The organism is Xylanibacter muris (assembly GCF_013166605.1).
GTDB lineage: Bacteria > Bacteroidota > Bacteroidia > Bacteroidales > Bacteroidaceae > Prevotella > Prevotella muris.
This window is the reverse complement of sequence record NZ_JABKKF010000014.1, coordinates 1-57,671: the sequence shown is the minus strand read 5'-3', so window position 1 is coordinate 57,671 and position 57,671 is coordinate 1. Positions and strand designations below refer to the sequence as shown.

Annotated in this window: 43 protein-coding genes, 5 tRNA genes and 2 pseudogenes (1 of these 50 running past the window's edge); 21 read left to right on the top strand and 29 right to left on the bottom strand. The window is 43.0% G+C overall.

The window, feature by feature from the left end; translation table 11 throughout:
- The 9 genes and pseudogenes from HPS56_RS11855 to HPS56_RS11820 all read right to left on the bottom strand — a co-directional run.
- A protein-coding gene (locus HPS56_RS11855) for an MFS transporter (protein WP_172276894.1) crosses the window boundary here: on the bottom strand, positions 1-839 show its 5' portion. It extends 361 nt beyond the left edge of the window; only the first 839 of its 1,200 coding nucleotides appear in the window; its start codon is at positions 837-839; its stop codon lies beyond the left edge, outside the window.
- Positions 840-883: 44 nt separating this feature from the next.
- On the bottom strand, positions 884-1,975 hold the full coding sequence (locus tag HPS56_RS11850) for an aldose epimerase family protein (protein ID WP_172276891.1): 1,092 nt from the start codon (positions 1,973-1,975) through the stop codon (positions 884-886).
- Between the two features lie 115 nt (positions 1,976-2,090).
- Positions 2,091-3,404, bottom strand: a complete 1,314-nt coding sequence (locus HPS56_RS11845; RefSeq protein ID WP_172276888.1) for a bifunctional folylpolyglutamate synthase/dihydrofolate synthase — start codon at positions 3,402-3,404, stop codon at positions 2,091-2,093.
- A 137-nt stretch (positions 3,405-3,541) separates the two neighbouring features.
- Positions 3,542-4,702 (bottom strand): molecular chaperone DnaJ, encoded by a 1,161-nt coding sequence (dnaJ, locus tag HPS56_RS11840; RefSeq protein ID WP_172276885.1) that lies wholly within the window; start codon positions 4,700-4,702, stop codon positions 3,542-3,544.
- Positions 4,703-4,708: 6 nt separating this feature from the next.
- Positions 4,709-5,347: a nucleotide exchange factor GrpE gene (locus tag HPS56_RS11835; protein ID WP_172276882.1), complete on the bottom strand. Its 639-nt coding sequence runs from the start codon at positions 5,345-5,347 to the stop codon at positions 4,709-4,711.
- A gap of 102 nt (positions 5,348-5,449) precedes the next feature.
- Entirely contained in the window at positions 5,450-6,496 is a 1,047-nt protein-coding gene (locus HPS56_RS13575; RefSeq protein ID WP_369800312.1) for an ABC-F family ATP-binding cassette domain-containing protein, read from the bottom strand.
- A 33-nt stretch (positions 6,497-6,529) separates the two neighbouring features.
- Positions 6,530-7,069 (bottom strand): annotated as a pseudogene (locus tag HPS56_RS13570) (ATP-binding cassette domain-containing protein); the annotation flags it as partial.
- A 637-nt stretch (positions 7,070-7,706) separates the two neighbouring features.
- Complete coding sequence (queC, locus tag HPS56_RS11825) at positions 7,707-8,360, bottom strand: 7-cyano-7-deazaguanine synthase QueC (RefSeq protein ID WP_172276876.1); 654 nt, start codon at positions 8,358-8,360, stop codon at positions 7,707-7,709.
- 28 nt (positions 8,361-8,388) lie between these two features.
- Complete coding sequence (locus HPS56_RS11820; protein WP_172276873.1) at positions 8,389-8,763, bottom strand: RidA family protein; 375 nt, start codon at positions 8,761-8,763, stop codon at positions 8,389-8,391.
- Between the two features lie 283 nt (positions 8,764-9,046).
- Between HPS56_RS11820 and HPS56_RS11815 the strand changes: the two genes are divergently transcribed.
- The 6 genes from HPS56_RS11815 to HPS56_RS11790 all read left to right on the top strand — a co-directional run bounded on the left by HPS56_RS11815 (position 9,047) and on the right by HPS56_RS11790 (position 15,289).
- Positions 9,047-10,297, top strand: a complete 1,251-nt coding sequence (locus tag HPS56_RS11815; protein WP_172276870.1) for a phosphoglycerate kinase — start codon at positions 9,047-9,049, stop codon at positions 10,295-10,297.
- 99 nt (positions 10,298-10,396) lie between these two features.
- A complete protein-coding gene (locus tag HPS56_RS11810) occupies positions 10,397-11,227 on the top strand; it encodes a DUF3298 and DUF4163 domain-containing protein (protein WP_172276867.1) in 831 nt (276 codons plus the stop codon).
- Positions 11,228-11,261: 34 nt separating this feature from the next.
- Complete coding sequence (locus tag HPS56_RS11805) at positions 11,262-13,094, top strand: SLC13 family permease (RefSeq protein WP_172276864.1); 1,833 nt, start codon at positions 11,262-11,264, stop codon at positions 13,092-13,094.
- A 26-nt stretch (positions 13,095-13,120) separates the two neighbouring features.
- Complete coding sequence (locus HPS56_RS11800) at positions 13,121-13,966, top strand: RsiV family protein (protein ID WP_172276861.1); 846 nt, start codon at positions 13,121-13,123, stop codon at positions 13,964-13,966.
- A gap of 33 nt (positions 13,967-13,999) precedes the next feature.
- Complete coding sequence (rsmG, locus tag HPS56_RS11795; protein WP_172276858.1) at positions 14,000-14,620, top strand: 16S rRNA (guanine(527)-N(7))-methyltransferase RsmG; 621 nt, start codon at positions 14,000-14,002, stop codon at positions 14,618-14,620.
- 21 nt (positions 14,621-14,641) lie between these two features.
- On the top strand, positions 14,642-15,289 hold the full coding sequence (locus HPS56_RS11790) for an MBL fold metallo-hydrolase (RefSeq protein WP_172276941.1): 648 nt from the start codon (positions 14,642-14,644) through the stop codon (positions 15,287-15,289).
- A 107-nt stretch (positions 15,290-15,396) separates the two neighbouring features.
- Here HPS56_RS11790 and HPS56_RS11785 read toward each other — a convergent pair whose 3' ends face one another.
- Positions 15,397-17,808 carry an ATP-dependent helicase gene (locus tag HPS56_RS11785; protein ID WP_172276855.1) on the bottom strand — a complete coding sequence of 804 codons (2,412 nt, stop codon included), beginning with the start codon at positions 17,806-17,808 and terminating at the stop codon, positions 15,397-15,399.
- Positions 17,809-18,020: 212 nt separating this feature from the next.
- Here HPS56_RS11785 and HPS56_RS11780 point away from each other — a divergent pair, with 212 nt between their 5' ends.
- The 8 genes from HPS56_RS11780 (at position 18,021) to HPS56_RS11745 (ending at position 27,029) form a co-directional block, all read left to right on the top strand.
- Positions 18,021-18,722, top strand: coding sequence for an iron-sulfur cluster assembly scaffold protein (locus HPS56_RS11780; protein WP_172276852.1), 702 nt, complete (start codon positions 18,021-18,023; stop codon positions 18,720-18,722).
- 14 nt (positions 18,723-18,736) lie between these two features.
- Positions 18,737-19,750, top strand: a complete 1,014-nt coding sequence (locus HPS56_RS11775; RefSeq protein WP_172276849.1) for a GGGtGRT protein — start codon at positions 18,737-18,739, stop codon at positions 19,748-19,750.
- Between the two features lie 129 nt (positions 19,751-19,879).
- Positions 19,880-21,118, top strand: a complete 1,239-nt coding sequence (locus HPS56_RS11770; protein WP_172276846.1) for a type IX secretion system plug protein — start codon at positions 19,880-19,882, stop codon at positions 21,116-21,118.
- A 298-nt stretch (positions 21,119-21,416) separates the two neighbouring features.
- The gene (locus tag HPS56_RS11765) at positions 21,417-22,856 is read left to right on the top strand and encodes a tagaturonate reductase (RefSeq protein ID WP_172276843.1); all 1,440 of its coding nucleotides are present in this window, start codon (positions 21,417-21,419) and stop codon (positions 22,854-22,856) included.
- 106 nt (positions 22,857-22,962) lie between these two features.
- Positions 22,963-23,757 (top strand): TIGR02757 family protein, encoded by a 795-nt coding sequence (locus HPS56_RS11760; protein ID WP_172276840.1) that lies wholly within the window; start codon positions 22,963-22,965, stop codon positions 23,755-23,757.
- A 222-nt stretch (positions 23,758-23,979) separates the two neighbouring features.
- The gene (uvrA, locus tag HPS56_RS11755; RefSeq protein ID WP_172276837.1) at positions 23,980-26,793 is read left to right on the top strand and encodes an excinuclease ABC subunit UvrA; all 2,814 of its coding nucleotides are present in this window, start codon (positions 23,980-23,982) and stop codon (positions 26,791-26,793) included.
- Positions 26,794-26,859: 66 nt separating this feature from the next.
- Positions 26,860-26,932 (top strand) — tRNA-Thr (locus HPS56_RS11750).
- Positions 26,933-26,956: 24 nt separating this feature from the next.
- Positions 26,957-27,029, top strand: a tRNA-Gly gene (locus HPS56_RS11745).
- A gap of 290 nt (positions 27,030-27,319) precedes the next feature.
- Here HPS56_RS11745 and HPS56_RS11740 read toward each other — a convergent pair.
- The 6 genes from HPS56_RS11740 to HPS56_RS11715 form a co-directional block, all read right to left on the bottom strand.
- On the bottom strand, positions 27,320-28,213 hold the full coding sequence (locus tag HPS56_RS11740; protein ID WP_172276834.1) for a DUF5715 family protein: 894 nt from the start codon (positions 28,211-28,213) through the stop codon (positions 27,320-27,322).
- A gap of 6 nt (positions 28,214-28,219) precedes the next feature.
- The gene (locus HPS56_RS11735; RefSeq protein ID WP_253952467.1) at positions 28,220-29,698 is read right to left on the bottom strand and encodes a glycoside hydrolase family 10-like protein; all 1,479 of its coding nucleotides are present in this window, start codon (positions 29,696-29,698) and stop codon (positions 28,220-28,222) included.
- Positions 29,699-29,843: 145 nt separating this feature from the next.
- On the bottom strand, positions 29,844-30,461 hold the full coding sequence (locus HPS56_RS11730) for an HAD family hydrolase (protein WP_172276831.1): 618 nt from the start codon (positions 30,459-30,461) through the stop codon (positions 29,844-29,846).
- A gap of 92 nt (positions 30,462-30,553) precedes the next feature.
- Positions 30,554-33,256, bottom strand: a complete 2,703-nt coding sequence (gene metH / locus HPS56_RS11725) for a methionine synthase (RefSeq protein ID WP_253952466.1) — start codon at positions 33,254-33,256, stop codon at positions 30,554-30,556.
- Between the two features lie 149 nt (positions 33,257-33,405).
- The gene (smpB, locus tag HPS56_RS11720; protein WP_172276825.1) at positions 33,406-33,885 is read right to left on the bottom strand and encodes an SsrA-binding protein SmpB; all 480 of its coding nucleotides are present in this window, start codon (positions 33,883-33,885) and stop codon (positions 33,406-33,408) included.
- Positions 33,886-33,922: 37 nt separating this feature from the next.
- Positions 33,923-34,429: a DMP19 family protein gene (locus HPS56_RS11715; protein ID WP_172276822.1), complete on the bottom strand. Its 507-nt coding sequence runs from the start codon at positions 34,427-34,429 to the stop codon at positions 33,923-33,925.
- A 471-nt stretch (positions 34,430-34,900) separates the two neighbouring features.
- On the opposite strand from HPS56_RS11715, the gene HPS56_RS11710 reads away from it, so the two are divergent.
- Positions 34,901-35,728, top strand: a complete 828-nt coding sequence (locus HPS56_RS11710) for a carboxylesterase family protein (protein ID WP_172276819.1) — start codon at positions 34,901-34,903, stop codon at positions 35,726-35,728.
- Positions 35,729-35,782: 54 nt separating this feature from the next.
- Here the strand turns inward: HPS56_RS11710 and HPS56_RS11705 are convergent, their stop codons facing one another.
- The 11 genes and pseudogenes from HPS56_RS11705 to HPS56_RS11655 form a co-directional block, all read right to left on the bottom strand.
- Complete coding sequence (locus tag HPS56_RS11705; protein WP_172276816.1) at positions 35,783-36,022, bottom strand: hypothetical protein; 240 nt, start codon at positions 36,020-36,022, stop codon at positions 35,783-35,785.
- 1 nt (position 36,023) lies between these two features.
- Positions 36,024-37,331: a phosphopyruvate hydratase gene (gene eno, locus HPS56_RS11700; protein WP_172276813.1), complete on the bottom strand. Its 1,308-nt coding sequence runs from the start codon at positions 37,329-37,331 to the stop codon at positions 36,024-36,026.
- A gap of 279 nt (positions 37,332-37,610) precedes the next feature.
- On the bottom strand, positions 37,611-38,876 hold the full coding sequence (locus HPS56_RS11695; protein ID WP_172276810.1) for a phospholipase D-like domain-containing protein: 1,266 nt from the start codon (positions 38,874-38,876) through the stop codon (positions 37,611-37,613).
- An 11-nt stretch (positions 38,877-38,887) separates the two neighbouring features.
- The gene (locus HPS56_RS11690; RefSeq protein ID WP_172276807.1) at positions 38,888-39,838 is read right to left on the bottom strand and encodes a KpsF/GutQ family sugar-phosphate isomerase; all 951 of its coding nucleotides are present in this window, start codon (positions 39,836-39,838) and stop codon (positions 38,888-38,890) included.
- A 25-nt stretch (positions 39,839-39,863) separates the two neighbouring features.
- Complete coding sequence (kdsA, locus tag HPS56_RS11685; protein WP_172276804.1) at positions 39,864-40,643, bottom strand: 3-deoxy-8-phosphooctulonate synthase; 780 nt, start codon at positions 40,641-40,643, stop codon at positions 39,864-39,866.
- A 166-nt stretch (positions 40,644-40,809) separates the two neighbouring features.
- A complete protein-coding gene (locus tag HPS56_RS11680) occupies positions 40,810-43,161 on the bottom strand; it encodes a mechanosensitive ion channel family protein (RefSeq protein ID WP_172276801.1) in 2,352 nt (783 codons plus the stop codon).
- Between the two features lie 727 nt (positions 43,162-43,888).
- Positions 43,889-44,161, bottom strand: coding sequence for a CRISPR-associated endonuclease Cas2 (cas2, locus tag HPS56_RS11675; RefSeq protein WP_172276798.1), 273 nt, complete (start codon positions 44,159-44,161; stop codon positions 43,889-43,891).
- Position 44,162: 1 nt separating this feature from the next.
- Positions 44,163-45,143, bottom strand: a complete 981-nt coding sequence (gene cas1, locus HPS56_RS11670) for a type V CRISPR-associated endonuclease Cas1 (RefSeq protein WP_172276795.1) — start codon at positions 45,141-45,143, stop codon at positions 44,163-44,165.
- Positions 45,130-45,699 (bottom strand): type V CRISPR-associated protein Cas4, encoded by a 570-nt coding sequence (cas4, locus tag HPS56_RS11665; RefSeq protein ID WP_172276792.1) that lies wholly within the window; start codon positions 45,697-45,699, stop codon positions 45,130-45,132. The genes cas1 and cas4 overlap by 14 nt, the downstream gene beginning before the upstream one ends.
- Positions 45,692-49,449 (bottom strand): annotated as a pseudogene (gene cas12a / locus HPS56_RS13425) (type V CRISPR-associated protein Cas12a/Cpf1). The gene cas4 and the pseudogene cas12a overlap by 8 nt, the downstream one beginning before the upstream one ends.
- Before the next feature lie 2 nt (positions 49,450-49,451).
- On the bottom strand, positions 49,452-50,495 hold the full coding sequence (locus HPS56_RS11655; protein WP_172276789.1) for a helix-turn-helix domain-containing protein: 1,044 nt from the start codon (positions 50,493-50,495) through the stop codon (positions 49,452-49,454).
- Positions 50,496-50,905: 410 nt separating this feature from the next.
- Between HPS56_RS11655 and HPS56_RS11650 the strand changes: the two genes are divergently transcribed.
- Positions 50,906-51,859, top strand: a complete 954-nt coding sequence (locus HPS56_RS11650; protein WP_172276786.1) for a DUF362 domain-containing protein — start codon at positions 50,906-50,908, stop codon at positions 51,857-51,859.
- A gap of 548 nt (positions 51,860-52,407) precedes the next feature.
- Here the strand turns inward: HPS56_RS11650 and HPS56_RS11645 are convergent.
- Entirely contained in the window at positions 52,408-53,028 is a 621-nt protein-coding gene (locus tag HPS56_RS11645; protein ID WP_172276783.1) for an OmpH/Skp family outer membrane protein, read from the bottom strand.
- A 319-nt stretch (positions 53,029-53,347) separates the two neighbouring features.
- Here HPS56_RS11645 and HPS56_RS11640 point away from each other — a divergent pair, with 319 nt between their 5' ends.
- The 5 genes from HPS56_RS11640 to HPS56_RS11620 all read left to right on the top strand — a co-directional run bounded on the left by HPS56_RS11640 (position 53,348) and on the right by HPS56_RS11620 (position 55,622).
- Positions 53,348-54,805, top strand: coding sequence for an aminoacyl-histidine dipeptidase (locus HPS56_RS11640; protein ID WP_172276780.1), 1,458 nt, complete (start codon positions 53,348-53,350; stop codon positions 54,803-54,805).
- A 17-nt stretch (positions 54,806-54,822) separates the two neighbouring features.
- Positions 54,823-55,218: a hypothetical protein gene (locus HPS56_RS11635; RefSeq protein ID WP_172276777.1), complete on the top strand. Its 396-nt coding sequence runs from the start codon at positions 54,823-54,825 to the stop codon at positions 55,216-55,218.
- Positions 55,219-55,326: 108 nt separating this feature from the next.
- Positions 55,327-55,413: transfer RNA gene (locus HPS56_RS11630), tRNA-Ser, on the top strand.
- A gap of 16 nt (positions 55,414-55,429) precedes the next feature.
- A tRNA-Glu gene (locus tag HPS56_RS11625) sits at positions 55,430-55,501 on the top strand.
- 49 nt (positions 55,502-55,550) lie between these two features.
- Positions 55,551-55,622: transfer RNA gene (locus tag HPS56_RS11620), tRNA-Glu, on the top strand.
- A 153-nt stretch (positions 55,623-55,775) separates the two neighbouring features.
- On the opposite strand, the gene HPS56_RS11615 is transcribed toward HPS56_RS11620, so the two are convergent.
- Positions 55,776-56,801 (bottom strand): winged helix DNA-binding domain-containing protein, encoded by a 1,026-nt coding sequence (locus HPS56_RS11615; protein WP_172276774.1) that lies wholly within the window; start codon positions 56,799-56,801, stop codon positions 55,776-55,778.
- Positions 56,802-57,671: the final 870 nt, after the last annotated feature.

The window sequence follows — 57,671 nt, the reverse complement described above, 5'->3', positions numbered from 1 at the left end:
TTGTTGAGTATTGCAGCACCGGCAAATCGTCCTACCATCATGCCGCCCCAATACAGAGGCAGGTATTCTGTCGCATTGTCTATTTTATAAGGAAGCATCGAAGGTATACCTATTTCAAGTCCCATATACATAAATATACCAAGAGCCCCGAAATACACGTGAGGATACTTGAACACGCTGTCCTTATATTGTGTGTTGTGTCCTGCTTCCGCTGCCTGTTCTTCCTCGTTTATGTTCGGCAGCTTCAGGAAAAACAGTATTACACAAAGCAAAAGAGTAAACAAGCCCAGACCGAGAAACGGACCCGGAACCGCGTCAGGAGTAGGCGTCTGTCCTTTTATTATGGCAAATGATATAAACATGGGTGCAAGTGTTGTTGCAACAGAGTTAAGGGCCTGGCTCAAAGTCATGCGGAACGCACCTGTCTCCGGAGCTCCAAGAACCATTACGTATGGGTTGGCAACAAGCTGCAACATAACGATACCCAGCGCAACAATGCACATTGAGCATAGGAATACCAAATATACGGAATTAGAGCCTATTGTGGCTGATATGCCAAGATAGTTGGCGACGAATCCCATGGCGACAACGAATAAACCCAATATAAGAGTGCTCTTATAGCCGATTTTACTCATCATTAATGCAAATGGTATGGACAAAGCATACGCACCGTAAAAAGCAACGTTTACATATTGCCCCTGCCGGGCGTTGAGATCAAATGCTTTTGTACAGAACTCAATCATCGAATTGTTCATTGTCGTAACAAAACCGATGAGGAAACATACGATAATAACTACAGTAAGCGCAAACGTGTAGTTTGGTGTTTGTTTTTGATTCATTGTGATTTTGAGTGTGATAGATTTTATATAAAAAGTTAATTTTCCTATTTCTCTACACCGAACTTATAGATGGTCTTCTGCTTATAATGTTTGTCAGGTGTCAGTATTACAGAAGGGAAGTACGGGTGGTTCGGAGTGTCTGGGAAGTGCTGGCATTCAAAACATATTGCCGAACGGCGTGGGAATGTAGCCCCGTGCTGACCGGCATATCCGTCAGCCCAATTATCGGAATACACCTGTACTCCAGGCTCTGTTGTATATACTTCCATTGTACGTCCGCTTACGGGCTCCGTTATCTTTGCGGCATAGCTCAACTCGCCTTCTTCTTTTTTGTTGAGAACAAAGCAATGGTCGTATCCTGCTCCGTTTTTTATCTGCTCGTCATCCGCATCAATGTCTTTTCCTATTTCCTTTGGTGTACGGAAGTCGAACGGTGTGCCTTTTACAAAGCGTATTTCTCCTGTCGGTATTGAAGTGTCGTCAATAGGAAGATAATAATCGGCATTGATTTCGCAAACTAAATTATTAATAGCGGGAGTCGGGTTTGCGATACCGGCCAGGCTAAAGAATCCGTGATGTGTAAGATTTATTATTGTTTTCTTGTTGGTTGTTGCCAAATACTCTATTACGAGTTCGTTGTCATCAGTGAAAGTAAATTCAACTGTTATGCGGCATTCTCCCGTGAAACCCTCCTCACCATAGGCAGATACATAATTAAGTGCCAATGACCTCGGTCCCATCTGGCGGGCATCCCACACACGTGCATGATATCCCGTCGGGCCGCCATGCAAGGCATTAGGACCATTGTTTACAGCCAATTGATAATCTTTTTTATTTAAAGTGAACTGTCCGCGGCATATACGGTTGCCATATCGCCCGATAAGTGTCGACAGGAAAGGTTCCGGACTGTTAATCACATCTTGAATGTTGTCATGTCCTTGAATAACGTTTGCAATGTTGCCGTCTTTATCGGGCACCATGATGGCCACAATCGCACCACCGTAGTTTGTTATTGCAACTTCATAGCCTTTTCTGTTTTTTAATATATATAAATCAGTTTTTTTCCCATTCACAATGGTCTGAAAATCTTTCCGATTCAAACCGCATAGGTTTGCACTTCCTGTTGTGTTCGTCATACTCGCTGTTTTTTAGTTATTGATTGCTAATTTGATTGTATTTGCAAAGTAACCAAAAAAAAACGGAAATCACAAATTAAACAGTAAAAAACATGGAGTTTAATGTTAAAAACACCTAAATACAACTATTTAAAAAGTCTGCGACAATATAGCTGCTGCCGCCTATGAATATGAAGTCTTCTTTTTCTGCAGCGAGACAGGCGGCACGGAAAGCGTCTGCCACTGTCGGGTAAGCTTCTCCCCTATGCCCATATCGTGAGGCATATTCCGATATTTTCTCTTCGCTGACAGCTCTTTTATTGTTTGCTTTAGTGAAATAGTATAATGCATTATCCGGTAGCAATTTAACGACACTATCTATATCCTTGTCATTCACCATACCAAATATAACATGCATCTTTCGGCATTTTATTTCCTTCAGCTGCTTGCCAAGATAATGCCATCCGCCGGTATTATGTCCGGTGTCGCATACGACTTTGGGATTCTCGCCTACTGTTTGCCATCTGCCAAAGAGTCCGGTTTTCCTTACAACACCCTCCAAAGCTTCATTAAGTTTATTGGCTGGAATTTCACCATCGTATGGTATGTGTAGCTTTTCATTGCATTCACTTAGCAGCACATTGAAGGCGACGAGCGAAGTGTTGGAGTTTTTAGGTTGATACAACCCTCCGAGTATGCCGTGTAATATCCCATAATGCAGAGTGTTATACTCGAATCCTTCAATTTTATGTTTAGCATAATCCAGTACCTCGCGATTGTCTTCCGCAAATATTAAAGGTGAGTTTTTTTCCTTTGCTGTCATCTCAAATACAGGCCTTGTTTCAGATGTGGCCTCACCTATTACAACGGGGACACCAGGTTTTATTATTCCGGCTTTCTCACTTGCTATTTTTGTCAAAGTGTCGCCAAGGAATTGAGTATGGTCAAAACTGATATTTGTGATCACCGAAAGAACAGGAGTTATTATATTCGTACAGTCAAGTCTTCCTCCGAGTCCTACCTCTATTATCGCGACGTCAACTTTCATGTCGCTGAAATACTTGAATGCCAGTGCTGTTGTCACCTCAAAGAATGACGGATGAAGTGAGTCAATGAAATCTTTATCGTCTCTGACAAAGTCAACGACATAATCCTTGCCTACCGGCACCCCGTTTATCTTTATTCTTTCACTGAAATCAACAAGATGTGGAGAGGTGTACAGACCGACTTTATATCCGAATGTCTGAAGAATCGCAGCCAATGTATGTGAGCAAGAACCCTTCCCGTTTGTTCCTGCGATGTGGATTGTCGGATAGTTTCGGTGCGGATGTCCGAAATACTTGTCTAAGGCAAGTGTGTTGGACAGTCCCTCCTTATATCCGCTTTTCCCGTCACGTTCAAACATAGGCATCTGACAAAACAGATACTCTACAGTCTCATTATAACTCATCTTTTTGCACATGTCATTGTATGGTAAAATCTGTTTGTATATAAAATCTCCATTCCTCTGTATCCCATATAGGACCAGAGGATGGAGATGTTTTCCCTGCTGCCAATATTAGACACCTAATATATAATATAAGGTTGTCAGCTGAAATAATTCTTGAATTTCTGAAATATAGACTGCCTGGTTGCGCTGTCACCCTTGAAGTTGTCGCTTCCGACAAAAGATCTCACCGCTTCCTTTTCGTCTTTACTCAAGGTCTTGGGTATGTATACACTTATGTTTACTACGAGGTCTCCTGTTCCGCCATGCCCGTATCCTTGTATTGCAGGAAGTCCTTTTCCCCTCAACCTGAGAGTTTTTCCGGGTTGGGTACCCGGCTCTATCCTTACCTTTACCGTCGGGCCGTCTATTGTTGGAATTTCCACTTCGTCTCCCAATATTGCTGTCGGTATGTCGAGTAAAAGATTGTATATGACATCGTTGCCGTCTCTTACAAAAATGTCGTTTCCTTCCTCTTCTATATATACCTGAATGTCTCCGTTGATGCCGTTATGCATACCGGCATTTCCCTTGCCCGGTACGTTTACGACCATTCCTTCCGCGACGCCTGCCGGTATCTTTATCTCTACGACTTCTTCTCCTTTCACGACACCGCTGCCTCCGCATTCACGGCATTTGTTCTTGATGACCTTTCCTTCACCATTACAGGTGGGACAAACGCTTTGCGTCTGCATCATTCCGAAGATACTTTGTGTTGTATGTGTCACAACACCGGCCCCATGACATGTCGGACATGTGTCGCTCCCGCTTCCGGCCTCGGCACCGCTACCATGGCAATGGCCGCAGCAAACGTCTTTTCTTACTTTAAACTTCTTGGTCACTCCATGGGCAATCTCGCTTAATGAAAGCTTAACCTTAAGGCGCAAATCGTTTCCGCGGTATTGCTGGGCACGGCGTTGGCCACCGCCTCCGAAACCACCGAAACCACCGGCACGTCCTCCGAATATGTCGCCAAACATAGAGAATATGTCATCCATATTCATTCCGGCTCCGCCACCGAATCCACCGAAACCGCCTTGCGGGCCGTTGAATCCGAACTGGTCATATTGCTGACGCTTCTGAGGGTCATGAAGGATGTCGTATGCTTCTGCCGCCTCTTTAAATTTGTCTTCAGCCTCTTTGTTGCCTGGATTACGGTCGGGATGCCATTTGATGGCAATCTTCCTGTACGCTTTCTTTATTTCGTCTTCCGATGCGTTTTTACTGACACCCAAGACCTCGTAATAATCTCTTTTAGCCATTGTCTGTTATTGTCCAACCGCCACTTTGGCATGGCGTATTACTTTGTCGTTGAGTTTGTACCCTGTCTGCACACAGTCTATCACCTTGCCCTTCTTGTCATCACCCATACCGGGCACCATGGCAATGGCTTCATGCATGTCTGTGTCAAAGTCCGCATTGTCGGTATCTATCTTTTTCACTCCCTGGCTTTCAAGTATCTTTATGCATTTTGCATATATAAGTTCCATGCCTTCACGCAGAACTTTCGGATCTTCAGTCTTGTCTCCGTTGGCAATGGCCCTTTCCATGTCATCTACAACGGGTAACAATGCAGAGATTACCTTTTCACCGCCATTAAGAATCAGTTCCGTCTTTTCTTTCAGTGTACGTTTTCTGTAGTTTTCAAATTCGGCGACAGAGCGCAAATATTTGTCCTTCAATGCGGCAATCTCTTCATTGGCAGCATCTATAGGGTCCTTTTCAACAGCCGGTTCTTCGGTCTCGCAGTTGCCGTCTTCTGTTTTGTCAGACTCGCCTGTATTGCCGTTTTCCAAATTGTTTTCGGTATCATCGCTCACATTGCCTGTCGCTTCCTTCGTATTTTCCGATTTCAACTCATCACCGTCGATGGTGTCGCCTTTTGTAATATTAATATCTTTTTCCATGTCTATAAAATATTTTATCGGCATACTTGCAAATAGTATGCCGATTTTTATTTATAATAATATAAATATGTATATTGTGTCTATAGTGACGTATGCTTTCCATCAATCAGAGGCGTACATTTTCTCTTTCTGCTCCTTTATGGCTTCGTCATAGATATATTGGTCATATTCCATCAGTTTGTCTATTGTTCCATTTGGAGTCAGTTCGATAATACGGTCAGCGACAGTCTGTATGAACTCATGGTCATGACTTGCGAACAGAATGTTTCCCTTGAAGTTCACAAGGTTGTTGTTGAATGCCTGTATGCTTTCAAGATCAAGATGGTTGGTCGGTGTGTCAAGTATGAGGCAGTTTGCATTTTTAAGTTGCATCCTGGCTATCATACAGCGCATTTTCTCACCTCCGCTTAATACGTTCACCTTCTTTTGCACATCCTCATCCTTGAACAACATACGTCCGAGAAAACTCTTCATCTGCACCTCGTTGCCCTTGCCGAATTGGCTTAGCCAGTCCACGAGATTCAGCTCGCTTTTGAAAAACTCCGTATTGTCGAGGGGCAGGTAGGCTGTAGTAATGGTCACTCCCCATTTATATTCGCCCGCATCAGCCTGACGGTTACCGTTTATTATCTCAAATAATGCCGTCATTGCCTTAGGGTTATGGCTAAGGAATACCGTTTTCTGGCCTTTCTCTATTGTGAAGTTCACATGGTCAAACAATACAGTACCGTCCGCATCGACAGCTTTCAGGTCGCTTACCTCAAGAATCTGGGTTCCGGGCTCACGTTCCATCTGAAATATTATTCCCGGATATTTTCTCGAAGAAGGTCGGATTTCTTCCACATTGAGTTTGTCGAGCATTTTCTTCCGGCTTGTTGTCTGCTTGCTCTTTGCCACATTGGCAGAAAAACGACGTATGAACTCTTCAAGTTCTTTTCTCTTCTCCTCGGCTTTCTGACGCTGGTTCTGCGCCTGACGCAGTGCAAGCTGTGAACTCTGATACCAGAAAGAGTAGTTTCCCGAAAAGACAGTAACCTTTCCGAAATCTATATCTACAGTCTGGGTGCTTACCGCATCAAGGAAGTGACGGTCGTGGCTTACCACAAGCACAGTCTGCTCTATATTGCTCAAATACTCTTCCAGCCACATTACAGTGTCGAGGTCAAGGTCGTTGGTCGGCTCGTCAAGAAGAAGGTTGTCCGGATTGCCGAAAAGAGCTTTTGCAAGCATCACACGTACTTTCTCGTTGTTTGACAGTTCGCTCATCATCTTTCCGTGAAGACTTTCGTTCAGGCCCAAATTGGTAAGCATCTGGTCTGCATCACTTTCTGCGTTCCAACCGTCCATTTGGGCAAACTTATCCTCAAGTTCGGCAACTCTTATACCGTCTTCCTCATTGAAATCCGGCTTCATGTAAAGAGCCTCACGTTCCTTCATGTTTTCCCATAATGGCTTATGTCCCATAAGCACTGTATCGCGTACGCTATACTCATCATACTTGAAGTGATCCTGTTCCAATACTGAAAGACGCTCTCCCGGGCCAAGCTCTACAGAACCTTTATTAGGCTCAAGCTCACCGCTTATGGCACGAAGCAAAGTTGATTTTCCAGCTCCATTGGCACCTATCACTCCATAGATATTGCCGTTGGTAAATTTCAGGTTCACGTCTTTGTACAGAACTTTTTTCCCAAATTGAATGGCAAGGTTTGTGACTGTTATCATACTTATTTATTAAATATCTGAAATCAAATTCTTTTTCTGTTGTTACTGAGCCATTTGCTGCCATGACCCACCCTAAAGACAAAACGGATGCAAAGGTACTATAATTATTTTATATAACCAAATTTTTGTTTTTTCTACTGTTATGCGAAACATATAATATGTTTCTTACTTACAGCACTTTAGTTTGAGGAGAATATGATAGCGAGAATCCTCCATGATTAGTTCAATTTGAACAACATTTGTTAAAAAGTCCCATCCAAGACAATCTAAAACGTAATAAAAATTCACACAGCACTACCCTTACGTTTTTATGAGCTTTACACAAAACCGCCCAAATTACAACGCATTGATAATCAACCCATTAACAATAATCAAAAACTATGCCAAAAATGAATGGCCTATTCACGCTTGATGAATAGGCCATTCACGGCCGATGAACATGCCATTCACTGAGCATGAATAGCATGTTCATCGGAAGAGAATTTTACACTTATCAGAAATGTAAATAGATTTCAAAAAATTAAAAACGATCGGATATTTTTTAGTAAATTAACAAATGCATTCAAGGTAAGTATAATAACTCCCCTGAAGACATAACCACAACAAGAGGATAACCGTCATACATGATACATTCCGACTACCCGACATATTCAGTCGTATCCTCTATTCCTGCCTCGGCAAGAGCTTCTTTGCGCTCTATACATGTGCCGCATTTGCCGCACTGCCTCTCCCCTCCCTTATAGCATGACCAAGTCTCACTGTAATCGATACCAAGCTTTTTTCCGCGGCGCGCAATATCGGCTTTCGTTATATCCGTATATGGAGCGACAATACATATACCCACATAAGTACCGTTTGTCACGGCACTGTTCATAGCCGCAATAAATTCATTGCGGCAGTCAGGATAAATGGAATGGTCGCCGCCATGATTGGCAATCAACACGTTTTTCAGTCCGTTACTTTCCGCTATTCCTGCGGCTATAGACAACATTATCCCATTCCGGAACGGCACGACCGTCGACATCATATTCTTTCCGTCATAGTGTCCTTCAGGTATCGCATCCGCACCGTCAAGCAAAGAACTCTTAAAATACTTTTGCATGAATCCCAAAGGAATTGTTATATGGCGTATTCCAAGACGCTTACAATGCATCTCGGCCAACGGTATTTCATTCGCATTATGATTGCTTCCATAGTCAAACGATATTCCAAGAGCAATATCGTCTTTCCTCTCGTAAAGCAGAGTAATACTGTCCATACCGCCGCTTACAATAATCACAGAATCTTTCATAAGTATGAGCCTTGACTGGTTATATCCTTTATTTTACAGCAATCATCTCTATCTCCACAAGAGCGCCCTTAGGCAAATCTTTTACCGCGAACGCCGAACGTGCAGGAAACGGAGCTGAAAAAAAAGACGCATACACCTCATTCATTGCCGCAAAGTCGTCAATGTCCGCCAACAACACCGTCGTTTTCACCACTTTGCCAAAATCCGCTCCTGCCTGCAACAGTATGGCCTGTGCATTGAGAAGCGATTGTCTTGTCTGTTCCTTTATTCCCCCTTCCGGAAACAACCCTGTTGAGGCATCGATGGGCAATTGTCCTGATACATATACAAAACCGCCAGCCTCTATTGCCTGGCTATACGGCCCTATGGCAGCTGGTGCCTTGACTGTAGAAATCTGTTTCATACTCAATTATATTTGTTGTTTTTAAGTTTCAGGGAGCAAAGATACAACAAAGAAATGAAACCAAGTGCAAAATGGAGAAATATAGCAATAGGCAACAGCCTGTTTCATATCATTTTGCAAAGTGAATATTGCATTTACGAAAAATAGGGATAAAAAAAGATTAAAATATTATGCTGTTATGATAATGATACCGATATTTATCAGTAACTTTGCATCAGCTTCTTAAGCAAAAACAATGTATTGGGATATAAGTTATTTTTATAAAAATATATAAACAACAGTTATGAATATCGATCAATTCAACTTTGCCGGCAAAAAGGCAATTGTCCGTGTGGATTTCAATGTTCCATTGGATGAGAATGGAAATGTTACAGACGAAACCCGTATACGTGGTGCCCTTCCTACATTGAAGAAAGTTCTCGCCGACGGCGGTGCCCTTATCATGATGAGCCACATGGGCAAGCCCAAAGGCAAGGTTAAACCGGAGCTCTCATTGAAGCAGATTGTGAAGAACGTTTCCGATGCCCTTGGCGTAGATGTAAAATTCGCAGCCGACTGTGGCAATGCCGACAAGGAAGTTGCCGAGTTGAAAGCCGGTGAGGCTCTTTTGCTTGAAAATCTCCGCTACTATCCCGAAGAGGAAGGCAAGCCCGTAGGTATAGACAAAGAGGATCCTGCATATTCTGAGGCAAAGAAAGAAATGAAAGAGCGTCAGAAGGAATTTGCAAAGAAACTGGCTTCATACGCAGACTGCTATGTGATGGATGCTTTCGGAACGGCTCACCGCAGACATGCCTCCACGGCCGTCATAGCCGACTATTTTGATGCGGACAACAAGATGCTGGGATATCTTATGGAAAAAGAGGTTCAGGCTGTTGACAACGTCCTCAGCAATATCAAACGTCCTTTCACAGCCATAATGGGAGGTTCAAAAGTATCTACAAAAATAGGTATCATAGAGAACCTTCTCGGCAAGGTTGACAACCTCATCCTCTGCGGAGGTATGACATACACATTCGCAAAGGCACAGGGCGGCAACATCGGCAACTCTATATGCGAGAACGACAAACTCGACCTGGCTCTCGACATTATCAAGAAAGCAAAGGAAAACGGTGTAAACCTTGTTCTCGGTACAGACTGCATCGCCGGTGATGATTTCAAAAACGATGCGAACACACAGATTTGTCAGGCCAACAACATCCCTGAGGGTTGGGAAGGTATGGATGCAGGTCCTGAGACACGCAAGAAGTTTGCAAATGCCATTGAAGGCGCCAAGACAATCCTTTGGAACGGTCCTGCCGGCGTATTCGAATTTGACAACTTTGCAGGAGGCTCAAAAGCCATTGCCGAGGCTATAGCAAAAGCTACTGCCAACGGAGCTTTCTCACTTATCGGTGGTGGAGACTCTGTCGCATGTATCAATAAGTTTGGTATGGCTGATCAGGTTTCATATATCTCTACCGGTGGAGGTGCCCTTCTTGAAGCCATCGAGGGCAAGGTTCTTCCCGGTGTAGCAGCAATAAAAGGCGAATAAGACAATTATTCTGAATAATAGACTTGTTTCAAAAGGGCTGCCCGTTTTATCAGCGAGCAGCCTTTATTTTTTATATAAACCTAAAAACAACATTCAACAATGAAAATTCAAACATTTATCCTTTCGGCAGTAGCAATGACAATGGTTGCATGCGGAACAGACAAAGCAGGTACTACTCCTTTTGAGACAGATACCATAAAGGTAGAGAAAAAGGACAAACAGGCTGAATTGCTTATAAAGGTAGACTATCCCGTAAAAGGCAATACTATCCTGACAAACAGAATAAAAGAGTATATTGACGAAGAGCTTGGAGGAATATATACCGGTGATGTGACCAATACAGACTCTGTCGTAAAATTCTACTCCGACAAATATTACGGTATCATTGCAAACCAGTATAAAGAAGATGCCGGAGCTACGGCAGAATACGGAGATACAGACATGCCTCCTTACAGTAAAAGCTATGAGATATTAAAAATCAACGAGACAGACAAGTATGTCACATACATGTCCAAAACGTATGCATATATGGGCGGAGCACACGGCGTGTCTACCGGTATCGGAACAACCTTCAGAAAAAGTGACGGCAGAAAGTTTGACACAAGCATGATGCGCGACATTTATTCTGAAGAGTTCAGACAAATAATAAAAGAGGGATTGAAGCAATATTTCAGCGAGGCAGAGGGTGAGACCGTCAACGACGAGAATCTGAAAGGACTACTCCTGACAGAAAGTTCATTGGACTACCTGCCGTTGCCACAATTTCCTCCCTACCTCACTCCACAAGGCGTAGTATTCGCATATCAGCAATATGAGATAGCTCCGTATGCGTCAGGCATGCCTTCATTCGTTGTGTCATACGATAAAATGAAGCCATATCTCACACAGTCTGCGTTAAAGCTTATAGGAGAAACACAGGAAAGCAAATAAGAAGAATATCCCATAATAATCACAGTCAGAAAATATGGCCACGACTATTGTCATCCTATTAATAACAGTCATAATGTTTGTATCCGGAAAACTGCGTTCCGACATAGTGGCATTATGTGCGCTGACATCACTGGTTCTTCTCGGCATACTTACCCCCGAAGAAGCTTTATCGGGATTTTCATCCACGGTGGTGATAATGATGGTGGGACTGTTTGTCATCGGCGGCGCGATACTCCAGACAGGATTGGCCAAGGTCATGAGCCAGAAAATAATAAAGCTTGCAAGAGGCAACGACACAGGCCTGTTCCTGCTTGTGATATTCGTCACGGCTTTCATCGGAGCTTTTGTAAGCAACACCGGCACTGTAGCTCTTATGATGCCCATTGTAGTAAGCATGGCAGCACAGTCGGGCGTGAGACCCTCACGCCTGCTGATGCCGCTTGCCTTTGCAAGCAGTATGGGAGGAATGCTTACACTTATAGGTACTCCACCCAACCTTGTAATACAGGAAGCACTGACAGAAAACGGCTACAGGCCTTTGGAGTTTTTCTCATTCACCCCTGTGGGACTTATATGTATCGCCGTCGGCATCATAATAATGTTGCCATTAAGCAAGGTCTTTCTATTCAAGAACAATGAAAATGAAAGCAATAAGGAAGGAAGGGGAAAAACTCTCGATGAACTTGTAGAGGAATATAATCTTAGCAATGGAGTAAGACGATATCTGATTACATCCGTTTCCGACATAAAAGGAAAAACAGTTGCGGAACTCAACCTGCGTAACAACTACGGACTTTCCATTCTCGAGATAAGAAATGAAAACAACTCAAGCGGAGGAATCATCCGAAACGTGACACAAAGCCTTGCCTCCCCTGGTACAATACTTGCCGAAAGAGACATTATATACCTCATGGGCGACAAGAAAAAGATGGATGAGTTCGCAAAAAAAGCACGTATCCAGAAACTGGATAAAAACAATATAGACTTCTACGATTTAGGCATAACGGAAATCGTGCTTATGCCCAAATCACGGCTTATAGGAACAAGACTTATAAATTCAGGATTCCGTGAGAAATACAGCATAAACATATTAGGAATAAAACGCAATAAAGACTACATACTTGACAATCTGACCGGTGAGAAGCTATGTCCAGGAGACGTATTGCTCGTACAAGGCAAATGGAGCAATATCGCAAAACTTGACGATGAAGAAACCGACTGGGTCGTACTCGGCCAACCTGAGAAACAGGCGATGCAGGTCACCCTCGACTACAAGGCGCCAATGGCGGCTGTCATTATGGCCGTAATGGTGTTTGCAATGGTATTTGACTTTATTCCGGTCGCCCCGGTCACCGCTATAATGACAGCCGGCCTGCTTACAGTACTCACCGGATGTTTCCGCAATATAGAGGCTGCTTATAAAACGATAAATTGGGAGAGCATTGTACTTATTGCCGCCATGATGCCGATGTCCGTAGCACTCGAAAAGACCGGGACATCCGCCATGATATCCCATTCTCTTGTGGAAGTGCTCGGTGCAATGGGACCTACAGTACTGTTATGCGGGATATACTTTACCACATCACTTCTGACAATGTTCATAAGCAATACGGCAACGGCGGTTTTGATGGCCCCAATTGCCATGACATCCGCCATTGAAATAGGGGCAAGTCCATACCCGTTCCTATTCGCGGTGACGTTAGGGGCAAGCATGTGTTTTGCATCACCGTTTGCCACTCCGCCAAATGCCCTTGTCATGAATGCGGGAGGATATAAGTTCGGTGATTACATAAAGGTCGGATTGCCTCTTCAGGTTATCATCGGAATAGCAATGACATTCGTTTTGCCACTGCTCTTTCCTTTCTGATGCAGAACATTGAATATTTATCGGATATGAAAACATATATTTTAAACATAAAGGACTGTATTGCAATTTCAAACGTCCTGTCACCATCACTGCTTACATTATCAATCGCTATATGTATTGCAGCATGCGGAAATAAAAACATAAAGAATCCCGAAACCGACAGGATAACCGTGACAAGAAGTGTACATCTTACAAAGGATTCTGACTCACCGATGTGTAAAGTAAGCATGGATATCATCTATGTAAAAGACACAGAGGGGGAAAAGTCCAAATCAATAAACAACGCGATAGAGAAACGCCTGTTCGATATGTCAGATGTAGGAATGAAACATGCGGCAGATTCTTTCGCCACAAGATATACAACAGAATACATGGAAAACTTCGCGGCATTATACAAGGCTGACCGCGGTGACGAAAACAAGACATCATGGTATAATTTCTATTATAATATACAGACATCTGTTGGCAACGGCAAACCAGGCGTCATGGTATATAAGATAGACTCTGAATACTATGAAGGAGGGGCGCATTCGATAAAACAGATATTCTATCTGAATTTCGATAATGAAACAGGAAAACCGCTCACCGTCAATGATATATTTGTACCGGGACACACCAAACAACTTAACTCCATAGTGCTTGACGCACTGAAGGAAAAAGCAGAAGCTGAAGACATAAATGAGCTACAAGACAAGGGCTATCTGTGTTCAACGGAAATGTTCGTACCGGAAAATTTCATTATCGGTGAAGACGGAATCACATTTATATATAATACATACGAAATAGCTCCATACGACAATGGAATGACAGAACTGTATATCAGATATTCTGATATAAGGAAATTAATGAAAAGTGACAATAAAAACTCATGACATCATAAATAAAAAACATTAAACTCAATTATAATGCAACAAATAATCAAATACTTTCCAAAACTTACAGAACTCCAACTGAAACAGCTTGCCGCACTTGACGAGCTGTACCACGACTGGAATTCCAAGATAAATGTCATTTCCAGAAAAGACATTGACAACTTATACGAACACCACGTACTGCACTCTCTTGCCATTGCCAAAGCCATAAACTTCCGCCCCGGTACGGAAATTCTTGATTTCGGATGTGGCGGAGGTTTTCCCGGAATACCACTGGCAATCATGTTTCCCGAATGCAAATTCAAACTTATTGACGGAACAGGAAAAAAAGTTATGGTTGCAAAAGAAGTTGCCAACGCCATCGGACTGACCAACTGCAATCCTGTACATCTAAGAGGCGAGGAAGAGAGAGGTAAATTCGACTTTGTTGTCAGTCGTGCCGTAATGCAGTTGCCAGACCTGATGAAAATAGTGAGAAAGAACATATCAGGAAAACAACGCAATTCAATGCCAAACGGAGTGTTCTGCCTAAAAGGCGGAAATCTTGAAACGGAGACTCAAATGTTCAGAAAGATTGTGGAAACCACAGAATTGTCAATGTGGTTCAAGGAAGAATGGTTTAAAGAAAAACATCTTATATACCTACCGGTCTGAAATGTCATTGTAATAAAGAACATCATGGATATAAAGAAATTCGTATGCAATCCTTTTCAGGAAAATACATATATAGTGAGTGACGAGACAAAGGAATGCGTGATAATAGACTGTGGAGCGTTTTTTGCGGAAGAACGCAAAGCCATTTTGGAATATATACGCAACAACAGGCTTACGCCACGTCATCTGCTGTCAACCCATGCGCATATAGACCATAATTTCGGCACAGACACCATATACGGGGAATTTGGATTAAAGCCTGAAATACACATCAATGACAAGATACTTGCCGGCAAGCTGCATGAACAGGCAAAAACTTTCTGCGGAATAGACATAAACTATGATTTTCCAGAACCAGGAGTATGGTTGTGCGATAAAGATATGATAACATTCGGAAACCATAGTTTCAGAATACTGTCTACACCTGGGCATACCCCCGGTTCTGTATTCTATCATTGCGCGGAGGAAGGTATCGCATTCTCCGGTGACACACTTTTCAACATGAGCATCGGACGCACTGATTTTGAATTAGGCTCGTATGATGATATAATAGAAAGTCTGCGGCATATATCGTCCGCACTACCTCCAGATACAGTCATATATCCGGGACACGGTCCAAAAACAAGCATGGATACGGAAACGACATACAATCCTTATCTCAAACTATGAACATATATCTTATAATTATAGGCTCCTTATCCCTATAATTATAAGATATTATACTTTAAATAGAATTGGCTGTCTGTTCGTCAAAACATCATTCCATGTAACAAACATCATTTTACAATAGTAAACCTTGCGAATTTCAAAAGCAGCTGCTTTGTACCTGCGTTTTTAAATTCTACTGTGGCTTTTGCGTTTTCTCCATTTCCTTCCACATGCTTTATCACCCCAATACCAAACCGCTGATGCTCAATAATGTTTCCAACAGCAACACCATCCTTCCTCACATCGGTTTGCGATGGCTGTAGGGAGATATCGGTTTTATCCGCAACAGTAACTTCAGATACACGTTTCATGTTCCTTGCTGACGCGGCATTCAAATCACGCTTGAAACTTTCTGAAAAAACCTCCGGTGCCGGGCTTTCCTTACGCACAGGAACAATACGCGGTTTGGGGTCCGCCTTAAACTGTGACGCCACCGGATGGGGATTCTGCATCCATTCCTTCCGCTGCCCACCATCATAACCATTGAACATTTTCGATACACCGCCCTGCCCTTCTATATTCAAAAGGGAACGGTCTATATCATTTATAAAACGAGAAGGAGTATCGTACTCGATACGTCCATAGCGGAAACGGTTCTGGGCACACGTAAGTATACAATGCTTCTCCGCACGTGTGATGGCTACATACAATAGACGCCTTTCTTCCTCAAGTTCCCTGATACTGTTACAGCTCATCGGTGAAGGAAATATATTTTCCTCCAGCCCCACGACAAACACAGTGGGAAATTCCAATCCCTTTGCCGAATGTACTGTCATAAGCGACACTTTCGGCTGATTATCATCGGTATCACTGTCAAGGTCTGTGAGCAACGACACCTCCTGCAGGAAATCGCCAAGCATAACATAAGCGGTCTGGTCTTCTTCCATGCGCGTATCAACAAAATCCTTCATGCCCCCAAGAAACTCATCAATGTTCTCCTGGCGTGCAAGGTCTTCTGGATCCTGCCCTTTATATATATCCCTGTAAATTCCACTCTCTTTTATTATATCCCGTCCAAGGGTATACGCATCCGTTGCCACAACCCTCTCTATCCATTGGCTGACCTGCGAACGAAAACCGGAAAGTTTCCCCATGGTCCCCTTGCTGATACTAAGTCCGTAAACATCCGGCCTGCAAATCACTTCCCATAAACTGACATTATTTGCGTTGGCAGCACCAGCAATTTTTCCAAGCGTAGTATCGCCTATACCACGAGCCGGATAGTTTATGATTCTGCGCAAGGCTTCCTCATCGTCAGGATTAACCACCATACGGAAATACGCGATAACGTCCTTAATCTCCTTACGCTGATAAAAGCTCAATCCGCCATATATCCGATATGGGATATTTTGCTTGCGCATATATTCCTCAAAGCTTCTGCTCTGTGAGTTGGTTCGGTAGAGAATGGCAAAATCACTGTATTCACATTTGTCCGTTCTTCTTATTTTCTGAATGTCGCGGCATACAATAAGCGCTTCCTCCTTGTCACTATACGCCGGTTTAAGCACAAGTTTCTCACCATGCTCTTTTTCACTGAACACATCTTTAGGTATCTGATAACGGTTATGGCGTATAAGACTGTTTGCGGCCCGTACGATATTTTGAGTAGAACGGTAATTCTGTTCCAATTTAAACAGACGCGCATTGTCATAGAACTTAGTAAAATTCAGAATGTTATCTATATTGGCTCCACGAAAGCTGTAAATACTTTGAGCATCATCTCCAACCACACATACACGCTGATTGTCTTTTGTCAGCAACATCACGATTGCCTGCTGAACACGGTTCGTATCCTGATACTCATCAACAAGTACATACCGGAAACGGTCCACATATTTCAACCTTATTTCTTCATTCGTATTAAATAAAGTATATGTATTCACCAGCAAATCGTCAAAATCCATCGCATTCGCCTGCCTGCACCGTTCCGAATATCTCAGATAAATATCCTTTATTGCTGGCATTTTCCTTTGTACGTCTGTCATTACGGTCTCCGCGCTGTTGGCATAAGCCGCAGGAAGAAGAAGCTGGTTCTTCGCCATGCTTATCCTGTCGGCAACAGAAGAAGGTTTGTAGACCTTGTCATCAAGCTTCATGTCTTTTATTATATTCTTTACCAATGAGCGCGAGTCACCCTGGTCATAAATGGTGAATCCTGAAGTATATCCGATATGTGTGGCCTCGGAACGTAATATTTTTGAGAATACAGAGTGGAATGTACCCATATTAAGACATCGTGCAATGTGTTCACCTACAACCTGGCCTATACGTTCTTTCATCGCACGTGCCGCCTTATTGGTAAATGTAAGCGCAAGGATGTTCCACGGCTCAAGTCCGTTTTTTAGCAGATAAGCAATTTTATATGTAAGCACGCGTGTCTTTCCAGAACCGGCACCGGCTATAACCAACTGTGCACCATCACAATACAATACAGCCTCACGCTGAGCCCCATTCAACCGTTTAAGAATATCTTCTGTCATAGCCTACAAATTTATGACAAATATAATAAACGGCAAAATATTTTATAATATTTCTACCATGTTGACAATCTGCCATAAACAGGCTGTGCCATATAGTTAAAGAGTTGAAAAGAATACAATGATTTATATATTTTATAGAAATAATTTATTAATTTTGCAGCAATAAACGTTTAAAGAGTTAATTATTCATTTTTCATAAAACAGAAGAGAATATGACTTATTCCAATGAAGTCAACAACATGTGCGTTGTTGCAAAAGGTCCGAACCACGGACCGGCCCCTATTCCTGAAGAGGGTAAATGGATTCAGGCAAAAGAGATAAAAGACATCTCCGGTTACACTCACGGTGTTGGTTGGTGTGCTCCTCAGCAGGGAGCTTGTAAGCTTTCCCTTAATATCAAGGAAGGCGTTATTCAGGAGTGCCTTGTCGAGACTATCGGTTGTACCGGTATGACTCACTCTGCAGCAATGGCATCAGAGATACTCCCCGGAAAAACAATTCTTGAGGCTCTCAATACCGACTTGGTTTGTGATGCAATCAACACAGCCATGCGTGAACTCTTCCTGCAGATTGTCTACGGCCGTTCACAGAGCGCATTCTCTGAAGGCGGACTTGTTATCGGTGCCGGTCTTGAGGACTTGGGCAAAGGTCTCCGCAGCCAGACAGGTACACTCTACGGAACAGTAGCCAAAGGTACACGTTATCTTGAGCTGACAGAGGGTTACATAACAAAGATGTTTCTTGACAAGGATAACCAGGTTTGCGGTTATGAATATGTTCATCTCGGCAAAATGATGGAAGCGATAAAGAACGGAATGGATGCCAATGAAGCAGTAAAGAAATTCACAGGTTCTTACGGTCGCACAAAAGCCGAGCAGGGAGTTGTTAAGTCTATTGATCCACGTAAAGAATAAGGAGACACGTTATTATGATTAGAGAAGTAAAATTTGAAAGCCAGGAGCGCAGAATCGAGCAGGTTCTTGCCGCACTGAACGCAAACGGTATCAAGGATATTGAAGAGGCTAATCAGATTTGCGAGAACGCAGGTGTTGACCCTTATCAGATTTGCGAGGAAACACAGGGTATCTGCTTCGAGAATGCAAAATGGGCTTATGTATGTGGTGCCGCCATCGCTATAAAGAAAGGTGTAAAGACAGCTGCTGACGCAGCTGAAGCTATAGGTATCGGTCTGCAGAGCTTCTGCATACCGGGCTCTGTCGCTGACGACCGCAAGGTCGGTATCGGCCACGGCAACCTCGCAGCACGTCTGCTCCGCGAAGAAACAGAGTGTTTCGCTTTCCTCGCCGGCCACGAATCATTTGCTGCCGCTGAGGGTGCTATCAAAATCGCAGAAATGGCAAACAAAGTACGCCAAAAGCCTCTGCGCACAATCCTCAACGGCTTGGGCAAGGACGCTGCGATGATTATCAGCCGCATCAACGGATTTACATACGTACAGACAAAGTTTGATTACTATACAGGCGAACTGAATGTTGTTCAGGAAATTCCCTACTCAGACGGCCCAAGGGCAAAAGTAAAATGCTATGGTGCGGACGATGTACGTGAAGGTGTTGCCATACTGTGGAAAGAAAATGTAGATGTTTCCATAACGGGCAACTCAACAAACCCGACACGATTCCAGCACCCTGTTGCAGGTACATATAAAAAAGAGCGTGTACTTGCAGGCAAGGCTTATTTCTCTGTTGCTTCAGGTGGCGGTACAGGACGCACACTTCATCCGGACAACATGGCTGCAGGTCCTGCATCTTACGGCATGACTGATACTTTGGGCCGTATGCACAGCGACGCACAGTTTGCAGGTTCTTCATCCGTTCCCGCCCACGTGGAAATGATGGGCTTCCTCGGAATGGGAAACAATCCTATGGTTGGTGCAACAGTTGCAGTTGCAGTGACTATTGATATGGCTCTTAACAAGAAATAATCATATCACTTAATACATAAAGAAATCCCTGTTGTCCCAATTTGGGATAAACAGGGATTTTTTAATAATGCCAATGTTTTCACATAAAGTATGGCCTATCTATTATAAACTCAAAAAAGCGGCAAAATAATGGATTTACTCAAATCATTCATAATAACGCTGTTCGCTGTAACGGCACAGATATCAGATGCACAGACAAAGGCATTTAAAAACGACATCAAGTCTGTTCAGGTCATGGCAAACAACGACTGGCTGTCACCGCCTGTGATAAACCTTAACAGCAGTGACGTGATAAACATCGGATTTGACCAACTGTCGCATAACTATCACAGATACACATACAGGATTGAGCACTGTGAAGCCGACTGGACCGTGTCTGACCAGATATTTCAAAGTGACTATCTTAACGGCCTTAATGACAATACCATAGACAATTATACAAACTCCATAAACACGATTATCGACTACACACACTATTCACTACAGATACCAAACGACAAATGTAGTCTGAAAATGAGCGGAAACTACCGTGTAAGCATATTTGATGATGATAACGGAGGAGAGAAAGTATTGCAAGCCGAATTCATGGTTGTGGAACAAATCATGAACATCGGAATGAATGTCACAACCAACACGGATATTGACGTAAATAAAGCCCACCAACAGTTAACTGCGGAACTGAACTATGGCGGTATAAACATAACTAACTATGAAGAAGAGATAAGAACTGTCTTTATGCAGAATGCAAGACATGACAATGCACGAAAGAATCTGAAACCTTCAATTATAAACAATATAGGAGTAAAATGGACTCACAACAAGAACCTTATATTTACAGGTGACAACGAATACCGCAAATACGAAATACTTGCGGTATCCCATCCTACCATGGGCATAGACCGCATCTCATGGGACGGTCACAACTATAACGCATACCCGTTTATTGACGAATTGAGGAAAAACTATCTGTTTGACGAGGATGCAAACGGATATTTTCTCATACGCAACAGCGATAATACAGAAATAGACCATACATGCGAATATGTGTATGTACATTACACATTCAAATCACCGGAGATAAACCTACCAGTATATGTTACAGGCAAATGGACAACAGATTCAGACTCCGACTCATATCTGATGAAATACGACAATGAAACACAGTCATATCACACGACAATCCTTCAGAAACAAGGCTATTATTCATATCAATACATGGCTCAGGAACCGAAAGGGAACATGACATTCACTCCGTTGGAAAACAGTTTCTATCAGACAGAAAACCGTTATCAGGCATTTGTATATTACAAAGGTATCGGAGACCGTACTTGGAGACTGACCGGCTACAGACAAACCTCTTTTAAATAACACCAATATCATTTTCATAGCCATGCACCATATACTATATGCGTTAATAATCCAGGCAAGAAAATTACGAAGAGAAATTACACATACATCGATGAAAAACTATCATTTACAACTACATTCAAAACCGCATTCACTCGTGTGCACGTAAATTAAATTCCTAACCGCATAATTCCTCTTCAGTTGGCATCAGGCCGTAAACCTTTACGTTATATTTACACAATAAAAAATTTGGCCATTAAACAAATAATCACTAACTTTGCATTAAAATGAAAAACTTGATATAAATCATCCATATAGTATGAAACCATTAAACAAACAATTTGCGCCTAAGAGCGTAATGCCTGAAAAAGTTATTCAATTCGGTGAAGGAAATTTCCTTCGTGCATTCGTTGATTGGATTATCTGGAACATGAATCAGAAAACAGACTTTAACGGTTCTGTTGTTGTTGTGCAGCCGATTGAGCGCGGAATGGCAGAATGGCTCAACGGCCAGGATTGTCTTTATCATGTGAATCTTCAGGGACGCGAAAACGGCCAACCCGTGAATACCCTTCAGCGTATAGACTGCATCAGCCGTGCCCTTAACCCTTATTCACAGAACCAGGCTTTTATGGCTCTTGCTGATCAGCCAGAAATCCGTTTTGTCATATCAAATACAACTGAAGCAGGTATAGCCTTCGACCCGTCATGCAAACTCGAAGACGCTCCGGCATCATCATACCCGGGAAAACTCGTACAACTTCTGTACCGCCGTTGGCAAACATTCAACGGTGATCCGTCAAAAGGCTTGATTATATTCCCATGCGAACTCATCTTCCTTAATGGCCACGTACTGAAAGATTGTATCAATAAATACATTGAACTTTGGAAGTTGCCAAAAGAATTCAAAGATTGGTTTGACAACAGTTGTGGTGTTTATGCCACATTGGTAGACCGCATCGTACCAGGATTCCCACGCAAGGAAATTGCAGAGATACAGGAGAAAATAAGCTATCGCGACAACCTTGTTGTACAGGCAGAGACATTCCATCTTTGGGTTATCGAGGCACCGAAAGAGATTGCCAAAGAGTTCCCTGCAGACAAGGCCGGACTGCACGTATTGTTCGTTCCGTCAGAAGAACCATACCACAAACGTAAGGTCACATTGCTGAATGGCCCGCACACCGTTCTTTCTCCAGTGGCATTCTTAAGCGGTGTAAATATCGTACGCGACGCCTGCAACCACGAAACCATAAGCCAATATATACACAAGGTACAGTTTGATGAGCTTATGCAGACACTTGACCTGCCTATGGAAGAGTTGGAGAAATTTGCAGCAGACGTTTTGGAACGTTTCGACAATCCTTATGTAGACCATCAGGTAACAAGCATCATGCTTAACTCATTCCCGAAATTCTGTGCACGTGACCTGCCTGGAGTAAAAACATATCTTGAGCGCAAAGGCGAACTGCCAAAGGGACTGGTATTCGGTTTGGCGGCAATAATCACTTATTACAAAGGCGGCAAGCGTGAAGACGGAACAGAAATCATACCTAATGACGCACAGGATATTATGGATTTACTGAAGAACCTTTGGGCTACAGGTGACACACAAAAAGTTGCTGACGGAGTTCTTGGTGCAACATCTATATGGAATGAAGACCTGAACGATATCGAAGGTCTGAACGCAATGGTTAAAATGTATCTTGACCTTATTCAGGATAAAGGTATGCTTGAGGCCGTTAAAACTATTCTTTAATATCTTCATAATAAAAGCTATTTAATAAAACAATAATAAAGAAAGGCCGGAAAGTTTTTGCTTTTCCGGCCTCTTTCATTATATATGGGATATAAAAACACATAAGATGCTAACAGAAGAAATATTGAGACAATATGCCGATAAATACGAAACAAAAGAATTTATTAACGGTGACCCGAGTTGGTTCATGCACCAAGTAAACGGAAAGGAGAATCAAGAGACCATTGCTTTCATCGCATCATGTCTGAGCTATGGCAACAGAAAGCAGTTTATGCCCAAAATACAAAATATATTGGACTATTCCGAGGGCAACGTATACAAATGGGTAAAATCCGGTGAGTTTGAAATTGACATCCCCGACAATAGGAACAAATGTTACTATCGGCTATATACATATCACACGATGAACGCTTTCTTACATACACTTCAAAACATGCTGCTGCAATATGGCTCAATAGGAGAATTCGTTAAAAACAGTATTTCATCTTTAAACGACGGCAATCCGTCAAAATCAGACAATAAAGACAACATCATGCATGGTAAATGTATTGATGCCGTGGCAGCAATCTGTCAGTACTTCGCTGCAAACGGGATTGAAGGTATTATCCCCAAAAATACCACATCATCATGCAAAAGAATATGCATGTTTCTAAGATGGATGGTACGCAGCGGGTCACCAGTCGACCTCGGCCTGTGGAAAGATATAATAGACCTCCGCACACTTATAATACCGATGGACACACACGTCATGCAACAAGCTGTAAAATTAGGATTACTAAAAAACAAGACGGCATCGATGTCTGCAGCACGACAATTGTCCGCACGTATGGCCGAGATATTTCCAGAAGACCCGATGAAAGCAGATTTTGCATTATTCGGATATGGGATAAACAATAAATAAAACACACATAAACTATTATCCTCCTGTCACATCAATATCATTAAAACCTGTATCCAGATACAGAAAGACGGCATACAAAGTTTTACAACAATAATATAAATAATGCAACTGCTATAAAATTATAAAAACGCCCCATACTTTTGTCTATAAAACAAAAATATAATAACTTTGTAAATCAGGACAATACCAATTATATTAGTTTTTTACAATATACATTCTATAATGAACAACTATATTGATATAAAAGGTGCAAGGGTCAACAACCTTAAAAACATAGATATAAGAATTCCACGCAACAAATTCATTGTAATTGCAGGAGTGAGCGGTTCCGGGAAATCGTCTCTTGCATTTGATACCCTGTATGCCGAAGGTCAACGCCGGTATGTGGAAAGTCTGTCAGCTTATGCCCGCCAGTTTCTGGGACGTATGAACAAACCTGAATGCGACTATATAAAAGGTATTCCCCCAGCCATTGCAATAGAACAGAAAGTAATAAGCCGCAATCCACGCTCAACTGTCGGCACAACAACTGAAATATATGAATATATAAGACTTCTCTTTGCAAGGATAGGCCACACATACTCCCCCGTTAGCGGTGAAGAGGTTAAAAGACACAGTACGGAAGACATCATCAACTGCATAAAAAAGTATTCCGAAGGAACAAGATTTGTTGTCATGAACGGGTTGCATCCAATAGAAGGACGCACACTTGAACAACAACTGCGCATGTATGTACTTCAGGGATATTCACGTATATATGTAAACGGCAATTTCATACAGATAGAAGACTTTCTTGAAAACAATGAAAACCTGGATATCTGTCCCAAGGATATTTCTCTCGTTATCGACCGCATGTCCGTAAACTTTTCCAACGACACGATAAGCCGTATCACAGACTCTGTGGAAACGGCAATGTATGAAGGTGATGGAACATGCAAGATTATGTTCCTACCGTCTATGATTGTATATGAGTTCTCAACAAGATTCGAAGCAGACGGTATGGTTTTCAAAGAGCCTGATGACAATATGTTTTCATTCAACTCGCCAGTCGGAGCCTGTCCTGAGTGTCAGGGGTATGGAAATGTTATCGGCATCGATGAGAAACTTGTTATTCCCAATCCGTCTCTCAGTGTCTACGACGGATGCGTAGTGTGCTGGCATGGCGATAAAATGAAAATATGGAAAGAAGAGTTCTGCCGAAGGGCAAAAGACGACAATTTCCCTATATTCGAACCGTACTATAGTCTCACACAACAACAGAAAAACCAGCTATGGCACGGTCTTCCGTCCGAGAAATATAAAGCAGTGAAAGACAGGGCATGCATTGATGCGTTTTTCCAAATGGTGCAGGAAAACCAATATAAGATACAGTATCGTGTGATGCTAAGCAGATATAGAGGGAAAACCATTTGTCCTGTATGTCATGGAACACGTTTAAAACAAGAAGCGGAATATGTAAAAATCAACGGTCGCAGCATAAATGATATTGTACAAATGCCTATCATAAGGCTTAAAGAATGGTTTGACAATCTGCAACTGTCAAGCCATGATGAAGAAATTGGCCGCCGCCTGCTAAGGGAAATAAAACAACGGCTTGATTTTATGCTTGAAGTTGGATTAGGATACCTTACTCTCAACCGCATGTCAAACACATTGAGCGGAGGAGAAAGCCAGCGCATCAACCTTACGACGTCACTCGGCAGCAGTCTTGTAGGATCGCTGTATATCCTTGACGAACCAAGCATCGGACTTCACAGCCGCGATACCGACCGGCTTATAGGTGTATTGAAAAAGCTGCGCGACATAGGAAATACCGTCATAGTTGTAGAACACGATGAGGACATAATACGTGCGGCAGACTACCTGATAGACGTCGGACCTGATGCGGGAAGTTTAGGTGGAACAATCGTGTTTGAGGGAAACACATCACACATAAACGACATAAATGCCGCCAAATATCCACAAAGCCATACCGTAAGATATCTAACCGGCAACGATGCCATAGCATTGCCGAAAAGCAGGAGAAGCTGGAACATGTCGGTAATGATTTGCGGTGCACGGATGAATAACTTGAAAGGAGTCGATGCAGTAATTCCACTGAACATCCTCACTGTTGTAACAGGAGTAAGCGGCTCAGGCAAGTCGAGCCTCATTAAAGGCATACTCTATCCCGCCCTTAAACGTCACATAGGGGAAACATGCGACTCACCAGGAGAATACAGCTCTCTTTCCGGAGATATTGCGGCAATAAAGCATGTAGAGTTCGTAGACCAAAACCCTATAGGCAAAAGCACACGTTCCAACCCTGCCACATACGTAAAGGCATACGATGCCATACGTGATTTGTTCGCACAGCAGCCATTATCACAACAAATGGGATTCACCTCACAGTATTTCTCGTTCAACACTGACGGGGGACGATGCGATGAATGTAAGGGAGCCGGTGTAATCACTGTAGAGATGCAGTTCATGGCTGATATTGTGCTCACCTGCGAAAACTGCAACGGACAGCGATTCAAAAAAGATATCCTGGATGTACATTTCAAGGAAAAGAACATCAATGATGTCCTTAACATGACAATATCCGAGGCAATACAATTCTTTACAATCCACAAACAGACCACTATTGTGAAACGTCTGAAGCCACTTGAAGATGTCGGCCTCGGATACATCAAGTTAGGACAAAGTTCATCGACATTGTCCGGTGGAGAGAACCAACGGGTGAAACTGGCATATTTCATCGGTCAGGAACGCCAGGAGCCTACAATGTTCATATTCGATGAGCCAACAACAGGACTTCACTTTCACGATATAAACAAACTTTTAATGTCGTTCAACGCCCTTATCGAGCGCGGACACACCATTGTTGTGATAGAGCACAACATGGATATAATAAAATGTGCCGACTACATTATCGACCTCGGTCCTGATGGTGGAGACAAAGGTGGTGAACTTGTAATTGCCGGAACACCGGAAGTTGTCAGCGGATGTGAGAAAAGTATTACAGGAAAGTACCTGAAAGAGAAACTTTATTAGAAAATATTTTGCAGTTACAAAAAATAATATTAACTTTGCACCTGCAAAAAGAAAAGGGTTATCAATGCCGATATGGCTCAGTTGGTAGAGCAATTCATTCGTAATGAATAGGTCCCCGGTTCGAGCCCGGGTATCGGCTCTTTTCTTTTATTTTTTCATCTACGCGGTAATAGCTCAGTTGGTAGAGCATTGGCTTCCCAAGCCGAGGGTCGCGGGTTCGAGTCCCGTTTACCGCTCATTTCATTATCTCCAATTGGCTACAGCAAATAAAATTACAGTAAACAACACGTTTAATACAGGACTTATTCATATAAAAGAGACAAAAATAGGCATATAAGATGATAATGGAAGACCATCTTTATATGCCATTTTCATTTTTAGGCCATTTACGACTCACACGACAAATTTGGGTCAGCAGATATTACTGAATATACCTCAGTAAAGAATCTAAAAACAGCCAACTAATTAATACAGAAAATCTTGCGAATTAGTTGGTTGCTTTGGTATTTTTAGCTGACCTTCTGCGTTAGTTTACAGTCATGTGAAAACACCCTTGTTTTACTTCATACTTGATATAACACCGCCCATTGTCACGAAAGTCACGGAGAACTTCACTCAAAACCCATTTCAAAGTGTCATTTCGAACCTGACGACGTGAAGGTCCGTCTGGATCTTCTATCGTTTTATAACGGTTATAGCAAATATCAACAGTCGTTCCATAAAGATGACAGCTGTTTTCCGTAGCATTCCCATTGTGATTGCGAAGTTTCTGTACATCCTCTTTCGTCCGCATTACGCTTGTAACAATTATCTTGTGAAGAGGAATGCCTTTTATTTGCAGGCTGTCATAGAACGCACGTCCAATATCCTGAAGCAAGACAGCGGCACGTGGAACAAGATAAGGTATGCTGCTGTCAAGCTTGTCTACATAGAAATAAGGATTTGCACCAATGTAAACAAGCTCAGTCATACGGTGCTCAGCCTCTAACCTGTTCTTTACAGGAGATACTCCATTACGTTTTGCGGCATCCATCTGCACATCGTTGAGATCGGGAAAAGTGTTCTTGAATGTCGGCACACTGTAAATCCTGTTTTTGCGCAACGAGCCATCGGGATTGTAGAACTTTAAAGGCCGCTTCTCTACAGGTTGCACCGAAGATATCAAGACACCGTCTTTATCCTTTTTAGCATCTGTGCAGGCAACATCCCCGTCTGTATTTACAGTATCATCTTTTTGGGCAGAGAGAGTAACCTTATCCACAGAACCGGACCGGATGTAAGCCAATGAGTCATCGGTAAAAGCGTCAATACCGGAAGAATGGCTGACTGTAGCAATACCAGGAAAAGCGCATCTCACTATTGCAAGAACAATGGTGACAATGATAAATCCCTGTAAATATCTCTTTTTTGAAAGCCTCATCACACTTTATAACTTTACATTTCTCTTTACGGGCTTACTCTCATTATGCATTCTGTCAAGCGCAGTCACGACATATACATAACGCCTACTGCCATCCTTATAAGGCAACTTGAGGAAAGTGTCACCGGTAAGCGCAATAATCTTCGCAGGATTTTCCAAATTGATTTTCTCACCACGGTCAAAACGATAGACAACATACTTCGAAGCCTCGTTCATCCATCCCTTACCTTTCGGGGCAGTCCAAAAGAGCATAAGTCCGTCTTTTGTCCATACATCCTTGACACGGCGTACCTTTTTCGGAGCCTTACCGTCAATAAAAGGCATTCTCGGCTGAAGAGCAGGATACTTCCAGTACACTTCGCGCAACATCGTGCCATAGTTTCCAATGTCGTCTACCGCTGCCTTGGCATACCAAAGAACAGTACCGTTCACATTCGGCAGTTCACGGTGAAGCCTGAACTTTGCCGGCATCTGGTTGACAGAAGGATCGTCAGTACCTTCGTATTTCACTGTCCTCTCTATATCCTCTCCGATATACAGCGGACGGGCTGAAGCATTCTTGTTCCACCACTTTATCAAAGTCTTATAATCAGCGGCAGAATGGCCGATCTGCCAATATATCTGCGGCACACAATAGTCCACCCATCCGTTGTTCACCCATAATAACACATCTGCATAAAGATCATCGTAGTTCTGCAGACCGTTTGTCTCGCTTCCGTTCGGGTCATTCCTCTTGTTACGGTATATTCCGAATGGCGACACTCCGAACTTAACCCACGGCTTTACGGCTGAAATGGTATCATGAAGCTGTTTTACGAAAAGATTCACGTTATACCTCCGCCAGTCGGATATGTTGCCTATACCGTTTGAACAGCTCCTATAAAGACTCTCGTCTGGAATCACGTGACCTGCAGCCGGATATGGGTAAAAATAATCATCGATATGAAGACCGTCCACATCATACCGACGCAAGATATCCCCCACCACATTGCAGATATATTCACGGTTCTCTTCTATACCCGGATTCAAGATATACTGCCCGGCATAGGCAAAGGCATTGAGCGGTTTTCGTGTAACAATATGATTGGAAGCCAGTTCTTTCGTTGTGGTTGTCTTCGCACGATATGGGTTTATCCACGCATGCAGTTCCATTCCACGCTTATGGCTCTGCTCCACCATCCATTTTAGCGGATCCCAATATGGATAAGGCGGCACGCCTTGCTTTCCCGTAAGGAATCGGCTCCACGGCTCTATTCGACTCTCATAGAGGGCATCACATTCAGGGCGCACCTGAAATATTATAGCGTTAACACCCTGTTTCTGCAGTTCATCGAGCTGATACGTAAGTGTCTGTTGCATCTTTTGGGTGGACATTCCGAGGAACTGCCCGTTAACACACTGAATCCACGCACCGCGAAACTCGCGCTTACTATGAGTATATGCGGCACTTTCAGATTTTGCCGTGATCTGATCTGTACCAAGCATCAACGATAGTATCATACCCACAAATACTACTAACATGCGAAAATCCATCCTGTTTTCAATCGCTGCAACAACGCCTGTCTTTATCTGGCTTTTTACTATAGTGTCCATAAAACTGTTATTATTCATTCCTATTCACTGTATGTCTCTAAAGATACTTGTAAATCTCCTCTGTCCAGTCATCACCGTTTGCAGGGCAGAATGTCTTTATCCCGAGTTTTGCCGCCATTTCCACATTCCGTTGCCCGTCATCGAGGAAAAGACTCTCCTCCGGCAAGATGGCCTCACAGGAAAGCACGTGTCTGAAGAAAGCTTCCGAAGGCTTCATCGCCTTTACCTTATAGCTGAGATAACATGCGTCGAAATAGTCGGAAAGCGCGTGTCCTTGGCCATCAAAATCCTTGCTCATGGCCCATGACATCATATAAGGATTGGTATTTGAAAGCAGAATAAGCCTGTAGCCCTGCTTCCTGAGTTCAGACAGAACCCGGAGGTTGCGCACAGGAACCTCCTTTACGTATCCCGTCCACGCATACTTACAGTCTTCAAATGTCAGTTCTCGTCCGGCAAGCTTTCCAAGTTCACGACGAAACTCCTCTGCAGAAATCTTTCCTTCTTCCATGTCACCGAAGATTCCTGACTGTGTGTAAGAGTCAAGGCGTCTGCCGGCATCAGCCACGCCCAACTCTATGAAACGCTCCACAGCCTTTTGAGGATCAAGAGTCATTATAACTCCGCCAAGGTCAAATATAATATTTTTTATCATGTCTTATTACTTCTTGTTTGTTTCATTCTTTCATATCGGGCAAAGATTTGCAAAGCACCTTATCGGCATCTCATAATTATCCTATACCACATTCAGAACAGATTTAACTTGTTTTTTCTTGCTTCCTCTATGGATTCAATACATGAAGATTGCCCTGCATATTCATCACGCAACCGGCTATAGCGGTCGTTGAGAGCACTAATGAATGTACCGCGTTCTTTCTTATCGAGCAATTTCGCGGCAACAACAGGATTTTGCGAAGCATCCCTCACCCATACCACAGGCCCGCTGTATACAGATGCCACCCTCAGTGCAACATAAAGCTCGCTCGTTGTCGCACCCCCTATCATTACAGGTATTGTAAGACCATATTTCTGCATTTCCCTCACAACAGTCACCATCTCTTCAAGGCTCGGAGTTATCAGTCCGCTAAGCCCCACAATATCGACATGCTCCTCGATTGCTTTCCTTACAATCTGTCCGGCAGGCACCATCACGCCCATGTCCGTCACATCATAATTATTGCACGCCATTACAACACCGACGATATTCTTACCAATATCATGTACATCCCCCTTCACCGTTGCAAGCAGAATCTTTCCGGCCGTAGAAGCACCCTTCACTTTCTCCGCAGCAATGTACGGATGAAGAAAATCCACGGCCTGTTTCATCGTACGTGCCGACTTCACCACCTGTGGAAGAAACATTTTCCCACACCTGAACTGTTCTCCCACAGCGTTTATCCCGTCCATCAGAGGTCCCGCAATTATATCCACAGCATGCGGATACTGTCCTACAGCCTCTGCAAGATCTGCATCAAGGCGATCACCTATACCTTTTATAACAGCCTCTGAAATACGTTCTCCTACAGTCTTTTCTGACACCGGAGTATCTTCCTTACCTAAATCATGTCGCGATTTCACTTCCGTTGTCTCCTGATTCCGGTGCTCCGTTATTTCAGCGGCAAGTCTTATAAGGTCGTCGGCAGCCCCCTTACGTCTGTTCAGTATCACGTCCTCAATTATACCGAGATGCTCTTCCGGAATATCACAGTAGGCCGTATTTGCCGCAGGATTAACTATTCCAAAATCCATTCCGGCACGCACTGCATGATAAAGGAAGACGGCATGCATTGCCTCACGTATGTAATTATTCCCACGGAACGAGAAACTTAGATTGCTTACTCCTCCACTGACATGCACTCCCGGCAAATTATTTCTTATCCATCCTGTGGCGCGGATAAAGTCCGATGCATAAGAATCATGCTCATCCATTCCTGTTGCCACTGCCAATATGTTTGGATCGAAAATTATGTCAAGTGGATTCATTCCCACCTTCTCGGTGAGTATTCCGTATGCCCGACGTGCTATTTCGATACGCCGTTCAAAGGATGTTGCCTGCCCCTGTTCATCGAAACACATCACAACAACGGCCGCTCCATAGCGTTTCACGTCCATGGCATGTCGTATGAAAGTCTCTTCACCTTCCTTAAGCGATATGGAATTGACAATGCCTTTTCCCTGCACGCATTTAAGTCCCGCCTCAATAACTTCCCATTTTGAGGAGTCTATCATAACAGGCACCCTGGCTATGTCCGGCTCTGTCGCGATACGGTTAAGAAAATTTACCATCTCGGACTTTGCATCAATAAGGCCGTCGTCCATATTTATGTCTATTACCTGAGCACCGTCTGCAACCTGCTTCCGAGCTATTGCCACGGCCTCATCGTATTTCTTCTCATTTATAAGACGCAAGAATCTGCGCGAACCGGCAACATTGCACCGCTCACCGACATTTACAAACCCCACCTCCTGAGTCACATCAAGCAGTTCCAATCCGCTGAGCCACAGTGTACGGGAAACCTCGGCGGGAATATGCGGATTCTTGCCGTCAGCCACCGTGACAAGCCTGCGGATAAACTCGTCTGTGGTACCGCAGCATCCACCGATGATATTGACAAAATTGCCTGCAACAAGTCCGGCCATGTGCCCGGCCATGACATCCGGTGTATCGCCATAGTTTCCCACCTCATCTGGCAGCCCGGCATTCGGACAGACACTTATGTAATACGGTGCACGGGCTGCAAGCTCCTCTATGTACGGTTTCATTTGGGCGGCTCCGAAGGAGCAATTCAATCCGATGGAAAATATAGGATATGTGCTCACACTCGCAAGAAATGCCTCCAGGGTCTGACCGCTGAAAGTACGCCCGGCAAGATCGCTCACCGTTACGGAGAGCATTATCGGAATATCCTTTCCCTTCTCCACCATCACTGTCATCGCAGCGTCTATGGCAGCCTTTGAGTTAAGCGTGTCAAAAATTGTCTCTATCAACAACAAATCCACACCGCCATCGATGAGTGCCGCCATCTGTCGGCAGTAAGCACCGAAAAGAGTATCATAATCAAGCTCGCGTGCAGCAGGATTGCTTACATCTGGACTCATCGAGCATGTCTTGTTTGTAGGGCCTACAGAACCGGCAACAAACCGCAGGTGTGCGGCTGTGGAATACATGTCTGCCGCACGACGTGCAATACGTGCACCGCATAAGGCCATCTCGGCGGCCGCGCCTCCGAGACCATAATCGGCCTGCGATACAGTCTGACTGCAAAACGTGTTTGTTGTGATAATGTCCGCTCCGGCCTCAAGATATCTCTTGTGTATATCCTCTATCACATCCGGACGCGTGATGTTCAGCATATCGTTATTGCCTTTTACGGACGTCCCGATACCCGTGAAACGCTCTCCGCGAAAGTCTTCTTCCGTCAATCCGTAAGACTGTATCATAGTGCCCATGGCACCGTCAAGTATCAGTATACGGTGTTTTATAATATCTTTAATGCCCAATTTTGAATTATCCTTTGCATTTATAATAACTTATCATGCCTATATGATATATGTCTTACAACAGGCAGACACAATCCGGCAAATTGGCCATATATCGTCTAATAATGCTTTATGGCCCTGTCCATCTCACGCCGATCTTCTTTTTCTTTAAGTGTCTGACGCTTGTCAAATTCTTTCTTTCCCTTACACAGCGCAATATCCATCTTTGCACGCCCCTTGTCGTCAATAAACACAAGGAGGGGGACGATGGTAAATCCTGTCTGTTTGGTAGCACTCTGCAACTTTGCTATTTCTTTCCTGTTAAGCAGGAGCTTACGGTCACGCTTGGCCTCATGGTTGTTATACGAGCCATAAAAATAGGGACTTACATTCATTCCCTTTACCCAAATCTCACCGTTGCTGATATAACAGAATGTATCCACCAGACTGGCTTTTCCCATTCGTATAGACTTTATTTCCGTTCCAGTAAGCACTATTCCTGCAGTATACGTGTCTATGAAGAAATACTCAAATGAGGCTTTCTTATTCTTTATATTTACAGGGCTCTTTTTTCTTAAAAGTTCTTGTTCCTTATTCATTATTCAATCTTACATTTACCGGCATGCTCAAATACACTTACGGCTCTATTTTCGCAAAACTTTCGATATGGTCGTCAATATATGCCGCGATGCAGGATGTCCATTCCTCTTCGTTTTCCACAAACTCATCGTCCATGTCGTCAAATTCCGGATATTTCTCAAACATGGCCATGAACTCTTCCTCCGTGCACTCGCGCTCTATATCTGCACGATACTTTAAATATAATGTGTGGGCATTATATATCAGCTTGGACAAGCTCCTCATTCCCCACATTCTCAATACTTTGGCAAAAGGGTTGAGAAATATGAATCCTCCATAGCCATTGTGAATGAGCTGCACGAATCCTCCGTCCATCACTTCATCACGCAAAATACTGTATGCCATGAGAGTTATCTGGTCTGTATTCAAATCGGCCATGCTTCCGGCATCAAGCCTGCCGCCTATAGCCTTGTCTATCGCCTCTATGAACACCGAAACAAATGCATCCATGCCTTCCGCCGCGGCAGCCCTCAACGCTGCGTCTCTTATGATTATCTCTTTCATCCGTACTGTATCTTATTCATGAAATTCCTGTACGACATACGGTATATATACGCATGCCCACACAGCATTTTATGCTGCGAAGTTACTAATTTTTATCGAGATTATCCAAAATACGTGGATGTTTTAAACTTCAAACCGTATCTTTTTATTTTCCGGAAGTGAAAAACCTATATGATTCAGGCAATACTTTTTACAATATATACGCAGGATTCCCTGTTAAGCTGCCGTCCGTCTCCGGCAATGCAAAGGCCGCAGAATGCCGCAAATGGGTAAAATACCAGAAAATCAACAGGAGTGCATCGTGAATCTGCCGGAAACGATCCGTATCTTTCCTCTAAAGAAAAATCATTTCTTTATCCTCCTGTGTGGAATTTTCAATAATTTCATGTAAATTTGCATAAGATAAGCGATACCTCCCATATACCAAGAAACGGCATTTACAAGTACATAACAGCTAAAACACGACTTTAAATGAAAAAACTGATTATAATCACATATATGTTGTGCATGGTGCTCGGAATAAGTGCCCAGTACGACTTCATACGTCCCGTGAAAGATTCCATCCCAGGAGGATACAACTTTTGGGTATATACCCCAACGGAATATTACTATACATTGGAAAACACTCCTGTGATAATCTTCCTCCATGGACAAAGCCTTTGCGGAAAAGACCTTAACCGTGTAAGACGCTATGGCCCTCTGCATGCGATAGTAAAGGGAAGACAGATAGATGCCATTGTAGTTGTCCCGCAGAATCCGGGAGGCGCATGGAAACCGCAAAAGATAAACGAAGTACTTGAATGGACGAAAAAGCACTATGCACTCGACTCCACCCGCGTCTACGTGGCGGGCATGAGCCTCGGAGGATATGGAACACTCGATTTCGCAGGAACATATCCCGATAAAATCGCAGCGGCAATGGCCCTGTGCGGAGGATGCACACTGAAGGACATGCAGGGACTTGGCAAACTTCCGCTTTGGATCATGCACGGCACCGCAGACAGAGCCGTGCCTGTGAGACAATCGAAAGTGGTGGTCGACGCCCTGAAATCATCTGGCAACGACAAGCGGTTGCGATACGACTGGCTGCCAGGAGCCTCTCATGGAGCTCTTGCAAGGATTTTCTATATGAGGAAGATGTACGATTGGCTGTTCTCACATTCACTAAGAGACAGGGAACGTCCAGTGAGGCAAGACATCAACATAGGCAACAATGATTTGCCAAAAGCTTATAAAGACATGGAGTTCTCAGGACAGGATCCTGAGATAGTATACGACACAAGCATCACCATAGAATAACATATTCCATGGTGATGCCTTTTTTACAGCACCCGCAAATTATTACACTTCTTATCATTCCTTAGGTACATCCCTGCTCAGCCAAAGTATTACCGGAGCATATATCACCGCACCTATAAAGAAAGACAGAACCATGTGGCCGGGTATCAGTCTGTCTGTCAGATTTAGAATCATAATAAAAAACAATACAGACAGGAACGTATCGAAAAACGTTGCTTTAAGCTTCAAAACCCGACTGCGCAGGACCATGGCCGCAAAAGCCCCGACAAGAAGTACGATATGCAGTATTATCATATTATCTCAGTTTCCTATATCCGTATACAGCATTCGCACCAAGCTCCTCCTCAATCCTCAAAAGACGGTTATATTTTGCCATCCGGTCCGTACGGCTGAGCGAACCGGTCTTTATCTGTCCGGAATTAGTCGCCACGGCAATATCGGCAATTGTTGTATCCTCCGTCTCCCCGGAGCGGTGGCTCGTAATGGTGGCATATCCGTGACGGTGGGCCATCTCGATGGCATCCATCGTCTCACTGAGCGTCCCAATCTGGTTGACCTTAATAAGAATGGCATTACCGGCTCCCATTTCAATACCTTTCCCAAGAAATTTCGTATTTGTCACAAACAGGTCATCACCGACAAGCCGACACCTGTCACCAAGAACACGTGTAAGCTTCACCCACCCGTCCCAGTCGTTCTCGTCAAGACCGTCCTCGATGGAGTCTATCGGGTATTTCTCACACAGTTCCCTGAGATACTCAATCTGTTCATCATCAGAGAGTTTCTTTCCATTTGGATCTTTCTCCACACCGTTCTTCAAACGGCTGTAATCATAATAGTATTTTCCGTCTTCAAAGGTAGAGAACTCCGAAGCGGCACAGTCCATGGCAATGCTGATGTCGTCTCCGGGTCTGTATCCTGCATCGGCAATGGCCTGCATGATACTGTCGAGGGCATCGGTAATGCCGCTCAGTTCAGGAGCAAAGCCGCCTTCATCGCCTACAGCAGTACTTAGTCCACGGCTTTTAAGAAGCTTCTTGAGGGCATGAAACACCTCTGCTCCCATTCTCACGGCTTCCCTTTCCGATCCGGCACCGACAGGACGTATCATAAACTCCTGAAATGCAATAGGCGCGTCACTATGTGCACCTCCGTTTATTATGTTCATCATCGGCACCGGCAACACGCGCGCATTCGTGCCTCCTATATAGCGATAGAGAGGTACACCAAGACACTTAGCCGCTGTATGAGCCGCGGCAAGAGATACACCGAGAATAGCATTGGCCCCGAGACGGCTCTTAGCCGGAGTGCCGTCGAGCGCAAGCATACGGCTGTCTATAGCCCTTTGCTCTAAAACAGACATGCCGATAAGTTCGGGAGCAATGACTTCATTTACATTCTCAACAGCCTTCAGAACTCCTTTTCCTCCATATCTGAGAACATCACCGTCACGCAGTTCCAATGCCTCGTTCTCTCCGGTCGAAGCACCGGACGGAACAGACGCACGACCGGTAACACCGTTGTCCGTAGTGATTTCAACTTCAACTGTCGGGTTTCCTCTTGAATCCAGAATCTCTCTGGCGTGAATCTTTTCAATGTTCATGTCCGTAAATGTTTAATGTCTGTAAATAAATCGTACGAGTAAGGATAAGCCGTACATATAAGTATTGCCTGCGGATATTTTTCCGCCTGACACGTACCGAAAGCACGCCACAACACTCTTAAGGTGTGTGCCGCTTATCCCCCCACAAAGATAAATGAATTTCACCGAAAGCCGTCTGCCATATACAAAACCGCAATGATTTAATTTGTTTTTTTACGATATTGAAAGACAAATTAAATCATTGCGCGTATATTATATGCCTGTAGCCAAAGCCACCGTCTACAGGAACGGTGCAAGCAGGTGGGCAAACCATCCCACAAACTTCTTCCATGTGGAACGGCTCTCCTTCCAATACTCAGGAGTGAGGTATATGCTCTTTTTCTTGTCTCCGTCAAAAATATCATTCAGCTGACGCGTCGTGCATGTGTCGATTATCACGGCATTGGCCTCATAATCCCAGCTTAGACTGCGTGAGTTGAGATTTGCGCTTCCCACGGTACAGAACCGTCCGTCAACCATCATAACCTTCGTATGATGAAAACCGGGCTGATATATCCACACATCGGCACCGCGCTTCATCAGTTTATGCACGTTATACATAACACAGTCCGGTGTGAGAGGAATGTCGCTCTTTGCCGAAACAAGTATTTCAAACTTAACCCCCCGTTTCAATGCTCTCTTTATTGCACGCTTCAACTTACCGTTCAATGTGAAATACGGATTTATAAGCTTCACCGAATCTTCCGCACTGTTTATCGCTCCTATATAAAACGCCCTTATTATATCAGGAGAAGCGTGGGGTTCACGGTTTATTATACCAATTGTCTTGTGACGGGCCGTAGGCGTCGTGTCAGGAGAAAGCCCGCTTATCTCCACAGGCTCGTATGCACGGAAATACTTAGGATTCCACAAGTCCTCCCCCGTCACCTTTTTCCATATTCTCACAAATATCATCTGAAGCTGGCTTACGGCCCCTCCTTCTATCCTGCAGTGCATATCATGCCACTCTCCCACTTGCTCCGTACCCTTTATATAGTAGTCTGCAACGTTCATTCCACCGGTATAGGCGATGTTTCCGTCTATGACAACAATTTTTCTATGGTCGCGGCTGAACACATGATTTATCCACGGAAATCGCAACGGATCGAATTCGTGTATGTTGACACCGGCCTTACGCAAACTGTCTATATGACGCTTTCTCAGCGGCCGGTTATTCGATGAATTTCCGAAACCGTCGAAAAGGGCCCTCACTTCCACGCCTTCGGCAGCTTTACGTTTCAGAATATCAAAAAGTTCCGAGGCAATGGAATCGTTTCTGAAATTAAAATACTCAAGATGCACGCTGCTCTTGGCCTGGCTTATGGCATTAAACATATCCACAAACTTATCATGGCCCGTGGTAAGCAACGTCACGGAATTATTATGGGTGAAGACGATGCCTTTCTTTTCAAGAATGTCTGTTATTGCAGAATCGCTTGCGGTTACGGCATTTACATCCAACACAATGCACAATGCCGCAACTGCAATGAAAAATGCCTTTTTCATCACGATATTATTTATATCATACAGGAATAATGGTCGACCACGCCCAACAACCGCCTGTCTTCATCGGTCACAAGCACGGAATGTATCTTATACCTGTTCATTATCTTCTGTATATCTGAAATCTTTGTCTGAGGCAATACCGTCTTCGGTGATACTGTCATTATGTCTGCCACGGTCTTGTCGAAGAACTCTGCCTGCCATTTCTCCATGGCCCTCCTTATGTCGCCATCGGTAATCAGCCCTGTTATCCTGCCGCTGTCGGTGGCAATTCCAAGACCGAGTTTTCCCTTGCTCACGAGGATTATCGCCTCTCCGAGGTGCATGTCCGGTGCTATCGTCGGCAGGCTCACCGTATGCATCACATCCTGTGCAGTGGTGAGAAGTCTCTTGCCTAATTCTCCTCCGGGATGGAACTGCGCGAAATCGTTCGGCTGAAAATTACGAAGTTTCATCAGTGCCACGGCAAGAGCGTCACCCATGGCAAGGGCAGCCGTCGTGCTGCTCGTAGGGGCGAGATTCAGAGGACAGGCCTCCTTGCTCACGCTAACATTGATATGACACGTAGAATATTTTGCCAGAAGCGAACCGGGGTTTCCGCTCATTGCCACAATAGGTATTTCCATGTGCAGCACCATCGGAATAAACCTCAGCAGTTCATCGGTATTTCCTGAATTGGATATTGCCAACACGACATCGTCTTTCGTCATCACTCCAAGGTCACCATGAAAGACGTCAAGCGGATTTATATAGAACGACGGTGTGCCGGTACTTGACAACGTGGCTGCTATTTTTGCACCTATATGGCCGCTTTTGCCTACTCCTGTCACAATCACCTTGCCGTGGCAATGGAATATCAGTTCCACGGCCCTGTCAAAATCACCGTCTATCTGCGGTATGAGGTCGAGCATAGCCTGAGCCTCGTCTCTGATACACTGTATCGCGCTTTCCCTTATCTTATTCATTGTCTCCGGTTTTCTAATTTTTCCTTTACTTAATCAACTCTTCCACAAGCCCTTCCAGCTTATCGAGCTCAAGCATGTTTGCCGCATCACTCATACCCTTGTCCGGCTCGGGGTGCACTTCGAAAAACCATCCTGTGGCTCCGAAAGCCTTTGCCGCCATGGCCATTTGCGGAACAAAGCGTCGGTCACCACCGGTCTTGCCGTCAAGTCTTCCCGGACGTTGTACGCTATGAGTACAGTCCATTATCACCGTAGGAACAATATCAAGCATCCCGGGAATATTACGGAAATCCACCACAAGATTATTATATCCCATGATATTGCCGCGCTCAGTAAGCCATATATCTTTTGCACCTGCATCACGGGCTTTCTCAACCGGATACCTCATGTCCGATGCACCGAGAAACTGCGCTTTCTTTATGTTTACGATGCGTCCTGTCTTTGCCGCACTCACAAGCAAATCGGTCTGCCGACACAGAAAAGCCGGTATCTGGAGTACATCGGCCACCTCTGCCGCAGGCGCGGCCTGAAAACTCTCATGTATATCCGTAAGTATCCTAAGCCCGTATTTCCGCTTTATACCGGCAAGCATCTCAAGACCTTTTTCCATCCCCAGTCCGCGGTATGAACGGATTGAAGTACGGTTGGCCTTATCAAACGAAGACTTGAAAATTATGTCTACACCGTATTTGCTGTTTATCTCTACAATTTTGCGTGCCACAGCATCAAGCACCTCATACGTCTCAATGACGCATGGCCCTGCTATTATGGTTTTATTCATGTTTTTTGTTCGTTTTAGATTCATCGAAGCCGTATAGGTATTTTAGCTGTTAAATAAAACGGTGCAAATTTACGGCATTTAAATGAAAGCTACAAAATTTTTTCTTTCTTTTAAGTTTTCATCACCTGCCTGTTTTATATACTGAATCAATGTGTATACAAATATATTAAGCCATCCATATGCCACCGCGTCATTTATTTATTGCATCAATATTCTTTATAAATATATCTCTCTGTGGGAATGGTATCTCTATATTATTGTCGTTCAACGTACGGTATATACATTCCTTTATGTCGCTTTCCGCATACACCTGCTTGAGCACATCAACCCAGCAGAACAGTTTCAGATTCACACTATTGTCGCCAAATTCCACAAATACCACCCTCACCGGCTTGCTGCCATCCATAAGTGGATGACGCATATCCGTAACGGCCTTCTCTATCATGGCACTCACTTCCTTCACGTTGCTGCCATATCCGATACCAAACATGATGACAGACAGTGCGAATCCGTGGTTGCGGGTAAGATTTTTATAATTCTTTGTGAACAACTGGCTGTTCTGGAATGCTATTACAGAACCGTCTGTGGCTTCAAGCAATGTGCTCGTATAGCTTATCGAGGCCACACGGCCGCGGACACCGTCGCATTCTATGAGGTCGCCTACTTTTATGCGACCTGCCATCAACGAGATGCCATAATAGATATTCTCGATTATGTCCTTTGAGGCAAAACCAATACCTGTAGACAATCCTCCGGTTATAACAAGTATCCACGAAAGCGAAATACCGAGAACAGACAGGCTCACAAGCGTCCAAGCTCCCCACACAGCCACCTGTATCACATTCTTTGCCATCATCGTGCGGCTGTCCGCCGTATTCGGGTCCTGACTCTTGAAATGATCATACAGGGCTGTTTTCACAAACATACAGACGTATGAAAACAGGAACCAAAGGCTGACCACCGTGGCAATGCCTGTCATGCTCAACTTGAGGTTTGAAAGATTCACAAACTTATAGTTGAACACCTTCCAGCACAAATCACTCAGATTAAATACATCTGCCGCCCAGTATATCGATATCATGACCGAGACGACTCCCATCACAGGCAGAAGTACACCGTTAAGCAGCTTATATGCCCATGTCTTTGATACAGGCTTTGAGGCCAGATTCTTTCTCTCACCGTATTTTGTTATCCACCTGCTGACACATGTTATGGTAAGTATGCACGTAAGCTGCATAATCCACCATATAAGCAACTGGACGCTTGCCAGGGTATAGCCAAGCCATGAAAGTATTACCGATATTACAAACACCGTAAGCGATATATATGTATAGGCAATATCGCTCTGCGGTATATTTTTATTATGACTGCGTATGACACCCCATTGCCATAGGGCGCAAATCAGCAATATCGGTGGGAAGATCAGGTTTACAAGCTCATTGGGTATGAGGATTATACGAAACGAAATGACAAGGAACCCCATTATTATCAATGGAGAATAAATTCTGAAACCGCTATGCATCTGCACAGCCTTAAGCCTGAGCAGCAACGATATAAGCACCACACCAAGCAACCAGGCATACTCCACGAGCAAGTCGCTTGCCATGATGATGAAATTCTGGGCTGTGGTGGCTCTCACTATTCCGAGAATAAGGGCAAAAGTAACTGTTGTCGTCGCCATTATTATATATGTGCGCTTCTCCATGAACTTCTCCGTACGGAATTTCTTAGGCATCAGTACTCTCAGAATCATGACATTGAGAAAAGAAGCCACAATACCGTATATGGCAATCATACCGAACAGTCCGAAGATGAACCTGCTGCTCCATTGCGACTTTGTATTTGAATTGCTGACATACTTCTGTATTACCGTCTGCCGTGTGCTACTCAACTTCTGTCTCACATTCTTCAAAATCGTAAAATAGTCGTCTCCACCATTATTGAATATACTCGTCTGAATATCGTTATACCTTTTATTGGCATAATCGTTTATTTCCTTAAGATGAAGCTCGGTGGTGTCGTATATACGGATAAACTCTTCTATTCCATCATTGTTTTCCTTAAGTGTGTTGCAGATGTTTGTGGCAAGAGTCAGACATACATTCCTGTCTGTCTTTGCCTTATCGCTGAGCATGTCTACAGACATCGTGCGCAGACTCTTTGCAAGACTGTCATAGCCGGCAATATCCTGCCTGTTTTTCAACAGATAATTCCTGAAAGGCAACTGGGATTTCTGGAAGTTCAGATACTGTTCCGTAGCTTCATGACAGGCGTATGCCATGTCAAACACATAGTCGGGATTCTGGGAATAAAGCATCAGGGCGTTCTGGTTGCTTTTCTGTAACGTGGATATCAACTGACGGTGCACGACCTCTCCTTTATGTTTATTCTGCATGGATTGCGAAGAAAGCTCACGCCTGTAGTTTGTCAGCTCAATACGCAGCACAGAAAGCGTACTCTCAAGATTCTTTTCTTTCAACACGGCATTTATATCCGTTGCCGCAACGAGAATCATCATTATTATGACTATCAGCCTTTTCATTTATGTTTTATGGTTTTTACATGAAGAAATGCAAAGTTAACACTTTTTTTTCGGTTTTTCATAAAAACAAAGCAATATATGTAAAGAACGGCAACGTAGATATCACAAACCGAACAAGATGCACTTTAGACATGTCTGCAATATATAAGATTATAGACTCAAGATTCAGTGAATATGTCAAAGAAAATCTACAATAGTAGAAATTATATAATGCTTATAGCCACTGTATATAACGAGAAACGATACTGTATCTACAATAGTAGAAATTATATAAGGCTTATAGCCTCTGGGCGAAAGAAGCTCGACAAGGCAAAATCTACAATAGTAGAAATTATATAAGGCTTATAGCCTTATATCATCATGCGTCATATCATCAAATCTACAATAGTAGAAATTATATAAGGCTTATAGCCAAAAATCATACCACCATAGGTTCACCCATCTACAATAGTAGAAATTATATAAGGCTTATAGCCAGGGAGGCGAACTGATAGCAGACTATCACATCTACAATAGTAGAAATTATATAAGGCTTATAGCCTTTATTTTGCAAAAGTACAAATTACTTCTTTAAATACCAAAGACTTAAAATAAAAAACAAAAAATAAATTTATAAGGGGTACTATAAAATCACAATATCTGTTTATACGTAAATGTCTGTTTATCAATACATATAAGAACAATCCACATATTTGTAGAGACCGACATCTGCAATTATTATAATAAACTAAAAATATACGATATCTTTATCACGATGAATAGCATTACCATATTTTCTTAATTTCACACCTGCCACATCGAAAATAATGACGCTGTCACCACCGTCAAACTTCTTGGCAAAAGTCTCTTCTATCTTAACAACAAGATTGTTGATAACCCGATCAGTATTGTTTACCTCGTATACAGAATACTGAAGTCTGACAGCACCGTATTTCGTCAGCATCTTTGAGAATTTTGCGCGGAGCCGATCATCGCTTATGTCATAACTTATAACTAACATATCATAACATAAACATTGGATACTCTTTCACTGATTTTCGCCCCATAAAGCAACGATAATACGACTGTATATATTTAAAAACATCGCTCTTGTATGGTATTAGGGCATCAAAGAACACACGGCAATATACGGCATTATTGTCGTGACGCAAACGATATTCACCCTTTTGTATTTGAAAATCCTTTTCCGAAAATTGCTTGCGGTTCCACGCCGTACGTGCCGCTTTATCTATAATCGGACGAAAAGGTTCCATTACATCACACACGAGTGACTTACGCTTGAACCACATGCGATGATAAACGCCCACATAAAGGTCAAAGCCGAACATCCTCAGGAAGCATTCCATATAGTTAAACAGAATTGTATAGCCGATGTCGAGGGTTGCATTCAGCGCATCACACTTTGTACGCGGCCGTCGCTGATGCCAGTCAAAGTCCTGATAAAACGCCGCAAAAAAAGATTTGGCTGCCACGCCTTCCAAACCCATCAAGGCATTGTAATCACCCACATCATTTATCGTATCCACGCATCCCTGCAACACAGCACGTGCCTGTTCCGTACGCTCATCTTTACGCCGTGTGTCAGCCAATGCCTTTATCTGATTCCGTATCTTATTGTCTACAATTATTTTGGCAATGCTGATATCATCTTTTTGAAACTCATACTGCCGCTTGCGCAACAGGAAATTTGCCTCCGCAGAATCTGCCCAAAAGAAAACCGGGCGCAACGAAGGCTTCATCACTACAAGAGCGACACCAAACTTACGGCACTTTTCAATAAGCGGCGTTGTGATTCGTATGTGTCCGACGACAAAAAGTGCCAGGATTTTCTGAAATGGCAGTTTGGTGAGTGTCTTCATCTTGTCACTGTTCTCAATCTGCTCTTCAAGCAGGAGTTCGCCGTTACTTACACGTATGCTCCGTTCATGGATACAGTTTATAACGAAAACCGTACGGTATTCTATGTCTTTATTGGTAAACATTGTTTTCGGTTGTTTTGTCACACAGGCTACAATAGATACAATGGCGGCATTTGTTAGGATTAACCGTAAATGGTGTCTCTTCCGGATTATAATTGCGGAATCTTTCAATAAAACTCCGGAACATACGAAGCTCTTCATTATCGGGCTTTTTTATCGGAATCATCTTATTGGCCGATATTTCATAGAAAGCCAGCTCTTCCACTGCATATCCCATTTCTTCCAGACAGAGCATCTGCGCCCATAATTGGTATATCTGCCCCTGATATATCTGCTTCAGCTGGTATTTGCGCTCAATGAGTTTTCGTTCCTTACGCTTATATACATCAATTTTGCCCATAAGACCGTATTCTTCAGAGTATACAGGCAACGAAAGAATGTCGTCGGCACGGTTGCTGGCCGTCTTCTTGTCCACTGTCTCATGCGCAGACCGTCCGCGTGTCTGTGGCGTGGCGTGATACATCGTCTCGTCCGTATCCATATACACATTGTGGAAGTATATGGAGTACGGGCAGAAGATGAAATCATTCAATGTTGAAATTGCAATATAGTCAATCATCAAGATAAGGTTTTTGCTGGGCAAACTGCAACCATTCCTTATTTGAAATGGCAAGATTCGGTTTCTCGCCACTTGGGGCAGACTGTATCTTACGTATGGCCCACAATCCCTTTCTGGCTATGTTGTATGCACCGTTTGCATCGGCATCCTTAGGCAAGGTGCTGATTTCGTTGCGACTGTCGTAGAAGTTTCCGTCAGCATCGGCAACCGGTGACAACAGGTAGTCTATCTCTGTTCCTGTCTTGCTGTTACGCATCTGCAACAACAGTTTCATAAGATTCATCAAAGGTTCGAGATGCTTCTTTTCTGTAAGGGAACAGATGGCATCCTTCAAATTCCCCTCTATGTCGATACCGGCATCGGCAAAGGCTTTTTTAAACTCATCTGTAAGCACAATCTCCTCATTGTCCCACTGATTGTTTTTCTTCGGATTGCGGAATGTCTTTATGCGCGAACCGTATGTACACAATGTCCATTTTGTCCGGGTGCCTTTTGCCTTGTCTGTAAACTTATCATAGTCAAAAGTAAACTCAAACAGGTCTTTATCACCATTATAACGTATAACATCAAACTTAGAGAAGAAACAGCGTGTCTTGTCTACATTCTCATACCGTGTGTCAAGCATATTGACGAATCCGGTAACCGGGTCTATCTTACTCGTGTTCCATGCCGGAATGTAAAACAGCCAACCGCTCTGCTTGCCGAGTTTACGGAAACTCTCAAACCTACTTGTAAGCTGGAGTGGATGAAGCACACCGCCTATATCTGTTGCCTCTTTCTGCTTGTCAACATAGCAGTTCAATTTGTCTATAAGCATCTTTTCAAACTTCTCATAGACCTGCCTCTCTATCTTCTGGCGTCCACGCATAAAGCCCATATTCAAATCCTCTAATACCACAATTGCCTTATACTCCACCATCATCTTTGCTATGATGTGAACGACCTGACTAAGATATCCTTCTTTTATTTCCTTTATATTCTCTATCTTCTGCCAGTTGCGTCGCGCCTCATTGCGGTCACCTTCACGAGCGACAAGCAAATCCTTATAGTTAGTAGGAGGACATGGAGCACCATTGTATTCGCTGGCAATCTCATTCAGTGTAAACTGCTTCACAATGTTTCCTTTCAGGTCTATCAACGACAGATACAGAAGATGACGCTCTCCGCGGTCTATACCGATAATATGCTCGATTCCCCCATCACGTATGGCTTCCAACGTGGCAGAATTCAATCTATCATCGCCCGTTGCCTTGAAGTTTATGGTAATTGGCACATGGAATTGAAACTTGTCGACCGTATAACGCCGGTTCTTTATTATATCATATTCAAATATGCTTTCTCGTTTATCGTTCTGCGGATTCTTGTTGGCGACGGACTGATGTGCCTTATGGACAGTTGTTTTGCAAAGGTCAAGACTCTTTTTGCGGTAAAACAGTTCTGCCTGCCCGTTGAGCTTATATACTATATTTTCCAAATTTCTCTCATCAAAGAGCATCTTCCAATATATGGTATGTAAATTAGGTGTTCCCTTGCTGTGCTCGGAAAAGTCTTTGTTCCATATCTGGAACAGATAAAGTTTTCCATCATCTACAAGCCTGTCAATATACTCTTCTGACACATTACGGAAACCAAGCATATAGCCTTGCTGTTCCACTTCCCTATAGAACCCTACCATATCCTCGTAAGTGTTCGTTTCCGAAAATATGAATCCGAACCTGCTCCAATCCTCATGCTTGTTTATGGAAGCTTTGAAAAAATCTATCAGACGATGACAGTCCGACAAACTAAAATTCGCTCCCTTCTTATGAGTTCCATTTTCATAAGCTTTTGTGATAACTTCTGACGGAGCAAACTCGGATTTACGGGATTTTGAAAAGAAAACCTTTGGCAACATTTTATTTGCGCCGGGCAATAGCTTGTAATCAACCTTCTCATAAGAACTTCCTTCCGAAGGCAAACAATCACAGTAGAAAGACTTATTGGCCTTTTTGTCCATAATGCCAAGATAGTACATTCCATCCTTACGCAACAATACCGATGTACAGTCCGGTTCCTTATTCACATCCCATCCGCCAAGCAACTGGGAATTTTCAAAGTTCAGCTTTATCTTTTCCGTTTTATATGGTTTACGTGTCAACCAGTCGCGCACCTTTTATATAAAGGAGTAACCATATCCAGTTCACCCCATGCTTCACACAGTTTTGCATAAAACTCATTGTCCTTGTCTGCTTCATCTCCATTGCCAAGCAAAGGCTTGATGAAATGCTGCAAAGCCTTGAAAGCATCAAGCAGGTCCCTGATGAGCTTTATATCGTTTTCCGACTGGTTCAAATCTGTATGCTTTCCGGCAAGCACATCTGCCGCCGTCACACGCGCCATCTCTATTTGTGTGAACAGGTTGATACGCTGCCCGTCATTCCTGTCGTAAGCACCGAGTTGTGCGAAATACTCCTCCACCCTTTTCACTGGCTCACCGGCCGAATCTCCAAAAGCCTCACCAACAGAGTCAAGATAATCTATACTGAAACTCTTTCCCAACTTGAAAAGCTTGTTTATCCTTTCATCATACAGTTCCGGATCGGCTTTCTCTTTCTTTGTAGGAGTGGCACTATTGCAAATATCTTTCTTTATCCCTTTCGCAAATACGTCATACTGTCCGAACATGCGTTGCGAGATTTCTGTAAGTTCCGAACCGTTGGAAATGTATATCTTAGACAAATCATAGTCACCGATGTGCTGCAACAAGTGCTTAAGCGAACCATTACCTTCCAAAACCGTATGCAAGGCGTCGACAGTCTCATTAATAGCCTTTATCACCTCTTCGTCGCTACTGAATTTTTCAGGCAACCACGATATGGCCACCCTGTCGCTAAGAATCATCTTATATAGCGGTTTCAACAATGGCAGACGCTTCTTCTTATCGGTCTGCTGTTGGTTATACAAGTTGACATATTCGTTGATGCCCTGCAACTTCACATCATTCTCCACACGTCCGCCTATGATGCTGTTGTATACCTCTATCTGCTCTTGTGTAAGCACATCTGTGAAATAACCCAAACCGAACATTTCGCTGATATGCTCCACATTAAGATATTCCTGATAGGATGTCTCGATATCAACAAAGCCGGAAGCCACTCCGCTCTCTGCAATCTTCATGAAAGACTGCATATTGTCGTAGAATATCGGCAGATTCTCGTTTATCAGGCGATATGCAATGGCTGTAGACTTTTCCTCAGCTGAATACATATTCTTGCGGTTCTCATGGAAACCGGTAAAGTATGTTGTAAACTTACCGAAGTTGTCTATCATACGCTTTTCTTCTTCCGACTCGGCTATATGTACAAGATGCTTTGTTATCAGTTCCTTCTTAAACAATTCCTTATAATCCTCTTCCTTATTAAAAGCGTTCACAATCTGCTTACGCAGATTTGCCTTTACTTTGCCTAAGAGCTCGTCTTCATCAGCATCCCGGCTGGTTTTAGATGCCAGTCCAACATAGTCTTCCAGAGAGTCGTTGCCTCCGTCTGATTTCAGTTTTAGTTTCAACTTGTCAAGACACATACGCACAAACCATTTATGATAACGGTCTATAATATCTTTTACTTTCTCATATTCATCTGCCCTTCGTTCATCCTGGGCGATTAATCCTTTCCGCTCAATATGCTCCAAAGTTTTTCCTATCGGTCTGAGTTCAAATCTCAGTGTCTTACTCAAAGGGTACAATCCGGTAAATCGTTCAAACACATTCATTTCTATATTCTATTTAAATTAATACATTCCAATTTTATCCTTTCCTCAAGCAACTTCAACCGGTCTGCTTTTTCCATTATAGGATATCCTCCCCACCCTGTTTCCATAATGTTTTTATTGATAAGATTATCAAACAAATTGTTATATTCCTTGTCATCTATTATGGCAAGGTCATGACATCTGTGTATTATTGCGGCTATACTTATTCCATACATGTTGCGTATACTGACAAGTTCCTCTAATGACAACTTTGTACGTATATGCCCGACACGTTTAAACAGACAGTTTTGAGGAATTAACATGGCTGCCGCAAAATGATGACATATCCTTTCTGAAGTAGCCTTTTTAACTGTTACTTTATATGGCAGTTTTTTGTATTTGTCCATTTCTGCACAATCGTCGTTATCTGATAAAAGCCTGATATTCAATATAAGATGTGCCAGCTCATGAAGCGCAGTAAACCGTTTGCGTTCTGTCGTCTTATTTGTATTTCTGTTTATTATTATAACCGGAATAGAATCACAAACAAAAGTAGAAAGCCCCAATATATCATAGTCTTCAATATCAACTTCTATTATATGAATACCACAATTCATAAACAGTTCATAAACAGAAAATATCGGCTGATAGCCTATTTCAAGTTTCTTACGCAAGTCTATAGTGACATTTTCCGCATCATCATAGGTTCTTATAAGTTTTCTTCTGGATAACTTTAAATTATCACTTTCTGAACAGACAATATTTTCTGCAAGAAGATATTTCTGTATTTCGGAAATAACCAGACACTTAATCTGCTCTGCCTTTTTAGTCGGTATGTCCTTAGTAAAACGAAAATCAAGTTTACCTATACGCATATCATCATCATAGAAATACGACAAAGGAACATTGCAAGCATCGGCTATCGCACTAAGTGTCTGAACCGAAGGACGCAACAAGCCTCGTTCTATCTTGGATATAGAATTTTTACTTATGGCTCTGTCCCCCATTCTGCTTACTAAATCATCCATTGACAGCCGCTGAGACTTACGTGCAATCTTTATTTTCAAAAAATTCAGGTTTTCCATTTTATACATTGCAAATATTTAGGTTACAAAGATAGTTGTTTTATTTTATTCTGTAACCTAATTAATATCTTTTAATATTATGCCCGGACAATATTATCGTTGTTCCTCTAATCAAATGGTAGCGTACTTAAATAGCCATCTATAAATATGCCACTCTCTTTCGGTGACTTGGCCTTCTTTTAATAGCAGGTACTTTCTGTAATTTAGTTTGCTTAATCCGTAACAAAGATATATGATAATAAGTGGATTTTTACTATTTTTGCATAAGATAAAGCGCACCTCGCAATTTAAAGCAAGCATTATTGCATTCGGTTTGCATTATCTGTGCAATGTGAAATACATTTCATGCCCTATCAAAGGACAAAATACAACATCACAATAAATACAAATCTATGAACACAAAAAGAATTGCAGCTGCCGCACTATTCATGGCAGTATCGGTATTTGGAATGGCACAGTCCAAAGTCTATGTAACAAGAGACATAAACCCAGATGCACTCATAAAGATATATGAGGCTCTCGGACGTAAGGCTGAGGGAAGGGTGGCAGTAAAGATAAGCACAGGGGAAGCAGGAAACCCAAACTACCTGAAGCCGGAACTGATAGGCGGACTCGTAAAGAAGGTGAACGGAACGATAGTGGAATGCAACACCGCATACGGAGGGAAAAGGAGCACAACGGAAGAGCATCTGAGAGTGGCCGAGGAACATGGATACACAAAAATAGCAAAAGTGGACATCATGGATGCCGAAGGGGAAATAAACATCCCCGTGCGCGACACATCACATATAAAGTATGATATCGTGGGCAAAAACATAAGAAACTACGACTTCATGATAAACCTCGCGCATTTCAAAGGACATCCCATGGGAGGGTTCGGCGGTGTGCTGAAGAACCAGAGCATCGGAGTGGCATCGGCAAGAGGAAAAGCAAACATACACACGGCCGGTATCACATCCGACCTGAAGACGATGTGGAAACATACAGGAAACCAGGACGGCTTCCTCATGTCAATGGCCGCAGCGGCACAGGCGGTGGCCGACTACTATGAAGATAAAATCATATATATCAGCGTAATGAACAATATGAGCGTAGACTGCGACTGCGTGTCAAGGCCTGAGGCCGTGAAACTGAAAGACTACGGTATTCTTGCCTCACTCGACCCTGTGGCCCTCGACCAGGCATGCATAGACATCATCTTCAACATGAAGCCGGAAGACAACAACAATAACGCCCCGCTAATAGAACGAATAAAGACACGGCACGGAACTCTTACAATAGACCATGCGGAGAAAATAGGAATGGGCAGCAAAAAATACGAGCTTATAAGCATCGATAAAGAATAAACGTGAATTCATTTAAAAATACGCTATACTCCATTTGCCAACTTATCAGAAAAACGGAGTATAGCGTATTTTTTGAAATCTATTTACATCTTCAGGTATATGTAAAATTCTCTTTCAGTGAATGGCCTATTCATGCTCGATGAACATGCCATTCATTGAAAGAGAACAGCCTATTCATCACGCAAGAATAGGCTGTTCATTTTTGGCATACTTTTTAATGCTTATAACAAGCTGTATACCAACATCTTACAAGTATTACAGATTCAGGAAAGAACAGCAACAAAAAGTTTTCAAATTTTTATTACATATCAAAGTCCGAAAACACCGGATACGAAAAATATCCCATACATGTCTTATCATACGGCAACCAGAATCCTGACCGGATTACGGACTCTAAACACACACACGCATTACACATCAAAACATTTACGGAGAGGACATCAGGCATCATACTATATGACGCTTATGTCCTCTCCGTAAATGTTTGATGTATATCTTCATGTGCCGGGAAACAGTCTTCCTGACACTACTTAAAAGCCGGTATTATATTATTTATCAGCCTTCGCCTTAGACGCCGGCTTATATCTCTTGTTCAACCCTGCTATAACCTCGTTTGTGATATCATGCTTCTTTGCCGCATAAAGTATATTGTCTCCCGCCTTTGAGAGGATGAGGTCATACTTTTTGTCCTTATTGTAATCTCTAAGGAAGTTCTGAAGAGAATCGCGCAGGGCCATATTATATTTTGTAGTCTCCGCATCAAGCTCGGAGCCCAAACGGTTTTGAAGATTCTGCAGATCCTGCTCGCTCTTTTGTATTGCCGCCTGCGCACTTGCCGCCTGCTCGCGGCTCGTAAAGCCGTTATTCTGCAACTTCTGCTGGAAATTATTTGCAGCAGCCTGCAACTGCTTTCCTTTCTGAGTAAGTGTATTTCTTGCATTATTGCTCTTCTTCTGGAGAACAAGAGTATAGTCCTTGCAGAATTGATACTGAGACATTAACGAATCCACCTCCACGTATGCAATTTTCATACCCGCTGCAGAACCGGCAGAAACATTATCCTGTGACGGCTTCTCATCCATCTTTGGACTGGAATTGTTGCACGACATCATTCCTAAGGCAGAAACAGCAACGAACGATAACGATGCAAATAAATGATTTTTTTTCATTTCTATTGTTATATATAAAGTTATTCTATGATATTGTCGTCTCACTAACGGCAGACTTGCTTTTCCGACGGGATTCCCTGTCCTGTTCCATTACACAATGAATGCCACGTGCTTTCATGGCAGCACTGTCATGAATGTGCTGGGATGCGAAACTCCCATCTTTAATGAAAAACAGTTTCACGCACAAAAATACCATGCCAATAGCAATAATTAACGTGCTCAATAGGAAAATCTCAATCATATTGTGTAATTTTGCGGATGCAAAGATAATGCAATTTAATTAATTACAGTAATATAATGTCAAAAAAAAGAGTGAATAATGACTAAAAGTAATTTAACCCCTTTATGTGTATTTGAACAATTTGCACGTATCAATGAAATCCCCCGTCCGTCGAAACGTGAGGAGAAAATGATAGAATACCTCAAGAACTGGGGTATATCCCGCAATCTTGAGACAAATGTCGATGAAACAGGAAACGTCATCATAAGAAAACCGGCCACACCGGGATATGAGAACCGAAAAACCGTTATCCTGCAAAGCCACATGGACATGGTATGCGACAAACTTGTAGACGTAGAATTCGATTTCGACAAGGATGCCATACAGACTTACATAGACGGTGAATGGCTTAAAGCCAAAGGAACGACCCTTGGAGCAGATGACGGTATCGGAGTCGCCATCGAGCTTGCCATCCTTGAATCTGACGATATTTGTCACGGACCTATCGAATGCGTATTCACACGTGACGAGGAAACACAGCTCACGGGGGCAATGGGAATGGAAGCCGGATTCATGAGCGGTGACATGCTCATCAACCTTGACAGCGAGGACGAAGGACAGATTTTCGTATCATGTGCAGGGGGACGCACAACGACAGCCACATTCAAAGCTGAATATGAAACACTTGACGACACTTATTTTTATATACAAGGCTCTATAAAAGGACTTAAGGGCGGACACTCTGGAGATGACATTGAAAAGAAAAGGGCAAATGCAATAAAGATACTCGCACGCTTCCTATATAAGGAAATGAACAAGTACGACATACGCCTTGCCTCATTCAATTCGGGAAAAATGCATAATGCCATACCGCGTGACGGCAAATTTGTAATCGCAGTTAAAAACACCGAAAAGGAAAACATCAGGATTGACTGGAATATATTCACAGCTGAGATTGAAGAGGAATTCCATGTCAGCGACACAGAAATGGTGTTCGCCATGGAAAGCACAGAACCGCTTGCAGTGATAAAGAAAGACATTGCCGACAGATTCATACGCGCAATACAGGCCTGCGACAACGGGGTGTTTGCAATGTGCCAGGATGAGGCATTGGCATGGATGGTTGAAACTTCAAGCAACCTGGCAAGCATAATAACAACAGAGGACACAATAACAGCCGTTGCCTCACAAAGAAGTAATGTGATGAGCAACCTCGAAAACCAATGTAACACTGTAAAGGCAGTATTTGAACTTGCCGGAGCAACAGTTATACAAAACGACGGATACCCGGCATGGAAAATGAACGCAAACAGTGCTCTCACAAAAATCGTTTCCGATACATACAAAAAACTATTCGGAAAGGAGCCTATAGTAAAAGGTATACACGCCGGACTGGAATGCGGACTGTTCTCTGAGCGTTATCCTAATCTGGACATGGTGTCATTCGGTCCGACACTACGCGATGTGCATACACCGGAAGAACGACTGCATATCCCGACAGTACAAATGGTATGGGACCACATAATGGAGATACTCAAAAACATACCGGAGAAATAAATGGAAGCCGACAGAAAATGAGACATACCGTATTCCATAACTTTCTAACTATATCCACATTCATGCTGTTGCTCACATCTTGCGGGCAACAGCATGATGCGGAAAAGATTGTCGAGAGTTTCCTTAAAAACAATCTGAATACTCCATCGGAACTAAGCAAAATAAGTTTCTCAAAGCTTGACTCCACTGCAGCACTCACGGATTCAGCCATTACTGCAATGCATGATATTGTAAAACAGGAAAACAAATACAAAAAAGACATTACATACGGCAAAAGAGCAGAAGGAAAAAACATAATGTATCTCAGAGCAGACTACAGACTGAACTCGGAAGAATATTCGGCAACATTCTATATCACTCCGAATATTTCAAGCGTCTTGGCATTCAAGTACTATAAAAAGGATAAGGATTAATCTTTTTCTGAAGTTTTTTCAAAAAAAGTTTGCAAGTTTAAAATAAAAGCAGTACCTTTGCACCGCGTTTAAGAGAAAACGCTGAAACAACAAATTGAAATCTGTAAAGGAAGTTTGGGTGAGTGGCTGAAACCAGCAGTTTGCTAAACTGCCGTGCGTGTAAACGTACCGGGGGTTCGAATCCCCCAGCTTCCGCAGATTTATAAAAGTCGGTGGATTCATCTAACGGTTAGGATACAAGATTCTCAATCTTGGCATAGGGGTTCGATTCCCCTATCCACTACTTTAAAAGTTTCAGTTCTACTGGAACTTTTTTTAATGCGATTTTAATTGGTGGATTCATCTAACGGTTAGGATACAAGATTCTCAATCTTGGCATAGGGGTTCGATTCCCCTATCCACTACACAGACCGTTCCGAACTATTGTTTCGGGACGGTTTTTTCTTTCTCACTTCAAAGATTTCAAATATTTCTTTTATCGGCTCACCAGACAAACCGGGGCTCAGTAGAAAATCAGTGGGGATATTTATCATCCATAAAACATAATAAAGTAAATACTACGATGACACAAAACGCAAATATTCACCGAAGGCACCTTCAATATCCGTCCGGTATTCTTCCCTGAAAAAACAAGTATTTTTCTTCTGTGGATGCCAGTTGCCTACAATACGCCCGTCTGACACAATCACGGGATAAAAAAGCCCGTTATTACTGAATGCATAGCTGCGAAAATCATTTTCAATAACATGAAAACGGCTTTTATAGCCTATAAGGTACTCGTCATAAGACGGCAGGAGCAATGTCTTTCCACGACATCCCCTGATACGGCAATCACGGTAAATATAGTAAGTTTCTCCATCGTGAATATATTCAGACAACTCTTTACCGACAAAACAAACCGCCTTTTGACAATCTCTTGCGGCAAGCCCCGTCCACCATATAAAATCCTGCATTGTGGCCGGAGAATGGCTTCGGAAATATTTTCGTGCCAGCATCATCAACGACTCCTCATGTGAAAGCTCATCAAATCGAGGAATACGTTTTTCCACCAATGCGTATGTGTTCTGCCTGGCATCAAGACGCCCACTGCATATAACACCATCAAATTCCGCACGACGAAGATATATGGAAAATGTATGAGAATCAACGCAGAATCCCATTTCCTTCAACGATGAAACCAAATCGTCTTTAAGCATAGAATCTGTTCCGGACAGCACTTGACTTACCAAATCATTGAATCTCTCGTATTGCCTCTCACTGATATCCAGCCCATAAGTTTTTAAATAACCGTTGATCGCACGCTTATTTTTCTCAGCACAGAGACGCGACATCCAACGCAAGTCTTCAGCCGTCACCAATTGCCAAGTACAGCGAAACAAATGCGTACGGACAATACGTCCGGAATCATAAGCTTTTCGAAAAGCCTCCATTTTCGGACTTTTCAACCGCAAAGCCACGGCCCAACGCATCATCCTATACTCCTGAGCCTGCACCATACCCATCCATCCAACCAAGTCATGAGCATCCGAAAACAAAGGGGCTACAAGCTGTTGGTTTAGCAAACGTATATTTGGAATATTCATTACCTGTTCTATTTCCTTTTCATCGTCATTCTCTTATGCCCGGCCATTTCCTCAGCAAAAGCCTGTTCACCATTTCTCTTGATATAACGTATACAGGCCGGACGATCTGAATTAAAAATAAGAGAGAACAACTTACCTATAATGTTTGAATATATCTTACAATCAGCTACATCCTTACTACATCCGGCACAAGTATGGTATCCGTTATTAATCACACACTTACGAATCTTACACCATGATACTTTATCACTAAAGGAACATCCGGAACATCTTCCGGACAAGAATTTACGGCAAGCCCCGCAATAAAGTCCACAAGCTGCAATATTCCTTGTATTTACTTCAATGCCATTCATAAAGAAGTTTCTATTTTTTTGATTTTCAACGATTTTATAATTAAATATCGCAAAGGTACAACTATTATCTTAATAAACAAGCAATATCCAAAATTTGTTGCAACAAATACAATACTATATAGAAGTATCTATTATGCATCTCGCAATGTTTGATATCGCTTATTTGACTTAACAAAAAACGTTCTTTGCCTACAAGCATGTGTCACCCTCCATACACATATAGAAATCTTAGAACTGTCTGTCATCCACATAATAGGAACATCGCCTTGCAATGTGAAAGCCTCTCCGCCAAAAGATTGGAAAGTAAGGATGATTATATGGAAATTCTACAAATATAGAATGCAAAAAAATACCTCATGATTTTCTATCGCCCCCTGGTTGGCGGGTGAGCCGTAAACCTGAGTCGTGAGCCTACAATGGCTCACCCGACAAACCATGGGGATTAAGCATATAGCCTTGTAAGTCTGAAAAGAAAGAACTTAATGTCTGTCACCCCTCTTAAAGCAGCCCTGAAAGC

What these genes read in the sequence shown, in the direction of transcription:
- HPS56_RS11850 (WP_172276891.1), bottom strand. Translation starts at nt 1,975, where the DNA reads ATGACGAACACAACAGGAAGTGCAAACCTATGCGGTTTGAATCGGAAA.
- HPS56_RS11845 (WP_172276888.1), bottom strand. Translation starts at nt 3,404, where the DNA reads ATGAGTTATAATGAGACTGTAGAGTATCTGTTTTGTCAGATGCCTATG.
- dnaJ (WP_172276885.1), bottom strand. Translation starts at nt 4,702, where the DNA reads ATGGCTAAAAGAGATTATTACGAGGTCTTGGGTGTCAGTAAAAACGCA.
- HPS56_RS11835 (WP_172276882.1), bottom strand. Translation starts at nt 5,347, where the DNA reads ATGGAAAAAGATATTAATATTACAAAAGGCGACACCATCGACGGTGAT.
- HPS56_RS13575 (WP_369800312.1), bottom strand. Translation starts at nt 6,496, where the DNA reads ATGTGGCTGGAAGAGTATTTGAGCAATATAGAGCAGACTGTGCTTGTG.
- queC (WP_172276876.1), bottom strand. Translation starts at nt 8,360, where the DNA reads ATGAAAGATTCTGTGATTATTGTAAGCGGCGGTATGGACAGTATTACT.
- HPS56_RS11820 (WP_172276873.1), bottom strand. Translation starts at nt 8,763, where the DNA reads ATGAAACAGATTTCTACAGTCAAGGCACCAGCTGCCATAGGGCCGTAT.
- HPS56_RS11815 (WP_172276870.1), top strand. Translation starts at nt 9,047, where the DNA reads ATGAATATCGATCAATTCAACTTTGCCGGCAAAAAGGCAATTGTCCGT.
- HPS56_RS11810 (WP_172276867.1), top strand. Translation starts at nt 10,397, where the DNA reads ATGAAAATTCAAACATTTATCCTTTCGGCAGTAGCAATGACAATGGTT.
- HPS56_RS11805 (WP_172276864.1), top strand. Translation starts at nt 11,262, where the DNA reads ATGGCCACGACTATTGTCATCCTATTAATAACAGTCATAATGTTTGTA.
- HPS56_RS11800 (WP_172276861.1), top strand. Translation starts at nt 13,121, where the DNA reads ATGAAAACATATATTTTAAACATAAAGGACTGTATTGCAATTTCAAAC.
- rsmG (WP_172276858.1), top strand. Translation starts at nt 14,000, where the DNA reads ATGCAACAAATAATCAAATACTTTCCAAAACTTACAGAACTCCAACTG.
- HPS56_RS11785 (WP_172276855.1), bottom strand. Translation starts at nt 17,808, where the DNA reads ATGACAGAAGATATTCTTAAACGGTTGAATGGGGCTCAGCGTGAGGCT.
- HPS56_RS11780 (WP_172276852.1), top strand. Translation starts at nt 18,021, where the DNA reads ATGACTTATTCCAATGAAGTCAACAACATGTGCGTTGTTGCAAAAGGT.
- HPS56_RS11775 (WP_172276849.1), top strand. Translation starts at nt 18,737, where the DNA reads ATGATTAGAGAAGTAAAATTTGAAAGCCAGGAGCGCAGAATCGAGCAG.
- HPS56_RS11770 (WP_172276846.1), top strand. Translation starts at nt 19,880, where the DNA reads ATGGATTTACTCAAATCATTCATAATAACGCTGTTCGCTGTAACGGCA.
- HPS56_RS11765 (WP_172276843.1), top strand. Translation starts at nt 21,417, where the DNA reads ATGAAACCATTAAACAAACAATTTGCGCCTAAGAGCGTAATGCCTGAA.
- HPS56_RS11760 (WP_172276840.1), top strand. Translation starts at nt 22,963, where the DNA reads ATGCTAACAGAAGAAATATTGAGACAATATGCCGATAAATACGAAACA.
- uvrA (WP_172276837.1), top strand. Translation starts at nt 23,980, where the DNA reads ATGAACAACTATATTGATATAAAAGGTGCAAGGGTCAACAACCTTAAA.
- HPS56_RS11740 (WP_172276834.1), bottom strand. Translation starts at nt 28,213, where the DNA reads ATGAGGCTTTCAAAAAAGAGATATTTACAGGGATTTATCATTGTCACC.
- HPS56_RS11735 (WP_253952467.1), bottom strand. Translation starts at nt 29,698, where the DNA reads ATGCTTGGTACAGATCAGATCACGGCAAAATCTGAAAGTGCCGCATAT.
- HPS56_RS11730 (WP_172276831.1), bottom strand. Translation starts at nt 30,461, where the DNA reads ATGATAAAAAATATTATATTTGACCTTGGCGGAGTTATAATGACTCTT.
- metH (WP_253952466.1), bottom strand. Translation starts at nt 33,256, where the DNA reads ATGGGCACTATGATACAGTCTTACGGATTGACGGAAGAAGACTTTCGC.
- smpB (WP_172276825.1), bottom strand. Translation starts at nt 33,885, where the DNA reads ATGAATAAGGAACAAGAACTTTTAAGAAAAAAGAGCCCTGTAAATATA.
- HPS56_RS11715 (WP_172276822.1), bottom strand. Translation starts at nt 34,429, where the DNA reads ATGAAAGAGATAATCATAAGAGACGCAGCGTTGAGGGCTGCCGCGGCG.
- HPS56_RS11710 (WP_172276819.1), top strand. Translation starts at nt 34,901, where the DNA reads ATGAAAAAACTGATTATAATCACATATATGTTGTGCATGGTGCTCGGA.
- HPS56_RS11705 (WP_172276816.1), bottom strand. Translation starts at nt 36,022, where the DNA reads ATGATAATACTGCATATCGTACTTCTTGTCGGGGCTTTTGCGGCCATG.
- eno (WP_172276813.1), bottom strand. Translation starts at nt 37,331, where the DNA reads ATGAACATTGAAAAGATTCACGCCAGAGAGATTCTGGATTCAAGAGGA.
- HPS56_RS11695 (WP_172276810.1), bottom strand. Translation starts at nt 38,876, where the DNA reads ATGAAAAAGGCATTTTTCATTGCAGTTGCGGCATTGTGCATTGTGTTG.
- HPS56_RS11690 (WP_172276807.1), bottom strand. Translation starts at nt 39,838, where the DNA reads ATGAATAAGATAAGGGAAAGCGCGATACAGTGTATCAGAGACGAGGCT.
- kdsA (WP_172276804.1), bottom strand. Translation starts at nt 40,643, where the DNA reads ATGAATCTAAAACGAACAAAAAACATGAATAAAACCATAATAGCAGGG.
- HPS56_RS11680 (WP_172276801.1), bottom strand. Translation starts at nt 43,161, where the DNA reads ATGAAAAGGCTGATAGTCATAATAATGATGATTCTCGTTGCGGCAACG.
- cas2 (WP_172276798.1), bottom strand. Translation starts at nt 44,161, where the DNA reads ATGTTAGTTATAAGTTATGACATAAGCGATGATCGGCTCCGCGCAAAA.
- cas1 (WP_172276795.1), bottom strand. Translation starts at nt 45,143, where the DNA reads ATGTTTACCAATAAAGACATAGAATACCGTACGGTTTTCGTTATAAAC.
- cas4 (WP_172276792.1), bottom strand. Translation starts at nt 45,699, where the DNA reads ATGATTGACTATATTGCAATTTCAACATTGAATGATTTCATCTTCTGC.
- HPS56_RS11650 (WP_172276786.1), top strand. Translation starts at nt 50,906, where the DNA reads ATGAACACAAAAAGAATTGCAGCTGCCGCACTATTCATGGCAGTATCG.
- HPS56_RS11645 (WP_172276783.1), bottom strand. Translation starts at nt 53,028, where the DNA reads ATGAAAAAAAATCATTTATTTGCATCGTTATCGTTCGTTGCTGTTTCT.
- HPS56_RS11640 (WP_172276780.1), top strand. Translation starts at nt 53,348, where the DNA reads ATGACTAAAAGTAATTTAACCCCTTTATGTGTATTTGAACAATTTGCA.
- HPS56_RS11635 (WP_172276777.1), top strand. Translation starts at nt 54,823, where the DNA reads ATGAGACATACCGTATTCCATAACTTTCTAACTATATCCACATTCATG.
- HPS56_RS11615 (WP_172276774.1), bottom strand. Translation starts at nt 56,801, where the DNA reads ATGAATATTCCAAATATACGTTTGCTAAACCAACAGCTTGTAGCCCCT.